This is a genomic window from Marinobacterium sp. xm-g-59 (assembly GCF_013283315.1).
Classification (GTDB): domain Bacteria; phylum Pseudomonadota; class Gammaproteobacteria; order Pseudomonadales; family Balneatricaceae; genus Marinobacterium_E.
In genome coordinates this window covers 401,827-459,497 of sequence record NZ_WBYR01000001.1, presented here as the reverse complement: position 1 = coordinate 459,497, position 57,671 = coordinate 401,827, and the positions used below count along the sequence as shown (strand labels likewise).

At 48.7% G+C, this 57,671-nt stretch carries 52 protein-coding genes (2 of these 52 only partly in view); 34 read left to right on the top strand and 18 right to left on the bottom strand.

The window, feature by feature from the left end; genetic code table 11:
* Positions 1–519, bottom strand: the 5' portion of a protein-coding gene (locus tag XMG59_RS02180) for a DUF2889 domain-containing protein (RefSeq protein WP_173481612.1). It extends 24 nt beyond the left edge of the window; the window shows 519 of its 543 coding nt (coding positions 1–519); the start codon lies at positions 517–519; its stop codon lies beyond the left edge, outside the window.
* 9 nt (positions 520–528) lie between these two features.
* A complete protein-coding gene (locus XMG59_RS02175) occupies positions 529–1,347 on the bottom strand; it encodes a pyruvate, water dikinase regulatory protein (RefSeq protein ID WP_173498147.1) in 819 nt (272 codons plus the stop codon).
* A 161-nt stretch (positions 1,348–1,508) separates the two neighbouring features.
* Here XMG59_RS02175 and ppsA point away from each other — a divergent pair, with 161 nt between their 5' ends.
* The 3 genes from ppsA (at position 1,509) to rraA (ending at position 5,314) form a co-directional block, all read left to right on the top strand.
* Positions 1,509–3,878 carry a phosphoenolpyruvate synthase gene (gene ppsA, locus XMG59_RS02170; protein WP_173484298.1) on the top strand — a complete coding sequence of 790 codons (2,370 nt, stop codon included), beginning with the start codon at positions 1,509–1,511 and terminating at the stop codon, positions 3,876–3,878.
* A gap of 100 nt (positions 3,879–3,978) precedes the next feature.
* Positions 3,979–4,809 carry a S1-like domain-containing RNA-binding protein gene (locus tag XMG59_RS12260; RefSeq protein ID WP_173498146.1) on the top strand — a complete coding sequence of 277 codons (831 nt, stop codon included), beginning with the start codon at positions 3,979–3,981 and terminating at the stop codon, positions 4,807–4,809.
* 19 nt (positions 4,810–4,828) lie between these two features.
* Positions 4,829–5,314 (top strand): ribonuclease E activity regulator RraA, encoded by a 486-nt coding sequence (gene rraA / locus XMG59_RS02160; protein ID WP_173481609.1) that lies wholly within the window; start codon positions 4,829–4,831, stop codon positions 5,312–5,314.
* A gap of 314 nt (positions 5,315–5,628) precedes the next feature.
* Here the strand turns inward: rraA and XMG59_RS02155 are convergent, their stop codons facing one another.
* Positions 5,629–6,255, bottom strand: a complete 627-nt coding sequence (locus XMG59_RS02155; RefSeq protein WP_173498145.1) for a lytic transglycosylase domain-containing protein — start codon at positions 6,253–6,255, stop codon at positions 5,629–5,631.
* Between the two features lie 23 nt (positions 6,256–6,278).
* Here XMG59_RS02155 and XMG59_RS02150 point away from each other — a divergent pair, with 23 nt between their 5' ends.
* Entirely contained in the window at positions 6,279–6,926 is a 648-nt protein-coding gene (locus XMG59_RS02150) for an HAD-IA family hydrolase (RefSeq protein ID WP_173481607.1), read from the top strand.
* Between the two features lies 1 nt (position 6,927).
* Positions 6,928–7,983 carry a S49 family peptidase gene (locus XMG59_RS02145; protein ID WP_173483200.1) on the top strand — a complete coding sequence of 352 codons (1,056 nt, stop codon included), beginning with the start codon at positions 6,928–6,930 and terminating at the stop codon, positions 7,981–7,983.
* A gap of 14 nt (positions 7,984–7,997) precedes the next feature.
* Here XMG59_RS02145 and XMG59_RS02140 read toward each other — a convergent pair whose 3' ends face one another.
* The gene (locus tag XMG59_RS02140; RefSeq protein ID WP_173481605.1) at positions 7,998–8,594 is read right to left on the bottom strand and encodes a nucleoside triphosphate pyrophosphatase; all 597 of its coding nucleotides are present in this window, start codon (positions 8,592–8,594) and stop codon (positions 7,998–8,000) included.
* 130 nt (positions 8,595–8,724) lie between these two features.
* Between XMG59_RS02140 and XMG59_RS02135 the strand changes: the two genes are divergently transcribed.
* From XMG59_RS02135 to XMG59_RS02080, 12 genes are all read left to right on the top strand, one after another.
* Positions 8,725–9,231: a YceD family protein gene (locus XMG59_RS02135; RefSeq protein WP_173481604.1), complete on the top strand. Its 507-nt coding sequence runs from the start codon at positions 8,725–8,727 to the stop codon at positions 9,229–9,231.
* A gap of 32 nt (positions 9,232–9,263) precedes the next feature.
* Positions 9,264–9,443, top strand: coding sequence for a 50S ribosomal protein L32 (rpmF, locus tag XMG59_RS02130; protein ID WP_173481603.1), 180 nt, complete (start codon positions 9,264–9,266; stop codon positions 9,441–9,443).
* Positions 9,444–9,452: 9 nt separating this feature from the next.
* Positions 9,453–10,466, top strand: a complete 1,014-nt coding sequence (plsX, locus tag XMG59_RS02125) for a phosphate acyltransferase PlsX (protein WP_173483199.1) — start codon at positions 9,453–9,455, stop codon at positions 10,464–10,466.
* An 83-nt stretch (positions 10,467–10,549) separates the two neighbouring features.
* The gene (gene fabD / locus XMG59_RS02120) at positions 10,550–11,491 is read left to right on the top strand and encodes an ACP S-malonyltransferase (RefSeq protein ID WP_173498144.1); all 942 of its coding nucleotides are present in this window, start codon (positions 10,550–10,552) and stop codon (positions 11,489–11,491) included.
* A gap of 10 nt (positions 11,492–11,501) precedes the next feature.
* Positions 11,502–12,245 carry a 3-oxoacyl-ACP reductase FabG gene (fabG, locus tag XMG59_RS02115; RefSeq protein WP_173481600.1) on the top strand — a complete coding sequence of 248 codons (744 nt, stop codon included), beginning with the start codon at positions 11,502–11,504 and terminating at the stop codon, positions 12,243–12,245.
* 175 nt (positions 12,246–12,420) lie between these two features.
* The gene (acpP, locus tag XMG59_RS02110) at positions 12,421–12,654 is read left to right on the top strand and encodes an acyl carrier protein (RefSeq protein WP_173481599.1); all 234 of its coding nucleotides are present in this window, start codon (positions 12,421–12,423) and stop codon (positions 12,652–12,654) included.
* Between the two features lie 82 nt (positions 12,655–12,736).
* Positions 12,737–13,975 carry a beta-ketoacyl-ACP synthase II gene (fabF, locus tag XMG59_RS02105; protein ID WP_173481598.1) on the top strand — a complete coding sequence of 413 codons (1,239 nt, stop codon included), beginning with the start codon at positions 12,737–12,739 and terminating at the stop codon, positions 13,973–13,975.
* 67 nt (positions 13,976–14,042) lie between these two features.
* Positions 14,043–15,080, top strand: coding sequence for an endolytic transglycosylase MltG (mltG, locus tag XMG59_RS02100; RefSeq protein WP_173498143.1), 1,038 nt, complete (start codon positions 14,043–14,045; stop codon positions 15,078–15,080).
* Positions 15,080–15,706, top strand: a complete 627-nt coding sequence (gene tmk / locus XMG59_RS02095; protein WP_173498142.1) for a dTMP kinase — start codon at positions 15,080–15,082, stop codon at positions 15,704–15,706. The genes mltG and tmk overlap by 1 nt, the downstream gene beginning before the upstream one ends.
* Positions 15,703–16,689, top strand: a complete 987-nt coding sequence (locus tag XMG59_RS02090) for a DNA polymerase III subunit delta' (RefSeq protein WP_173483196.1) — start codon at positions 15,703–15,705, stop codon at positions 16,687–16,689. The genes tmk and XMG59_RS02090 overlap by 4 nt, the downstream gene beginning before the upstream one ends.
* Positions 16,689–17,042 (top strand): PilZ domain-containing protein, encoded by a 354-nt coding sequence (locus tag XMG59_RS02085; protein ID WP_173481594.1) that lies wholly within the window; start codon positions 16,689–16,691, stop codon positions 17,040–17,042. Before XMG59_RS02090 ends, XMG59_RS02085 begins: the two co-directional genes overlap by 1 nt.
* A gap of 27 nt (positions 17,043–17,069) precedes the next feature.
* Positions 17,070–17,849: a TatD family hydrolase gene (locus XMG59_RS02080; RefSeq protein ID WP_173498141.1), complete on the top strand. Its 780-nt coding sequence runs from the start codon at positions 17,070–17,072 to the stop codon at positions 17,847–17,849.
* 5 nt (positions 17,850–17,854) lie between these two features.
* Here XMG59_RS02080 and XMG59_RS02075 read toward each other — a convergent pair whose 3' ends face one another.
* The 5 genes from XMG59_RS02075 to XMG59_RS02055 form a co-directional block, all read right to left on the bottom strand.
* Complete coding sequence (locus XMG59_RS02075) at positions 17,855–18,196, bottom strand: TusE/DsrC/DsvC family sulfur relay protein (protein WP_173481592.1); 342 nt, start codon at positions 18,194–18,196, stop codon at positions 17,855–17,857.
* The gene (tusB, locus tag XMG59_RS02070; protein ID WP_173481591.1) at positions 18,196–18,501 is read right to left on the bottom strand and encodes a sulfurtransferase complex subunit TusB; all 306 of its coding nucleotides are present in this window, start codon (positions 18,499–18,501) and stop codon (positions 18,196–18,198) included. Before tusB ends, XMG59_RS02075 begins: the two co-directional genes overlap by 1 nt.
* Positions 18,494–18,850 carry a sulfurtransferase complex subunit TusC gene (tusC, locus tag XMG59_RS02065; protein WP_173481590.1) on the bottom strand — a complete coding sequence of 119 codons (357 nt, stop codon included), beginning with the start codon at positions 18,848–18,850 and terminating at the stop codon, positions 18,494–18,496. Before tusC ends, tusB begins: the two co-directional genes overlap by 8 nt.
* Positions 18,847–19,245 (bottom strand): sulfurtransferase complex subunit TusD, encoded by a 399-nt coding sequence (gene tusD / locus XMG59_RS02060; RefSeq protein WP_173498140.1) that lies wholly within the window; start codon positions 19,243–19,245, stop codon positions 18,847–18,849. Before tusD ends, tusC begins: the two co-directional genes overlap by 4 nt.
* Positions 19,246–19,678: 433 nt before the next feature.
* Complete coding sequence (locus XMG59_RS02055; protein WP_173481588.1) at positions 19,679–20,359, bottom strand: Bax inhibitor-1/YccA family protein; 681 nt, start codon at positions 20,357–20,359, stop codon at positions 19,679–19,681.
* A gap of 240 nt (positions 20,360–20,599) precedes the next feature.
* Between XMG59_RS02055 and XMG59_RS02050 the strand changes: the two genes are divergently transcribed.
* Positions 20,600–23,506: an insulinase family protein gene (locus XMG59_RS02050; RefSeq protein ID WP_371743713.1), complete on the top strand. Its 2,907-nt coding sequence runs from the start codon at positions 20,600–20,602 to the stop codon at positions 23,504–23,506.
* Positions 23,503–24,360, top strand: a complete 858-nt coding sequence (locus tag XMG59_RS02045) for a DMT family transporter (RefSeq protein ID WP_173494334.1) — start codon at positions 23,503–23,505, stop codon at positions 24,358–24,360. The genes XMG59_RS02050 and XMG59_RS02045 overlap by 4 nt, the downstream gene beginning before the upstream one ends.
* A 217-nt stretch (positions 24,361–24,577) precedes the next feature.
* On the opposite strand, the gene XMG59_RS02040 is transcribed toward XMG59_RS02045, so the two are convergent.
* On the bottom strand, positions 24,578–26,800 hold the full coding sequence (locus tag XMG59_RS02040) for an NADP-dependent isocitrate dehydrogenase (RefSeq protein WP_173498139.1): 2,223 nt from the start codon (positions 26,798–26,800) through the stop codon (positions 24,578–24,580).
* Positions 26,801–27,203: 403 nt separating this feature from the next.
* Positions 27,204–30,914 (bottom strand): methionine synthase, encoded by a 3,711-nt coding sequence (gene metH, locus XMG59_RS02035; protein ID WP_371743712.1) that lies wholly within the window; start codon positions 30,912–30,914, stop codon positions 27,204–27,206.
* A gap of 232 nt (positions 30,915–31,146) precedes the next feature.
* Between metH and panD the strand changes: the two genes are divergently transcribed.
* Positions 31,147–31,581 (top strand): aspartate 1-decarboxylase, encoded by a 435-nt coding sequence (panD, locus tag XMG59_RS02030; protein WP_173481584.1) that lies wholly within the window; start codon positions 31,147–31,149, stop codon positions 31,579–31,581.
* A gap of 62 nt (positions 31,582–31,643) precedes the next feature.
* Here the strand turns inward: panD and XMG59_RS02025 are convergent, their stop codons facing one another.
* The 3 genes from XMG59_RS02025 to XMG59_RS02015 are packed head-to-tail and all read right to left on the bottom strand — an operon-like array spanning position 31,644 to position 33,550.
* Positions 31,644–32,204 carry a biotin transporter BioY gene (locus XMG59_RS02025; RefSeq protein WP_371731443.1) on the bottom strand — a complete coding sequence of 187 codons (561 nt, stop codon included), beginning with the start codon at positions 32,202–32,204 and terminating at the stop codon, positions 31,644–31,646.
* A gap of 39 nt (positions 32,205–32,243) precedes the next feature.
* Positions 32,244–32,852 carry an energy-coupling factor transporter transmembrane protein EcfT gene (locus tag XMG59_RS02020; RefSeq protein WP_173484292.1) on the bottom strand — a complete coding sequence of 203 codons (609 nt, stop codon included), beginning with the start codon at positions 32,850–32,852 and terminating at the stop codon, positions 32,244–32,246.
* Positions 32,849–33,550, bottom strand: a complete 702-nt coding sequence (locus tag XMG59_RS02015; protein ID WP_173498153.1) for an energy-coupling factor ABC transporter ATP-binding protein — start codon at positions 33,548–33,550, stop codon at positions 32,849–32,851. The genes XMG59_RS02020 and XMG59_RS02015 overlap by 4 nt, the downstream gene beginning before the upstream one ends.
* Before the next feature lie 284 nt (positions 33,551–33,834).
* On the opposite strand from XMG59_RS02015, the gene XMG59_RS02010 reads away from it, so the two are divergent.
* Positions 33,835–35,727: a propionyl-CoA synthetase gene (locus XMG59_RS02010; protein ID WP_173498137.1), complete on the top strand. Its 1,893-nt coding sequence runs from the start codon at positions 33,835–33,837 to the stop codon at positions 35,725–35,727.
* Between the two features lie 347 nt (positions 35,728–36,074).
* A complete protein-coding gene (locus XMG59_RS02005; RefSeq protein ID WP_173481580.1) occupies positions 36,075–36,308 on the top strand; it encodes a hypothetical protein in 234 nt (77 codons plus the stop codon).
* A gap of 69 nt (positions 36,309–36,377) precedes the next feature.
* Here the strand turns inward: XMG59_RS02005 and gltA are convergent, their stop codons facing one another.
* Positions 36,378–37,658, bottom strand: coding sequence for a citrate synthase (gene gltA / locus XMG59_RS02000; RefSeq protein WP_173481579.1), 1,281 nt, complete (start codon positions 37,656–37,658; stop codon positions 36,378–36,380).
* A gap of 455 nt (positions 37,659–38,113) precedes the next feature.
* Between gltA and sdhC the strand changes: the two genes are divergently transcribed.
* Genes sdhC through XMG59_RS01980 form a run of 4 tightly spaced genes read left to right on the top strand, consistent with a single transcriptional unit; the run spans position 38,114 to position 41,328 of the window.
* Entirely contained in the window at positions 38,114–38,491 is a 378-nt protein-coding gene (gene sdhC / locus XMG59_RS01995; protein ID WP_173481578.1) for a succinate dehydrogenase, cytochrome b556 subunit, read from the top strand.
* A complete protein-coding gene (sdhD, locus tag XMG59_RS01990) occupies positions 38,485–38,832 on the top strand; it encodes a succinate dehydrogenase, hydrophobic membrane anchor protein (RefSeq protein WP_173481577.1) in 348 nt (115 codons plus the stop codon). Before sdhC ends, sdhD begins: the two co-directional genes overlap by 7 nt.
* A 3-nt stretch (positions 38,833–38,835) precedes the next feature.
* The gene (sdhA, locus tag XMG59_RS01985) at positions 38,836–40,611 is read left to right on the top strand and encodes a succinate dehydrogenase flavoprotein subunit (RefSeq protein WP_173498136.1); all 1,776 of its coding nucleotides are present in this window, start codon (positions 38,836–38,838) and stop codon (positions 40,609–40,611) included.
* Between the two features lie 12 nt (positions 40,612–40,623).
* Positions 40,624–41,328, top strand: coding sequence for a succinate dehydrogenase iron-sulfur subunit (locus XMG59_RS01980; RefSeq protein ID WP_173481575.1), 705 nt, complete (start codon positions 40,624–40,626; stop codon positions 41,326–41,328).
* Positions 41,329–41,550: 222 nt separating this feature from the next.
* Here XMG59_RS01980 and XMG59_RS01975 read toward each other — a convergent pair whose 3' ends face one another.
* On the bottom strand, positions 41,551–42,843 hold the full coding sequence (locus XMG59_RS01975) for a hypothetical protein (RefSeq protein ID WP_173498135.1): 1,293 nt from the start codon (positions 42,841–42,843) through the stop codon (positions 41,551–41,553).
* A 314-nt stretch (positions 42,844–43,157) separates the two neighbouring features.
* Between XMG59_RS01975 and XMG59_RS01970 the strand changes: the two genes are divergently transcribed.
* The 6 genes from XMG59_RS01970 (at position 43,158) to XMG59_RS01945 (ending at position 51,613) form a co-directional block, all read left to right on the top strand.
* On the top strand, positions 43,158–45,989 hold the full coding sequence (locus tag XMG59_RS01970) for a 2-oxoglutarate dehydrogenase E1 component (RefSeq protein WP_173498134.1): 2,832 nt from the start codon (positions 43,158–43,160) through the stop codon (positions 45,987–45,989).
* 47 nt (positions 45,990–46,036) lie between these two features.
* Entirely contained in the window at positions 46,037–47,251 is a 1,215-nt protein-coding gene (gene odhB / locus XMG59_RS01965; protein WP_173481573.1) for a 2-oxoglutarate dehydrogenase complex dihydrolipoyllysine-residue succinyltransferase, read from the top strand.
* 52 nt (positions 47,252–47,303) lie between these two features.
* Entirely contained in the window at positions 47,304–48,743 is a 1,440-nt protein-coding gene (lpdA, locus tag XMG59_RS01960) for a dihydrolipoyl dehydrogenase (protein ID WP_173483186.1), read from the top strand.
* Between the two features lie 108 nt (positions 48,744–48,851).
* Positions 48,852–50,018: an ADP-forming succinate--CoA ligase subunit beta gene (sucC, locus tag XMG59_RS01955; RefSeq protein WP_173481571.1), complete on the top strand. Its 1,167-nt coding sequence runs from the start codon at positions 48,852–48,854 to the stop codon at positions 50,016–50,018.
* Between the two features lie 2 nt (positions 50,019–50,020).
* Positions 50,021–50,902: a succinate--CoA ligase subunit alpha gene (sucD, locus tag XMG59_RS01950; protein WP_173484287.1), complete on the top strand. Its 882-nt coding sequence runs from the start codon at positions 50,021–50,023 to the stop codon at positions 50,900–50,902.
* A gap of 267 nt (positions 50,903–51,169) precedes the next feature.
* On the top strand, positions 51,170–51,613 hold the full coding sequence (locus XMG59_RS01945; RefSeq protein ID WP_173498133.1) for a transposase: 444 nt from the start codon (positions 51,170–51,172) through the stop codon (positions 51,611–51,613).
* Between the two features lie 75 nt (positions 51,614–51,688).
* On the opposite strand, the gene XMG59_RS01940 is transcribed toward XMG59_RS01945, so the two are convergent.
* Positions 51,689–52,504, bottom strand: a complete 816-nt coding sequence (locus tag XMG59_RS01940; RefSeq protein ID WP_173498132.1) for an alpha/beta hydrolase — start codon at positions 52,502–52,504, stop codon at positions 51,689–51,691.
* Between the two features lie 191 nt (positions 52,505–52,695).
* Between XMG59_RS01940 and XMG59_RS01935 the strand changes: the two genes are divergently transcribed.
* Positions 52,696–54,411, top strand: coding sequence for a long-chain fatty acid--CoA ligase (locus XMG59_RS01935; RefSeq protein WP_173498131.1), 1,716 nt, complete (start codon positions 52,696–52,698; stop codon positions 54,409–54,411).
* A gap of 270 nt (positions 54,412–54,681) precedes the next feature.
* Here XMG59_RS01935 and pgi read toward each other — a convergent pair whose 3' ends face one another.
* Complete coding sequence (pgi, locus tag XMG59_RS01930; RefSeq protein ID WP_173498130.1) at positions 54,682–56,271, bottom strand: glucose-6-phosphate isomerase; 1,590 nt, start codon at positions 56,269–56,271, stop codon at positions 54,682–54,684.
* 594 nt (positions 56,272–56,865) lie between these two features.
* Between pgi and XMG59_RS01925 the strand changes: the two genes are divergently transcribed.
* A protein-coding gene (locus XMG59_RS01925; RefSeq protein ID WP_173498129.1) for a porin crosses the window boundary here: on the top strand, positions 56,866–57,671 show its 5' portion. 37 nt of this gene lie beyond the right edge of the window; 806 of the gene's 843 nt are visible here — the first part of the coding sequence; the start codon lies at positions 56,866–56,868; its stop codon lies beyond the right edge, outside the window.

Here is a 57,671-nt window from a genome sequence, read left to right as displayed (position 1 = left end):
ATATTGTTCGACGACAGGCGAGTCTTCAGCGTAGGTGTGGCAGCTGTTGAGTTGCGCGGAAACCGGTGATTCAGCCGTGCTTTTTGCTAATCGATGGCGCTCTTGAAAGGTGACTTGTATGGCCGTTGTCGCTACTGGACCTAATAGCTCAACCAGGTGTGTACAGCCTTGAATGCCGCCAAACAGATCTCTCACCTTTTTGGTAAAGCCGGGTCTAATCGACTCTCCCTCTAACTGTTTATATACCGGTGCGATACCTGGACACATTGTGTAGGGGGTGGCATCCATCGTGGTTTCAACGGCGTGTATGTTCAGATCAAGATCAACAGTCAGGCGGATCGCCATATCGTGCAGTGGGTCGCCCGCTTTTAAGATAAATTCACTTAATGGCATCTCATCAGCTTTGGTATCGACGAGATGGCCTTCAATATCCCAAAGCCCATCTTCACGCTGATAGCCAGTGCAGGTGACCTGTCGTGTATGGCGATGCGTCCTCGCAGCCGGTGTGGGTAGTGGCATGATAGGCTCCTAAACAATGCGTCGATTGAGATTAGCATCGGCCATGATGCGTGTACTGATCTCTTCAATCGAGAAGTTGGTGGTATTGATCGATTGCATATTGTTCTGGCGGAAATAGCGCTCAGCCGTGCGAGTCTCAAGATCGCATTGGTCGAGTGACGAGTATCGGCTGTTTGGGCGTCTCTCATTACGAATCGCGGCAAGCTGGAACGGATCGATGGTCAATCCATACAGCTTTTCACGGTGCTGCTTAAGAATATCGGGTAGATCTTCACCGCCCATATCCTCTTCGGTCAGTGGGTAGTTGGCGGCGCGAATACCGTACTGCAGTGCCATGTAGAGGCAGGTGGGTGTTTTACCGCAACGGGAGACACCTACTAGGATAATGTCAGCCTCTTTGTACTGCTGAGTTCTGGCGCCGTCATCGTTATCCAACGCAAAGTTAACCGAATCGATACGGGCCTTGTAGCGATCAATTTGGTTAATCGCGTGTGATTTACCAACCGTGTAGGTCGATGCGGTATCGAGCTCGGATTCAAGCGGTTTTAAAAAGGTCGAGAAGATGTCGATGTTGTAGGACTCAGCATCAGCGATCATTGCGCGGTACTCTGCATTAACAAAGGTATCGAACACAATTGGACGATGTCCGTCTTTTTTGCCTGTTTCGTTAATGCGTTGAATAACGGCTTCGACCTTTTCGGGTGTATCGATGTAGGGAAGGGTGATCTCTTCAAACTCTACCGACTCAAATTGGCTAAGCAGACTGTTACCAAGAACTTCAGCTGTGATGCCGGTTCCGTCCGATATAAAGAAAGCGGTGCGCTTCATTTTGGATACTCAATTCGACTAAATTCAATGCCCTATACTAGAGTTTTTGTAGCGAAATTACATTTTTAAAAGGGGGTTTTATTTCTCTTTTCTTCCTCTAGTATGGCGTGTATTGGGTAGTAAATACTCAGTTTAACGACCAAAGTTTAGGAGATAGTGCTTTGACAGAATACGTGATTCGTCTTGATCAGGCGCGCATGACCGATGTGGAAAAAGTAGGTGGTAAGAATGCCTCTCTTGGTGAAATGATCAGTCAATTGAGTGAAGCCGGTGTGCGTGTACCGGGTGGCTTTGCCACGACTGCCGAAGCGTATCGAGAGTTCCTAGCCTATGGTGGTTTGGCGGATCGTATTAATGCACGTCTTGATGAGCTGGATGCAGATGATACGCGTGCATTGGCGGAAACTGGCGGTCAGATTCGTCAGTGGATTATGGATGCGGATTTTCAACCTGAATTGGATGCTGCGATCGAAACAGCTTACGCAGAGATGTTGGATGGCCAAGCTGAGATCAGTGTCGCAGTGCGCTCATCGGCGACTGCAGAAGATTTGCCAGATGCCTCTTTTGCTGGCCAGCAAGAGACCTTCCTAAATATTAAAGGCCTAGATAATGTTAAACACGCGATCAAAGAGGTGTTTGCTTCCCTATATAACGATCGCGCCATCTCTTACCGAGTTCACAAAGGATTTACTCACGCTGAAGTAGCGCTATCTGCGGGTATTCAACGCATGGTTCGCAGTGAGACCGGCGCATCGGGCGTTCTCTTCTCATTGGACACAGAATCAGGTTTCCAGCACGTTGTCTTCATCACCGCCGCGTACGGTTTGGGCGAAACCGTTGTTCAGGGCGCAGTTAACCCTGATGAGTTCTACGTCTACAAACCCACTCTAAAGCAGAACGCTCCTGCGATTCTTCGTCGTACCATGGGCTCTAAAGCGATCAAGATGATCTACACGGATGAGCACAGTGCGGGTAAGGCGGTAGAGACGGTCGATGTCTCTTATGCGGATCGCAACCGTTTCTGTGTGACGGATGAAGAGGTAGAAGAGTTGGCGCGCATTGCCGTCATCATTGAGAACCACTACGGCCGTCCAATGGATGTCGAGTGGGCTCGTGATGGGGATGATGGTCAGCTTTACATCGTTCAGGCTCGTCCAGAAACGGTTCGCAGTCAGACACAAAAAACCGTGATCGAACGCTACCTGATGAAAGAGAAGGGTCAGGTCCTCGTTGAAGGTCGTTCGATTGGTCACCGAATTGGCGCCGGTGTTGTTCGTCTTGTTAAGTCACTTGATGAGATGCACACCGTTCAGGATGGTGATGTGTTGGTAACGGATATGACCGACCCAGATTGGGAGCCGGTTATGAAACGTGCATCAGCGATCGTAACGAACCGTGGTGGTCGTACCTGTCACGCGGCGATCATTGCACGTGAGTTAGGTATTCCTGCTATCGTGGGCTGTGGTGATGCAACCTCTGCACTGACTGACGGCCAAGAGGTGACTGTTAGCTGTGCAGAAGGTGATACAGGCTACGTCTACGCGGGTTGTCTAGACTTTGAACACACTACAAACAATGTTGAACAGATGCCATCGCTGCCGTTCGACATTATGATGAACGTGGGTAACCCAGACCGTGCCTTTGACTTCCAATCACTGCCGAATGCTGGTGTTGGTCTGGCGCGTTTAGAGTTCATTATCAACCGAATGATTGGTGTTCACCCGAAAGCGTTGATTAATCTAGAGGAGCAACCACGTGATGTGCGTCAGGTTATTGAACGCCGCATCGCAGGTTACAAATCGCCTGTTGATTTCTACGTTGATAAATTGACTGAGGGTATCTCAACGCTTGCGGCCGCTTTCTACCCTAAGAAAGTGATCGTTCGTATGTCGGACTTCAAATCTAATGAGTACGGTCACCTGATCGGTGGTCAATCGTTCGAACCGCATGAAGAGAACCCAATGCTAGGTTTCCGTGGTGCTGCTCGCTACATCTCTGAAGACTTCCGTGACTGTTTTGAGCTGGAGTGTCGTGCATTGAAACGTGTCCGTGATGAGATGCGTCTAACCAATGTTGAGATCATGGTGCCGTTCGTACGCACACCAGGCGAGGCAAAACAGGTCGTAGATCTGTTGGCGGAGAATGGGCTTCAGCGCGGACAGAACGGTCTTAAGTTGATCATGATGTGTGAAATCCCATCCAACGCACTACTCGCTGACCAGTTCCTTGAGTACTTTGACGGCTTCTCAATTGGTTCGAACGACCTGACTCAGCTGACACTCGGCTTGGACCGTGATTCGGGCCTTATTGCGCATCTGTTCGATGAGCGAAACGAAGCGGTTAAGCGTCTTCTTGAGATGGCGATTACCGCCTGTAAGGCGCAGGGTAAATATGTGGGTATCTGTGGACAAGGACCTTCGGACCACCCTGATCTTGCCCGTTGGTTGATGCAGCAGGGTATCGACAGTGTGTCACTCAACCCTGATTCAGTCATGGATACCTGGTTCTACTTGGCGAATGACAAAGCCTAAAAGAGGCTAAATCCTTAAAAACGGTCAGGATTCACTCCCTGGCCGTTTTTCGTTCTGGCCTAACCGGTTATCATAGGGTTTTTAATATTGGGAGAGAGGCGTGTTTGAACTCGGTAAGCGCAATCAATTAACGGTGTTGCGAGAGAGTCCATACGGTGTCTATTTAGAGACAGGTGATGGTGGCGGCATACTGCTCCCTCGAGGTGAAGTGCCTGAAGGTACTAAGCCTGGCGATAAGCTGCGTGTGTTTGTCTACCTTGACTCCCAAGATCAAGAGATCGCGACCTTGGCGCATCCCAAAGCGGAAGTGGGTCAATTCGCTCGACTGCGTGTTAAAGAGACCACGCCGATAGGTGCTTTCCTGGATTGGGGACTATCTAAAGATCTGCTGCTGCCTTTCTCAGAGCAGCAGCGTGATGTGACGGAAGGTCTGTGGGTGAATGTCTTCATCTACATTGATAACTCGAACCGTATCGCGGCCTCAATGAAAACGGATCGTTATCTTGAGTCCAACCCAACCGACCTAAACAAAGAGATGCTGGTTGAAATGCTGCCCTGGCGTATGACTGACTTAGGCATGCTCTGCATCATCAATGATCGCTATGAAGGCCTTATCCATCGTCAAGACCTCACTCAGCATTTGAAATTGGGTCAGCGTCTGACGGGCTATGTTAAGCAGGTTCGTGAGGATGGACAGATTGACCTTATGCTGACGCCACCTGGTTATAAACGAGTCGGGTCTGTTGCCGATAAGCTGTTGGCTGAGTTGGAGGCGAACAGCGGCTTCTGTCCACTGGGTGATAAGAGTCCGCCTGAAGCGATTAATGCCCGTTTTGGTTGCAGTAAAAAAGCCTACAAAATGGCGATTGGTCAGCTGTTGAAAGAGGGCAAGATCCAAATTGAAGCGGATGGCCTTCGTCTAAAATCTTAAAATCTATCAGGAGAAATCGATGGAAGATCTACTACCCGAACTGTGCGATCGCTATGAAGATGATGTGCGCATTCTTGAACCGATGTTTGGTAACTTTGGCGGTCGTGAACGCTTTAGCGGAAAGATCGTGACGATCAAAGCGTTTGAAGATAACTCCTTGGTTCGTGAACAAGTTGCGCTACCTGGTGAAGGTCGAGTGCTGGTAGTTGATAGCGGTGGCTCTATGCGTCGCGCGATGTTGGGTGACATGCTGGCTGAGAAAGCAGTCAAGAATGGCTGGTCGGGTATTGTTATCTACGGCTGTATCCGTGACGTGAATGCCATTGGTGATCTTGACCTAGGTGTTCAAGCGTTGGGCTGCCACCCGTTGAAGACCGAGAAAAAAGGGGCGGGGGAATTAAATGTCACGCTTCGTTTTGGCGGTGTTGATTTCATTCCGGGTGAATATCTCTACGCTGATAACAACGGTCTGCTGGTTAGCGAAAAAGAGTTAACGATTGATTGAAAATTGACCAGCATAGGTCTATTATCCACAGCCCGTTCTTAGTTGAGCGGCTGTAATTTTTTCTATTTTATAAGTTGTTGTTTTTAAACAGATTTAAAATTTTTTCAAAAAAAGTTACAGATTCACGGAACTAAAAGACTTCACAGAGGGTCTACTGTTCTACAAGCAGGGCATTTTTTAAGCCCTATTTGGTAAATCACCAGCTTGAAAGCCTCTAAATGAGCAGTTATTACTGCTGACCGCAGCCTGGAACTCCCCCTTTATCCGGCCTGCGGTTTTTTATTGCCTAAATTTTAGCTAAGCCTAAATGCTTTCTAGAGTGCTTTGTCGTAGCGTGCTTTAAGAATCATTACACGTTCGATGTAGCGCTCTGTCTCGGGATAGGGTGGTATGCCTTGGTAACGTTTTACAGCCGTTGGCCCTGCGTTGTAGGCTGCTAGGGCCAATTTTGTGTCACCAAACTGCTCTAGCTGCTCTTTTAGGTATTGGCTCCCGGCAAAGATGTTCGCGCTAGGATCCTGTCGGTTCTCGACACCTAGGGAGAGTGCTGTCTTTTTCATTAGCTGCATCAAACCCATTGCCCCTTGTGAAGAGAGCGCGTTGCTTTTGAATGCCGACTCCGCATGAATCACGGCGCGAATAAGAGATTCGTCAACCTTGACTTGGTTGGCGGTGATTTGTGTAATGCTGCGAAAGTCTCGAGTGTTTAGAGGCACAGTGTGCCAATCGATTGATGGGTTTGACCGGCAGGCATAACAGTCAAATTTGAGTATTTCATAATGAGTGGTCTGTTTAGGGCGTCGATCGCTGAACGAGAGCACGCCTGACTCGTTGCGAAATTTATAGATGGTCTGCGAACTCTCACTTTTCGCAGAGGTGCTGTAGACTGAGCTGACTATCAGCAGTGTCGACAGCAGTGTTAGACGCTTGTTTAAATACATAATGCTCAAACTTTGAGGTTTACGTGAAGTATAGGCTACTTATTTTCGATTGGGATGGAACTTTAATCGATTCTCAAGCGCGTATCGTATCCAGTTTTCAGGGCGCTACGCGTGAGCTAGGTCTAAGAATCCCCAGTGATGAGTCAGTGCGAGATATTATTGGCCTTGGCTTGCCAGAGGCTATTCTTAAAGTCATGCCTGAATGTGATGCCGCAACGCGAGAGCTCATTCGGCAGGGTTACAGTAAACACTATCTAGAGGTTGATCAGACACCCACGGCGCTATTTGACGGTGCATTTGATGGACTGGGGCTACTCAAACAGCATGGCTATCGACTCTCGGTCGCGACTGGAAAAAGCCGCCGTGGTTTGGATCGCGTCCTGTCTGATACAGAGTTGGCGGGCCATTTTGAACTGACCAAGTGTGCTGATGAGACGGCATCCAAGCCAGATCCTTTGATGCTGCATGAGATCCTAGAAGAGACAGGTTTGGATGCTAGCGAAGTCCTTATGATTGGTGACACCAGTTATGATTTGGAGATGGCGCGCAGTGCGGGTATTGATCGAGTGGCTATGAGCTATGGGGTGCATGAGGTGGATGATCTGCATGCCTTTGAACCGTTGCAGGTGTTTGATCATTTTAATGAGTTAGTGGATTGGTTAAGGAGTTAATGTGGAACACAATCCTTGGGGTGAAAAGCCTAGTGATTCAAAAGAGAGTATTGAGCAGGCTAGTGGAACGGTTGTGCAAACTAATGAGAAGAGTGATCAGCCTGCTGTAGACAGTACCGATTCAAAAAGCTGGCGCTTGCTTGAAAAGCTGGTTGATAACGTCAACCGTGAGCAGCGCCGATCTCGCCGTTGGGGCATCTTCTTCAAGTCTCTGACCTTTATCTATCTGTTTGGTATCGCAGGCTTTTTTCTGTGGAGTGAGAAGTTCGCCTCCATTGAGGAGATCTCTAAGCCACATGTGGCAGTGGTTCAAGTGCGTGGCGTTATTTCAGACAGCAGCGAAGCCAGTGCTGATCTGTTGATCACCTCTCTGCGCGATGCGTTTGAGGCATCTGACAGTCTCGGTGTTATTGTGCGTATTAACAGCCCGGGTGGTAGTCCTGTTCAAGCCGGTTACGTCTATGATGAGATTGTTCGACTCCGTGCACTCTATCCTGATAAGGCGGTGATGGCCGTTATTACCGATATTGGCGCCAGTGGCGGTTATTACCTAGCCAGTGCCGCGGACGCTATCTATGCGGATAAAGCCAGCCTGGTAGGTTCAATTGGGGTCATTTCAAGTGGATTTGGTTTTGTCGATTTGATGGAGAAGCTAGGGGTTGAACGCCGTGCTCTTACCGCAGGCGACAGCAAAGCACTGCTAGACCCTTTCCAGCCGCTCTCGGATCAACAGAAGCGCTTTTGGCAATCTGTGTTGGATACTACTCACCAACAGTTTATTGACGCTGTGAAGCAGGGTAGGGGTGATCGTCTTGCTGATAACCCTGAGCTGTTCTCTGGACTAATCTGGACAGGTGAACAGGCCGTTGAATTGGGTTTGGTTGATGGGTTAGGCAGTGCTAGCTCTGTTGCTCGCGAACAGTTTAATACCGATCATCTAATTGATTACAGCTACCGTCCAAACGCGGTTGAACGCTTGGCAGAGCGTCTAGGTGTTGGGGTGGCCAGTCAGGTTATGAACACTCTCGGTATAACGAGCTCTATCCAGTTCAAATAGATCGCTAATAGCGTCTATTTTAGAAGCGGGTTGATGCCCGCTTCTAGTAATAGATGGTTTAACCCAATCAGTGGCAGGCCAATTAGAGTATTAGGGTCTCTGCTCTCAATCGACTCAAACAGTGTGATACCTAACCCCTCGCATTTAAAACTGCCTGCGCAGTCCAGCGGTTGCTCGCGATCAATGTAAGCTGTGATCTCTGCGTCTGACAGTTCTCTAAAGGTCACGACAACCTCTTCTAGATACTCTCTAGTCTCCTCAGTTTGGCTGTTGAAAAGCGCCAAAGAGGTTAGAAAGCTGACACGCCGACCGCTGCACAAAGAGAGCTGGGTAATCGCTCTCTCTTTGGTTAAAGGTTTGCCAAGAATCAGCTGGTCAAGCGTAGCCAGTTGATCAGACCCTATAATCCAGTGTGCAGGGAACTCTTTAGCTAACGCCTTGGCTTTCAGTTGGGCTAAACGAGCCGCACAAGCCTCTGGAGACTCACCGGCTATTGGCGTCTCATCGATGTCGGGAGAGGCGTGTTCAAACTCATTTAAAATGCGAGACAGTAGTTCGCGGCGATATTTTGAGCTTGAGGCTAAAACGATCGGTAATTGGTGGCTTTTCATCGATATTCCGCTGCGATTTTGTGCAGATTGGGCTTTTGTTAGCTAAAGAGGCTCTAACCTAACAAATATCCTCAATTAATGGCATATATTCCTTTACAGTTGGGCTTCAGATCCCTAGAATTGCGCGCTTATGTCGAACGGCCCTCTTCCGAAAAAAGTCGACCCTCGGAAACTTGCCGAGCGGGAAGCAGTTTTAACAGGCACTATTGCACTGCAATCTATGCCTCAGCTCTGCTCCTTGCTGGTCAGTCCCTGTGGTGATGTCAATGTAGAACTGGCTTTTGCCCTTGATGAGCAGAAGCTAAGAACTGTGACCGGACAAGCGAACGTTGAAGTTCAGCAACAGTGTCAACGTTGCTTGGAGCCAGTGACATTGCAATTGGAAGCAGAGTTCAGTTTAGCCGTTGTGTTAAACGAAGAGCAGGCCAAGAATTTGCCCCGTTACTATGATCCTCTACTGTTAGAGGATGATGTAAATCTTGCAGATTTGGTCGGAGAAGAGTTGATACTGAGTTTACCAGCCGTCTGTTATCATGATGACTGTTCAGTAAAAATGTCCTTCGGCGAAGATGAGATACCTGCGGAGCAGATTGAAAAACCGAATCCATTTAGTGTGCTAGCGAGCCTTAAGAAGTAGCGCTAGTAAAGTAAGATCCAGGAGTAAAAACCATGGCAGTACAGCAGAACAAAAAGTCTCGTTCACGTCGCGATATGCGCCGTTCACACGATGCACTTAGCAACCCAACTCTTTCAGTTGAACAGACTACTGGTGAGACTCACCGTCGTCACCACATGACAGCTGACGGTTTCTACCGCGGTCGTCAGGTTGTTGCAAAAGGCGACGAGTAAGTCTTAGCCGTGCAACACAGTTATTGCATCGCTGTTGATGCAATGGGCGGGGACTTCGGTCCCCGTATTACTGTTGAGGCCTCCCTCGCAGTTCTTAAAGATCACCCTGATCTATCGATTACCCTTGTGGGTGATCAAGAGCAGATCGCTCCCTATCTTCCTAAAGACGCTAATTCACAGTTAAGCCTTGTGCATGCTTCATCGGTTATTACGGCCGATATGAGGGTAATTTCCGCTCTGCGTGAAGGCTCGGACAGCTCAATGCAGTTAGCTCTGGATCAGCTCGCATCAGGTTCGGCCTGTGCCGTTGTGAGTGCTGGCAATACGGGGGCTTTGATGGCCCTTGCGAGACGCACCTTGGGAATGATTCAGGGGATCGATCGTCCCGCTATCTCTGCAGCTATGCCGACCTTGAAAGGCGAGTGTCAGGTCGTCGATTTGGGCGCTAACTTAGACTCATCCCCAGAGATGCTAAAGCAGTTTGCTGTGTTGGGGCGCGCTTTGGTGCGGGTTACAACAGGTAGAGATCCAAAAATTGGTCTGCTTAACGTAGGCTCTGAAGAGACCAAGGGCAACGAGACGCTTCGTGAAGCGAGTGCTCAGATAGCGGAACTTCCAGAGGTGAACTACATCGGCTTTGTTGAAGGCGCTGATCTGTTTGTTGGTGAAGCGGATTTGATCGTCTGTGATGGTCTGGTCGGTAACGTGGCCCTAAAGAGTAGCGAAGGGGTCGCTAAGCTGCTAGCTCATCGACTGCGCCAGGTGTTTGCAGGTTCACTCTACAGTAAAGTCATCGCATGGCTGGCTAGCCCAATGCTGACAGCCCTGACTAAATCGCTCGATTCAGGTCAAAGAAATGGTGCACTGTTTTTAGGTTTGAATGGTCTGGTCGTTAAAAGTCATGGTGCTGCGAACGCTAATGACTTTAAGGCGGCTTTAGAAAACACTCTGAATATGCTTAAAGCCGATCTGCCTAACCAGTTGGCGGATCAGGTTGCTCAGGATCTAAACAGTTCCCCTTAAGGGTTCAGATATTCCTCATATGATGTAAACTCCGCATTAGGAATTTTTATGGAGTTAATCTCCGACAGTTAATCGAGGACAACATGTCTCAATCACTTGCATTGGTCTTCCCAGGCCAAGGTTCACAATCACTCGGTATGTTGAGTGATCTAGCTGCACAGCACTCTATTATCACGGATACGTTTAAAGAGGCTTCTGAAGCCTTAGGTCAGGATCTTTGGGCTATTGCTCAAGAGGGGCCTGAAGCGGTTCTTAATAGCACTGAGAATACACAACCCGTTCTGCTGACTTCGAGTGTCGCTCTGTGGCGTTTATGGCAACAGCAGGGTGGTGAAGCACCCTCGGTTGTCGCAGGTCACTCACTGGGTGAATACTCCGCGCTAGTTTGTGCTGGTGCTATCTCCTTGGCTGACGGTGTGCGTCTGGTTCGCCTTCGTGGCGAGTTGATGCAGGCTGCGGTTCCTGCTGGTACTGGGGCGATGGCGGCAATTCTTGGTCTTGATGACGCGGCTGTTGTGGCTGCTTGTGAGCAAGCCGCTCAAGGTGCAGTGGTCTCTGCTGTTAACTTTAACTGCCCAGGTCAGGTCGTAATTGCCGGTGAGAAAGCAGCGGTTGAGCGTGGTGTGGAAGCTTGTAAAGAGGCGGGTGCTAAACGTGCAGTAGAGCTACCTGTATCGGTGCCTTCTCACTGTGCTTTGATGCAGCCAGCAGCTGAGAAGTTGGCTGAAGCATTGGCAAAGATTGAGATTACACTGCCAGCGATTAAACTCATTCACAACGTCAATGCATCGACCTGTGAAGATGTTGCTGAATTGCGTGATCTGTTGGTGCAGCAGCTGTACAGTCCAGTGCGTTGGACTGAGAGCGTACAAGCAATGTTAGCACTGGGTGTTGATCGCACCGTTGAGTGTGGTCCAGGTAAAGTTCTGTCGGGTCTGAATAAGAAAGTCGATCGCGCATTAACCGTTTTGAATATTGGTGATTCTGCGGGTCTAGATAAAGCCCTAGAAGCACAAAATAGCTAAGGATTAAAAGATGAGTTTAGAAAATAAAGTTGCGCTAGTAACAGGTGCTACCCGCGGTATCGGTAAAGCGATCGCAGAGAATCTCGCTGCACAGGGCGCTACCGTTCTAGGAACTGCGACCAGTGAAGGTGGTGCTAGTGCAATCACTGAATACTTAGCTGCAGCCGGTAATGCGGGTAAAGGTTATGTACTAAACGTCTCTGATAAAGAGTCGGTTGATGCGGTACTGGCACAGATCCAAGAGGAGTTCGGTGCGGTTACCATTCTGGTCAACAATGCTGGTATTACTAAAGACAACCTGATGATGCGTATGAAGGATGATGAGTGGGATTCTGTGCTGAATACCAATCTTTCGTCAGTCTACCGCATGGTTAAAGGTGTTCTACGCGGCATGACAAAAGCGCGCTGGGGTCGTGTGGTCAGCGTCAGCTCTGTTGTGGCCTCTATGGGTAACGCGGGTCAAGCAAACTACGCAGCAGCTAAAGCAGGTATGGAAGGTTTTTCACGTGCATTGGCTCGTGAATTAGGTAGTCGTAACGTGACGGTCAACTGTGTTGCGCCTGGTTTCATCGATACCGATATGACGGCTGATCTACCTGAAGCACATAAAGAGATGCTGCAGTCTCAGATATCACTGTCACGTCTAGGTAAGCCTGAAGAGATCGCAGCAGTCGTTGGTTTCTTATGCAGCGAATCTGGCGGTTATGTGACCGGTGAAACGATCCAGGTCAACGGTGGTATGTACATGGGTTAAAACCCCCGTTTAGGTGTGGTTTTTTACCGTATAAAAGGTTGTAATTTCCATCAGATAGCGGATAATTGCACCCAGTTAACAATTGTTGCTTATCTTTTATGTAAGCAGCGGTTTTCTAAAATTCCCAAAGTGTCAGTATAGATACAGTGGGCGTTGAAACATTATAGGAATCGATATGAGCAATATTGAAGATCGCGTTAAGAAAATTATCGCCGAGCAACTTGGTGTTAAAGAAGAAGAAGTGACTAACGAAGCTTCTTTCGTAGAAGACCTCGGTGCTGATTCACTTGACACTGTTGAACTAGTAATGGCTCTTGAAGAGGAATTCGAAACTGAAATTCCTGATGAAGAAGCTGAGAAAATCACTACAGTTCAGCTAGCAATCGACTACGTTAACGCTAACCAGTAATCGGTTCTACGTACGTTCGAAAAGCCGCACCTGCCTAGAGTAGTTGCGGCTTTTCTTTTATTAGCCCATCGGAGAGTTTTAGATGTCGCGCAATCGAGTTGTAGTCACAGGTCTTGGTCTATTAACACCTGTTGGTCAAACGGTCGATGACACTTGGTCAAATATTCTTGCGGGAAAGAGTGGTGCAGGCCCAATTGAGCATTTTGATGCTTCGGCTTTCAGCACACGTTTCTCATCATCTGTTAAAGATTTTCAACTAGAGCCTTACCTCAACCCTAAAGAGGCTCGTAAGATGGATCTGTTCATTCAATACGGCATGGTGGCTGCTATTCAAGCAGTTGAAGATTCCGGTATTGAAGTCTCAGAAGAGAATGCACCACGCATTGGTTGTGCCATTGGCTCCGGCATCGGTGGTCTACCAATGATTGAAAACACACACGACATACTGAATAAGTCAGGCCCTCGTCGAGTCTCTCCATTTTTCGTTCCTGGCAGTATCATCAATATGATCGCCGGTAACCTAGCCATTAAATATGGCTTCCGTGGACCGAATATTGCGATCACAACCGCCTGTACAACCGGTACCCACAACATTGGTCATGCGATGCGTATGATTCAATACGGTGATGCTGATGTGATGATCGCAGGTGGCTCTGAGATGGCGACAACGCCACTTGGTTTGGGTGGTTTTGCCGCTGCGCGTGCCTTGTCGAGTCGTAACGACGATCCACAAGCAGCAAGTCGTCCATGGGATCGTGATCGTGATGGGTTTGTGCTGGGTGATGGTGCCGGAATGTTGGTACTTGAGTCCTATGAGCATGCTAAAGCGCGTGGTGCGAAGATCTACTGTGAGTTGAGTGGCTTTGGTATGAGTGATGACGCCTACCACATGACTTCACCACCAGAGGATGGTGCCGGTGCTGCTCTGTCGATGACTAATGCGATTAAAGATTCCGGTCTGAACGTCGATCAAATCAACTACATCAATGCACACGGCACATCGACTCCGGCGGGTGATATTGCGGAATCCAATGCGGCTAAAGCGGTGTTGGGAAGCGCTGCTTCAGATGTCCGTATGAGCTCGACTAAATCTATGATAGGTCACCTATTAGGGGCTGCAGGTGCTGTCGAAGCAGCCTTCTGTGTGCTGGCTCTTCGTGATCAAGTAGCGCCGCCTACGATCAACTTGGATAACCCAAGTGAAGGCTGTGACCTTAACTATGTGGCTCACACGGCCCAAGAGGCGAAGCTATTTGCCGCTATGTCCAACTCATTTGGCTTTGGTGGTACCAACGGTACACTCGTCTTTAACAAGATCTAGCGACGGTTGAGTCGGGTGCCTATCGGCCCCGACTCATACTGATTGCTAATACTCATTGGGTTTAGGTTTGTTAAAACGAACAGTCATAGTATTTGTTGCTTTTTTTATGGTGCTTGCCTCTGTTGGGTGGAGCCAATATCAGTCCGTTCTTGATCTTCCTAAACAGCGTCTAGCGCTCCAGCAACCAACCACCTTGACGGTTCCTACTGGCTATACGGCCTCACGCTTGGTTCAAGAGCTATCCGATCGTCACTGGTTGGATGAGCCGTTCAAACTTAAGTTACTGTTTAAGCTTCATCCTGAACTCACCAAGTTGCGCAGCGGTGAGTATGAGGTAAGGGTGGGGGATACCCTAGAGACCCTGCTTGATCGTCTGATATCGGGTCGATCTGTGCAGTATCGAGTGACCCTTATTGAGGGGGCAACCGTTAAAGAGATGCTGGACTCTCTTGCAGACAATGAACTGCTTGAGAAAACATTGAGTGCTACGGATGCCGCCAGTTTGTCGACTGAACTGGGCCTCAATGTCGATTCATCTGAAGGCCTATTTTTAGCCGAGACCTACTATTTTGAGCGGGGTACAACGGACAAAGAACTGCTGCTTCGTGCACACAGAATGCTTAATGATGTGTTAGATAAGCATTGGCAGAGTCGTGATAAAACATTGCCACTTGAGAGTTCCTACGAAGCCCTTATTCTGGCATCTATCATCGAGAAAGAGACGGGTTTGAGTAGTGAGCGGGGGCAGATCTCGGGTGTCTTCATTCGTCGTCTTAATCGGGGGATGCGACTGCAGACCGATCCAACCGTGATCTATGGCTTAGGTGATCGATATCAGGGCAACCTGACACGTAAGCATCTAAAAGAGGCGACACCCTATAACACTTATAGAATTCCAGCGCTCCCTCCTACGCCAATTGCCTTGGTCGGCGAGGAGGCAATTGTCGCAGCACTTAATCCTGAGCCCGGCAAGGCGCTCTATTTTGTCGCCAAAGGTGACGGTTCGCACCAGTTTTCAGATACACTAGAGCAACACAATCGCGCCGTAAGAGAGTATCAACTGAAGCGTCGCAAAGATTATCGTTCTACACCAGAGGCCAACTAATGCAAGGCAAGTTCATTACACTCGAAGGTGGTGAAGGGGTCGGTAAAACGACCAACTTAAACTACATTCAAGACTGTCTCGAATCGTCCGGTATCGATCTGGTCGTGACACGTGAACCGGGTGGAACTGAATTGGCTGAACAGGTTCGTGATCTGCTTTTGACCCCGCGATCTGAATCGATGTCCGAGATGACAGAACTCCTTCTTGTCTTTGCTGCTCGAGCACAGCATGTTGAGACCCTCATTAAACCCGCTTTGGCTGAAGGTAAATGGGTGCTTTGTGATCGTTTTATCGATGCGACTCATGCTTATCAGGGTGGTGGCCGAGCGATGAATCAAACGACTATTGATCAGCTAGAGTCGTTGGTGTTGTCCGATCTTCAACCCGACTTAACCCTACTGCTAGACCTACCGGTTGAGGTAGGTATGAGCCGTGCGCGTGCACGAGCTGCGCTCGATCGCTTCGAGCAAGAGGAGATGAGCTTCTTTGGTCGGGTACGCGATCGTTACCTAGAGCGTGCAGCGGCTTCAAACGGACGCATTCGAATTATTGATGCAGAGCCTTCCATTCCTCAGGTTCAAGCCCAAATTGCGGCGGTGCTGCGTGAGTTTGGAGTTGCCTTGTGAGCATTCTTCCTTGGCAGGCAGAGTATTGGCAGCGTATTGATCAGTTGATCGCTGATAATAAATTACCTCATGCGCTGCTATTGGCTGGGCATAAAGGGGTGGGTAAACGTGCGTTTGCTGAGCACCTCGCAAAACGCTTGCTCTGTAATAACCCTAGGGGTTCAGAACCCTGTGGTCAGTGTAAAACCTGTGAGCTGATTCAGCACGAAACGCATCCGGATCTGCTTCACCTTTCACCTGAAGAGGCCGGCAAGGTGATCAAAGTTGATCAGGTGCGCGAAACCATTGATCGCTTGCACGGCACTGCGCAGCAGGGTGGTTATCGCGTCTTGATCATCGATCCTGCAGAAGAGATGAATATCTCTGCGGCCAATGCTCTGTTGAAAACCCTCGAAGAACCTGGCAATAACACACTCATTCTGTTGATTGTTCACCAGTTAGGTCAAGTGATGCCGACCATTCGTAGTCGTTGTCAAAGAGTTGAATTTAGCCTGCCTGAAGCCGGTTTGGCGACCGATTGGTTGGCCGAAAAGCTTCAGCTACCACCGGAAAAAGCCAAAGGTTACTTGGGGTTAGCGCAAGGAGCTCCATTAACAGCTTACGAATGGAAGTCCGGCGGTGCGATTGATCTTCGTGCCAATTTTCTGGGTGGCTTGGCCGATCTGTTGCGTGCACGAGTCAGCCCAGTCGCCTTGGCAGAGAAATACCAAAAAGAGGATCTGCGTCTGCCTCTAATTTGGTGGCAATCTCTGTTGGGTGATATTGTTAGAATTCAGATGGCGCAGGATGAACAGCCTCGTATCAACTTGGATATGCGTAAGATGGTGGATTCAGTTGCAAAACAGGCGAATGCAAGCCGTGTACTGAAACTCTATGAGTCAGTTCAAGTTGAATTAAACGCGATCCAACGCCACCTAAACCCCAATAAGCAGCTACTATTAGAGAAACTGTTTTTTGATTGGAAAGAGTTGAGTGTTAAGTAATGGTTGAGACAGTTAAATCAGAAAATCACGGCATCCTCGGTCTCGTTATACATACGAAAGAGGATCTCTATCGTGCTTACATGCCGTTTTTAGAGCGTGGTGGTCTGTTTATACCAACCAAAGATCAGTACGAGCTAGGCGAAGAGATCTTTCTACTACTATCGTTAATGGGGGAGCCTGATAAGATCCCTGTCACCGGCAAAGTGGTTTGGCAAACACCCAAGAATGCGCAGGGCGGTAAAGTGCCGGGGATTGGCATTCAACTCTCATCTGACGAGACTGAGCTGCTTAAGAAGATTGATACCTACCTTGCGGGTGCACACGAATCGGGCCGTCAAACCCTTACCATTTAATTTTCATCGTTTTCAAAGTTTACAATCATGTTCATCGATTCTCATTGTCACTTAGACCGTTTAGATCTCTCCAAACATAACGATTCACTGACTGAGCTGCTTAATGATGCGCGTCAACGCGGTGTCTCTAAAATGCTCTGTGTCGGTATCGATATGAATCTCTACCCTGCGATGTTGGAGGCGATAGAGGGACAGTCTGATGTCTTCGCTTCGGTTGGCATTCACCCATGCCACGTCGAAGAGAGTCCTTGGGATGAAGCTCAGATTCGCCAAGCGGTTGCGGCTAATCAGCGTGTCGTTGCCTTAGGTGAGACTGGACTCGATTTCTTCTATAAGACGGATACCAAAGAGCAGCAGGTAGAGAGTTTTGCTAACCACTTAAAGCTGGGAAGTGAGTTGGATCTCCCCGTCATCATTCACACACGTGAAGCGAGAGAAGAGACGCTTGAGGTGATGCAGGAGCATGCGGATCCAAAGACTGCTGGGGTGATGCACTGTTTTACAGAGACGATGGAGATGGCGATGCGCTCAATTGAGCTCGGCTTTATGATCTCTTTCTCAGGCATTATCACTTTTAAGAACGCCGCAGATCTTCGCGAGGTCGTTAAAGCGGTTCCATTGGATAAGTTCCTCATTGAGACCGATTCACCCTATCTAGCGCCTGTACCTTATCGCGGTAAACCGAACCAACCAGGTTACGTCGCAGAAGTCGCACAGTGCGTTGCTGATCTTAAGGGGCTTAGAGTAGAAGAGGTGGCTGAACGTTCAGCGGCTAACTTCCACCGCCTGTTCAAAAAAGCGGTTTAGATAACCTACAGACAGTTGTCCGGTTTAGGCAGTCCTGCAATCAGGGCAATACGTTTAACCGGGCTACCCTCGCCAGGAAAGAGCTGCATTAGGTAGATACTTTTCCCTTTATCAGCCCCCAGATGCAGTGTGGTGTATTTGATGAACGGACGCATCGCAGGGGATAGTTCAAACTCTTGATAGAACTGACGCATCAGGTCAATCAATTCCCAGTGAGCTTCTGTAAGCTCTAGATCAATGCTCTCTGCAAAGGACTCAGCCAGCTCAACATTCCACTGAGTTAAATTTTCTAGGTACCCTTCGGCATCCAATGGGTAGCTAACACCGTTAACCAGCAGATCACTCATTAGAACCAACTCACAGAGCGCGGATACTGAATCGTCAGATCGACAAACCCACCATCGCTACAGGTCGGTAATGAACTAAGGACCCCACGAGCCTGGCAATCGCACTCTAAAACCGTCGCGGGGCAGGGTAGTTCTTGTAATGAACGGCTTAAGCCTTCAGAAGCCCAGTAGACGCCATTTTCGATAAGAAGTAGATGATCATCAGCCTGCAGTAGCTCAAGGCATGCCTGAAGCTTGTTGGGGCTGTTAGGCGGTGTATTGACGATGTAGAGAGTGCCTCTGATCTTGTCGTTGGAGCTAGACATGGAAAATATGATCCTGTTGGCGAATGAGTAGTGCGATCTCAGAACGACTCAACGCTTTTGCCGGCAGAGCAAGCTTGTCTTGAGTAATGCCTCGCTCCTCTAAAGAGTCAGCACAATAGAACAGATCCTCTACATCGTAGAGCGGAAGCGCCTGCTGCATGGCGGAAAGGTTTTTCTGCTCTATCACTGCTGGGTTTTGATCCGGTAGCAGTTGGAACACGCCATCACCCTGAAACAGAAGAGAGACCTTCTGATCAAACAGAGCGGCAGCCAGTGCAAGGTCAGTTGCCTCTCGGGCTTGAGCGCTTCCATAAGGTGCTGAAGAGGTGATCACAAGAAACTGTTTCATGAACCAGCCCCAAAGGTAACGACACGGTCAGATTCCACCGCACTGGCGACTAGCTGCCCCAGACCCGATAGATCATAGCCGTCCGCTAAACTGTCACCCGTCTTGCTGTAGCGGCTACTCTCCGCTGAGTTAATAACCCCACGCCGTACCGCCGCCGCAATGCAGACAACAGCATCCAGTGAGTGTTGAGTAACAAACTGCTGCCACTGCTCAGGCAGGTTTAACTCATCTTGCGGAGCAACACTGTGACTGGTCGCATTGTGAACCCCAGCACCATAAAAAAATAGGCGCTCAATGCTATGACCCGCCTTCAAAAGCGTACGAGCAAAGCGCAAAGCGGTATGACTGCTCTGATGATCGATCGGCGCGGATTGAATGATGAGGGTGTATTTCATGGTGAGAATTCTAACAACTTATTTTTGATAGGCACATCTTTGTGGGTGTTTTGTTATTGAAGATCAAAAGCGAATACCCAGCCTAAAGGCTGGCCATTGGCACTCTCGATCGGACGTGGACGACTGGCACGAAGTTCGAATCTGGCAATGTTGGAGCGGTCTTGAAAAGGCCGCGATGTGTATTAACGTGAATTTAGCTAACGGCACCAGTGACTGGCTTTAGCCTGTCATCTGCTTTATCGGTGTTTTCCAGATTGGCAGTAAAGTCTACCAGCGGTTGACAGGCTGAAGGCCAGTTAAGTCCAGGGATGGTCTATATGCAGTCATTGCAGGAGCAAATTACTGCCACCGAAAAGATCGCCACATCTTCGATATGCCTCCAACAAAAAATCCCCGCTATTGCGGGGATTTTTAAAGAAACTCAAACAACAAATTAGTCGTCGTTAAACGCACCCACTAGGCTCAGTAGGTGAACAAACAAGTTGTAGACGTTTAGGTAGAGACCCACCGTCGCCATGATGTAGTTAGTGTAGGTACCGTTGATGATGTTGCTTGTATCGTACAGAAGGAAACCTGCCATTAGGAATACAACCGCGGCAGAGAAAGCAAGCTGCATGCCTGATACATCCACACCGAACAGAGGCAGGATGAACATCGCAAGCATCGCTACGATCAGTACGATAGAGCCCGCAGCTAGGAATCCACCCATGAAGCTGAAATCACGGCGGCTAGACATAACGTAGCCCGTTAGACCGAAGAAGGTTACTGCAGTCATACCCAGAGCCGTCGCTACAATTTGACCGCCATTCGGTAGTGCTAGGTAAGAGTTAAGGATTGGGCCTAGACCAAAACCCATTAGACCTGTGAAAAGGAAGGTCAGTGGGAGTGCAGCGGCTGTATTCTGCTTCTTGTTGATGACAAAAAGCATAATGAAGCTGACGATGATGCTTCCTAGGTAGACAATAAACGGTGGGTTGATTGCCATAGAGATAACGGCAGTGACTGTGCTGAATACCATGGTCATCGCAAGCAGCATGTATGTGTTGCGAATCATTTTATTGGTATCGCGTACGGCACCCTGTGCTTGTGTGTTGATACTGTCGTAAGTGGCCATAATGTCCTCTTCTCGTTGCTGGTTTGGTTCGGTTTATTACAACCTGAACGCTTTAGTTTTATAGCTCTTTATAATGTTGAGCATTTTACTCAAGATTTCAAGTTTTTAGTTATGATTTTTAACCTTAACCCCCAGTAAATATGGGGCTTTTAAGTAATATCGATTGGTTCGAAGTGGATGCTTAAATGATTCAATGCCGGTACAATTCTGCAATAAATTTTTATTAAAGGGTTGTTGGGTTTGGCACAAGCACACGAGAGTTTTCAATTTATCCGTTCAGAAATGATCAACTCGCTCGGAATCGAAATGAGCGAGTATGAGCACAAGGCGACAGGGGCTAAGCACTTCCACCTTGCAACTGATTATGATGAAAACGTCTTCTTAGTGGCCTTCAGAACCATGCCTGAAGATTCAACCGGGGTGGCTCATATCCTCGAACATACAGCGCTTTGTGGTAGTGAGCGTTTTCCTGTTCGTGATCCCTTCTTCATGATGACTCGCCGTTCACTGAATACCTTCATGAACGCGTTTACCAGCAGCGATTGGACTGCGTACCCCTTTGCCAGCCAGAACCGTAAAGACTTTTTCAATCTCTTGGATGTCTATCTTGATGCTGCATTTTTCCCGCGTCTCGACCCATTAGATTTTGCGCAAGAGGGACACCGTGTAGAGCTAGCGGAAGCGGGTAATCCAGAGTCGGACCTGCTCTTTAAAGGGGTCGTATTCAACGAGATGAAGGGGGCCATGAGCTCAACCACATCGGTGCTGTGGCAAACCGTCTCTAAATACCTTTTCCCAACGACGACCTACCACTACAACTCGGGCGGAGAACCTGCGGATATTCCAGATCTGACATACGATCAGTTAAAAGCCTTTCATGAGACCCACTATCACCCAAGTAATGCCATTGTCATGACCTTTGGTGATATTCCCGTTGACGAATTACAGCGTCGCTTTGAAGAGCAGGCGTTTAATCGTTTTGAACGACTCGATTCTGAATTAAGTGTGCCTGATGAGAAGCGTTACTTTGCCCCGATCAAGGTAGAAGAGGCCTACCCACTTGATCAGGGTGAGACAGAGGGTAAGACCCATCATGTCATTGGTTGGTTGACCAAACCGTCGATCGATCTTAAGGCAGAGCTTGAGGGGCAACTTCTGTCACGCGTTCTGTTGGATAATTCCAGTTCACCCCTGCGAGCCGCTCTAGAGTCAACAGATTTAGGAGCTGCACCTTCACCGCTTTGTGGTATCGAGGACTCTAATCGCGAAATGTCATTCCTCTGTGGTATCGAGGGGAGTGAGCCTGAGCGAGCGGCGCAGTTTGAGCAGCTGGTGTTGGATACGCTGCAAGAGGTGGTTGATCAGGGTGTTGATCCATCCGTTGTGGCCGCCCAACTGCACCAGTTGGAGCTTCAACAACGAGAAATTACTGGTGATCACTACCCCTTTGGTATGTCGCTAATCCTAGCCTCCCTATCAAATGCGATTCACCGTGGTGATGCCATTGCGAGCCTCAACATTGACTCTGTTCTGGATCAACTACGAGAGGAGATTAAAGACCCTCAGTTCATTCCGAATCTAGTAAAAACTTGGTTGCTCGATAACCCGCACCGTGTGCTACTCACTCTAAGGCCTGATACCGAACTGAGTCAGCGTAAAGATCAGGCTGAGGCGGATCGTCTGGCCCAATACAAACAGAGTTTGAGTCGTGAAGCGTTAGAGTCGATCGGTGCGCTCGCTAAACAGCTCGAAGAGCGTCAAACCCAAGCCGATGACCCTTCACTGCTGCCAAAAGTGACCTTAGAGGATGTTCCTGTTGAATGTCACTTCCCGGTAGGTGATCAGGTCAATGATTCCACTACTTGGTTTACAGCCGGCACCAATGGCATCGTCTACCAACAGCTGCTGTTTGATCTGCCAGAACTAACGGCAAGGCAGCAGACCCTTCTACCACTCTACACTCAGTGTCTAACGGAATTGGGTAGTGCTGGCCGAACCTACAAAGAGCACCAGGCATTGGAGAGTGCCATCAGTGGTGGAATCTCAGCTTCTATCAATGCGCGAGCGGCGACCGATGATGCGACACAACTGCGCGCTATCCTGATCTTATCCGGCAAAGGGTTGGTTGTTAATCAAGCGGCACTCTCTGAGTTGATGGCCGATATGTTGGTTTCAGCACCTTTTAATGAGACGGCTCGTATTGCTGAGTTGCTAAACCAGAACGCGTCTCGAAAAGAGCAGTCTGTTACTGGGCAGGGTCACTCGTTAGCGATTTTGGCCGCCAGTGCAGGTCTAGCACCTGGGGCCGGTTTCTCACACGCCTCTAGAGGTTTGCCATCGATTAAATTGGCCCGTGAGTTGGCTGATCAATCCAGTGATGAAAGCCAGTTGAACGCCCTGGCTGAAGAGCTTAGAGGCATTCACCAAGCAATAATGGCCTCTAGCCCTAAAGCGCTGTTAGTGGCTGATTCAGAGCATAAAGAGAGCTGTCTGCGCCAGTTTGAAAAAGAGTTCGCGCGTCTATCCTCTGGTTCGGTCGATAAGCCTTTCCAAGTATCGGCTGAAGCGCCAGTGAAGCAGCAGGCTTGGATTGTTAATACACAGGTAAACTTCTGTGCCAAGGTCTTCAGGACCGTTACTGTTGCGCATCCAGATGCCGCCGCGTTGACCGTTGCTGGTGAGATTCTCCGCAACGGTTACCTGCATCGTGCCATTCGAGAGCAGGGTGGTGCTTACGGTTCGGGTGCTAGCCAAGACAGTGGTGACGGGCTATTCCGTTTCTACAGCTACCGTGATCCAAACAGCATCGAGACGATCAACCATTTCGATCAATCAGTGGCTTGGTTGCTTGACGGTGGTGCGGATTCTGAAAAGTTGGAAGAGGCAATCTTGGGTGTGATCAGTTCGATCGATAAACCGGGTTCACCGGCTGGCGAAGCTAAAGCGACTCACCTGAATGCGCTCTTTGGCCGTACACCGGAACAACGCATGGAGTATCGCTCAAGAGTGTTAGCTGTCACCTTAGGTGATATTGAGCGCGTCGTTAATCAGTATCTATCAAACCCTGAAGAGGGCTATGAAGCGATTGTGACCAGCGCTAAAACGGCAGAGACTCTCTCTGACGACTACCAGCGATTCTCGTTGTGAGTGAGCAGGGGGCGAACCAGCTCTTAAAAGGAGTTCTGTTAGTTATTTTTGCAGAAGCTGTCTTGGTGGCTACCGGTGTGTTAATTCGAACCGTTGCTGAGGCTCTCTCGGTTGCACAGTTGGTCTTCTTACGAAACGCCTTTGGTCTGCTCATTATGCTACCACTGGTGTTGGGTGCGAAGGGGATCTCGCTGAAAACCTCACGCATCAACCTTCATTTGGGTAGGGCTCTGGTTGGTGTCTCTGCTATGTCCTGTCTCTACTATGGCTGGACCCATCTTCCTCTGGGTACGGCAGCCCTATTAAAACAGACGGCACCGCTGTTCATGCCACTGCTGGCGCTCTGGTTCTTGAAAGAGAAGATCCACCCCATTCTTTTTTGGTCCCTACCGATCGGGTTTGTTGGGGTAGCACTAGTCCTTAATCCGGCCAATGCCGGTTTGCAACTGGCAGTATTGATAGGCCTTGCTGGTGCTGTGCTGGGGGCTCAAGCAAAAATTTTCGTGCGTAAAATGAAAGATACAGAACCCTCTCGCAGGGTGGTCTTCTACTTCTCGCTATTTGCGTCACTATTCAGTGCACCCTTTGCACTGCAGGGGTGGGTGGCACTGGGCTGGTTTGAGTTAGCGGGTGTTATTGGAATCGCTGCGCTATCGACCTTGGCGCAACTCTCAATGACTAAGGCATACCATAGCGCCCCCGCTGGTTATCTTGGGCCATTCACCTACAGCTCAGTCATCATAGCCAGTCTGGTCGGTTGGTTGTTGTGGGATGAGACTCTAGCAACCTTAACGATTGCCGGTATGGGGTTAATTGTGTTGGGTGGGGTGATGACGTTGAAAGCGAAAGCCTAGTTTGGGCAGATTGCCGGTGACTGGCTTTAGCCTGTCACCCGCTCTTTTAGTTTACTGCCAAGCTCTGCACGTAATTTAAAAGCGGATGACAGGCTAAAGCCTGTCACCAGTACGTTGGAGCCTTATCGAAGATGAGGCGATCTTTTTCGCGACCTTTTCAAGATCGCTCCAACAAAAAAACCGCGGCAAGCCGCGGTTTTTTTATTCACGCTAACCCTTAGGCATCGATGATGCTGTTTAGAGTCTCACTTGGGCGCATAACCTTAGTTACAACGTCTAGCGGTGCATGGTAGTAACCCTGAAGATCCGCTGGGTTGCCTTGAACGGCTGCTAGCTCTTCTAGGATTTTCGCTTCGTTAGCGCTTAGGTCTTCAGCAACTTTAGCGAAGGTTGCTGCTAGCTCTTTATCTTCTTCCTGCTGTGCAAGTTCCTGTGCCCAGTAAAGGCCTAGGTAGAAGTGGCTTCCGCGGTTGTCCAGTTCACCAGTACGACGAGAGGGTGACTTACCACGCTCAAGTAGTGTTTCAGTTGCACGATCGAGTGCTGCTGCAAGAACTTTAGCACGTGGTTTGTTCTCTTTGATGCCTAGCTCTTCTAGTGAGACACCGATTGCAAGGAATTCACCTAAAGAGTCCCAACGTAGGTGGTTCTCTTCGACAACCTGCTGTACGTGCTTAGGTGCAGAACCACCAGCGCCTGTTTCGTACATACCGCCGCCCGCAAGCATTGGAACAACGGATAGCATCTTAGCAGAAGTGCCTAGCTCCATGATTGGGAATAGGTCGGTTAGGTAGTCACGAAGTACGTTACCGGTAACAGAGATGGTATCCATGCCACGGATTAGACGCTCACAAGTAGAGCGCATCGCGCGTACGTAAGACATGATGCGAAGATCTAGACCTTCAGTGTCGTGTTCTTGTAGGTAGAGTTCTACCTTCTTACGAAGTTCACGGTCGTGGGCACGTTCAGCGTCTAGCCAGAAGATCGCAGGAGTGTCTGATTGACGTGAACGAGTCACAGCCAATTTAACCCAGTCACGGATCGCAGCATCTTTGGTCTGACACGCACGCCAGATATCACCTTTCTCAACTTTGTGGCCCATCAATACAGTGCCGTCTTCAGCAACGACGCGCATGATGCCATCCTCTTCCATTTCGAAGGTCTTATCGTGCGAACCGTACTCTTCCGCTTTCATCGCCATTAGACCGACGTTTGGAACGGTACCCATAGTCGTTGGATCGAACGCACCGTGCGTTTTACAGAAGTTGATCATCTCCTGGTAGATACGAGCGTAAGTCGATTCAGGCATGACCGCTTTAGTGTCTTTAGTCTTGCCGTCAGGGCCCCACATCTTACCTGAGTTACGGATCATCGCAGGCATAGAGGCGTCGACGATAACGTCTGAAGGTACGTGAAGGTTAGTGATGCCTTTAACGGAATCAACCATCGCCATTTCTGGGCGGTGCAGTGCAGCTGCGTGGATATCTTCTAGGATCTCTTCACGCTTAGAGTTAGGCAGTGTTTCAAGCTTATCAAGAATGTTACCCATACCGTTGTTAGGGTTAACACCTAGCTCTTCAAACAGCTCGCCCCACTTGTCCCATACCTCTTTGTAGAAGACAGTCACTGCGTGACCGAAAACGATTGGGTGAGAGACTTTCATCATGGTCGCTTTCACGTGCAGTGACCACATAACACCAGACTCTTTACAGTCTTGAAGTGTCTCTTCGAAGAAGTTGCGTAGCGCTTTAGCGCTCATGAACATGCCGTCAAGTACTTCGCCTTTCTGAAGGTCTAGCTCTTTCTTAACAGTGATGTTGCCATCGCCACAGATGAATTCGATACGGACCTTAGTGTCCTTCGCCATCGTTACAGACTGTTCGCTTGAGAAGAAGTCGCCGCCGTTCATGTAGTCAGCGTGCGTACGTGACGCTTTGCTCCATTGCCCCATGCTGTGTGGGTGCTTGCGTGCAAAGGCTTTAACAGCCGCTGGAGCACGACGGTCTGAGTTACCCTGACGTAGTACAGGGTTAACAGCGGAACCTAGAATCTTAGAGTAACGATCACGGATCTCGATCTCTTTGTCGTTACGTGGCTCATCTGGGAATTCAGGTACGTGGTAGCCCTGGCCCTGAAGTTCAGCAATTGCAGCTTTCAACTGAGGTACAGAGGCTGAGATGTTTGGTAGTTTGATCAGGTTAAGGTTTGGATCAGAGGTCATGTTACCTAGTTGTGCTAGACCGTCTTCAACCTTCTGTTGATCGTTAAGGTACTCGGGGAAAGAGGAGAGGATACGTCCTGCTAGTGAGATGTCGCAGAGTTCAACATTAATGTCTGCGGTTTTAGCAAACTTACGTACGATCGGTAGTAGTGATGCTGTCGCAAGTGCTGGTGCTTCGTCAGTGAGTGTGTAGACGATGGTACTTGGTTTTTTAGCCATTCTAGTCCCCAAATGTTAACGGTAGGATTCCATCAAATTGAAGTTTGTGACCTCAATTTATTTCCTTCGGAATCTGCGGTGATAGTTTCGCAGCGCGCATTATACTGGGGTGTGTAGTTATTTTACAGAGCGGGACTAAGACTTAAGGTGTAGGAGTGCTAGGTCGATTTGGATCAAGTTAAGTCGGGAAAGTTATAAGGTGGTTTGGCGTGGTTTATCCAGAGGTTTTGCTAAGACCGGGTGACTGGCTTTAGCCTGTCATCCGCTGTCTGGTGTTCGCAGAGGTTCTGGAAAACGCTGGTGATGCCGATGACAGGCTAAAGCCAGTCACGGGCACTGCGTTGTTAGGTCATTACAACGGTGACAGGCCTTCAGCCTGTCACCGCATTCAAATCACGTGCTTTTACAACGACTCTGGCTCATACCCTAGATTCGGTGCCAACCAGCGCTCAGCTTCTGACAACTCCATCCCTTTGCGGTGGGCGTAGTCCTCTACCTGGTCTTCACTGATCTTGGCAACACCAAAGTATTTCGCCTCAGGGTGGCTGAAGTACCATCCGCTGACAGCAGCGGTGGGTAGCATGGCAAAGCTATCAGTCAGCGTCATGCCGACCTGCTGCTCAACATCTAGAAGTTTCCACAGTAACCCTTTTTCGGTGTGGTCAGGGCAGGCTGGGTAGCCAGGTGCTGGGCGAATGCCAACATACTCTTCGCGAATCAACGCTTCGTTATCGAGAGACTCTTCAGATGCATAGCCCCAGTAATCTCTGCGGACATCTGCGTGCAGTTTCTCGGCAAGCGCTTCGGCAAGACGGTCAGCCAGAGCTTTAACCATAATCGATTGGTAGTCATCATGGTCTTTTTCGAACTCTGCTACTATCTCATCAACACCAATGCCCGCTGTGACAGCAAAGGCGCCTAGATAATCTGGTGTACCACTCTCTTTACTCGCGATGTAGTCCGACAGACAGTGGTTGTATCGACCTTCAATCTTTTGCGTCTGCTGACGTAAGTGGTGAACCGTCGTTAATAGCTCAGTGCGACTGTCGTCCGTGTAGAGTTCGATGTCATCACCGACGCGGTTAGCTGGGAATAGTCCAACGACAGCACGTGCCTCTAACAGTTTTTCCGAAACAATCTTATTTAGCATCGATTTGGCATCTTCAAACAGTTTAGTTGCCTGTTCGCCAACAATCTCATCGGTCAGGATGCGAGGGTATTTGCCGGCCAGCTCCCAAGATTGGAAGAAGGGTGTCCAGTCAATGAACTCAAGCAGTGATTCCAGTGGAATATTATTGAGGGTGTGGATGCCAGGTTTGTTGGGTACTGGCGGTAGGTAGCCTTCCCAGTTTACCGGTTCTGCATTCGCACGAGCCGCATCGATGTTGACGCGACGCTGCTCATTTTGACGGGCCAGGTGACGCTCACGAACCGCCTGGTACTCTTCACGAGTGTCGGCAATGAACTGCTCTTTACGCTCTTTCGAGAGTAGGGCAGAGGCAACACCGACCGAACGTGATGCGTTGGTTACGTGCACCACTTGGTTGTTCTGGTAGCTAGGTTCAATCTTAACTGCAGTGTGTGCTTTTGACGTGGTTGCGCCACCGATCAACAGCGGTATGTCAAAGCCTTGGCGCTGCATCTCTTTAGCAACATGCACCATCTCATCCAGTGACGGTGTGATCAGTCCAGACAGACCTATAATATCGGCGTTCTCTTCGCGGGCTGTTTTCAGAATGGTCTCTGCAGGGACCATGACACCGAGGTCGATGATCTCAAAGTTGTTACACTGCAGTACCACCCCAACGATATTCTTACCGATGTCGTGCACGTCACCTTTTACGGTCGCCATGATCACTTTGCCGGCTGAACTCGACTCGCTGCCATCTTTCTCCGCCTCAATGTAAGGCATCAGATAGGCAACCGCTTTCTTCATAACGCGGGCCGATTTCACCACCTGAGGCAGGAACATCTTACCGGCGCCAAACAGATCACCTACAACGCCCATACCATCCATTAATGGACCTTCGATGACGTGCAGTGGACGATCGTACAGGTGACGACACTCTTCGGTATCTTCATCGATGTAATCGGCAATGCCTTTGACTAGGGCGTGCGATAGGCGCTCTTGGACAGGCAGTTCACGCCATGCCAAATCAGCCCCGTTCGCTTGAGTGGCCGCATCACCTCGATACTGTTCAGCGTGCTCGAGCATTCGCTCGGTACCGTCTTCGCGACGGTTAAGTACGATATCTTCAACATGCTCACGCAGCGCTTCAGGTAGGTCGTCATAGATCGCCAACTGACCCGCATTGACGATACCCATGTCCATGCCCTGTTTGATGGCGTGGTAGAGGAATACACAGTGGATCGCTTCGCGGACCTTGTCGTTACCACGGAACGAGAACGAGACGTTGGAGACACCGCCCGAGATCATAGCGTGCGGTAGGTTCTTTTTGATCCAACCAGTCGCCTCAATAAAGTCGACTGCGTAGTTGTCGTGCTCTTCGATGCCGGTAGCAATGGCAAAGATGTTCGGATCAAAAATGATATCTTCAGGTGGGAAGCCTACGGTATCGACCAGCACGCGATAAGAGCGCTCACAGATCTCAATCTTGCGCTCATAGGTGTCGGCTTGACCCACTTCATCAAAGGCCATCACGACCACCGCAGCACCGTAGCGACGAATCAGCTTGGCTTGAGCTATGAACTTCTCTTCACCCTCTTTGAGTGAGATGGAGTTAACAACGCCTTTACCTTGTATGCGTTTTAGACCCTCTTCGATGATCTCCCATTTAGAGGAGTCGAGCATGATCGGCACACGTGAGATATCTGGCTCGGATGCAATCAGATTGAGGAAGCGAATCATGGCCGCTTCGGCATCCAGCATCCCCTCATCCATATTGATGTCGATGATCTGTGCACCGTTATCTACCTGCTGACGAGCGACCTCTAGTGCTGTCTCGTAGTCACCCTCTTTAATGAGTCGGCGGAAACGAGCAGAGCCGGTGACGTTGGTCCGTTCACCGACGTTAACGAACAGAGTCTCAGCTCCAATGTTTAGAGGCTCTAGGCCGGCTAGGCGACACTCTATCGGTAGATCTGGAATCTGACGTGGCGCTTTAGAGATGATCCCTTCGCGAATGACGCGTATATGATCTGGGGTTGTGCCACAACAGCCACCCACCACATTGACGAAGCCAGAGTCGACCCATTCGGCAATTTCGCTCAGCATCTCTTCAGGAGATTCGTCATATTCACCAAAGGCGTTGGGTAGACCCGCGTTAGGGTGAACAGAGACATAGGTATCCGCTATACGAGAGAGCTCCTCAACGTACTGGCGTAACTCTTTAGGGCCTAGGGCACAGTTCAAACCGATGGTGAGTGGTTTGGCGTGACGAAGAGAGTTCCAGAACGCCTCGGTCGTTTGGCCAGAGAGCGTGCGGCCTGAAGCGTCAGTGATGGTGCCACTGATCATCAATGGGAGTCTTAGATTGTGATCGTCAAAGTACTGCTCACAGGCAAAAACGGCCGCTTTAGCGTTCAGGGTATCGAAGATGGTCTCGATCAGAATCAGGTCTGCACCACCGGTGATCAAACCATCAAGCGACTCGGTGTACGCTTCAACCAGTTGATCAAAGGTGATGTTACGAAAACCGGGATCGTTTACATCGGGTGAAATGGTAGCGGTGCGGTTGGTCGGGCCAAGTACACCTGCAACAAAACGAGGGCGGTCTGGTGTCTCGGCCGTCATACGATCTGCAGCACGACGTGCCACTTTAGCCGCTTCGACATTGATCTCGTGGTTGATCGATTCCATCTCATAGTCGGCCATCGCGATGGTGGTCGCGTTGAATGAGTTGGTTTCAATAATGTCGGCGCCCGCTTTGAGGTACTCGTAGTGAATATCTTCGATAATCTTGGGCTGTGTTAACACCAATAGATCATTGTTACCTTTGACGTCACAGTGCCAATCTGCAAAGCGTTCACCGCGGTAGTCGGCTTCTTCTAGCTTGTACCCCTGGATCATCGTACCCATGCCACCATCCAGAATAAGGATGCGCTCTTTGAGTAGCTGTTTTAGTAGTTGATCGGTTGCAGAATAGTCACGCACGCTGTCACGCCTTTTATCTAAACGAATTTTGAGGCGCATATTCTATAACAAGTTGATTGGAATGGTTTTGATTGCATTTCATCTTTGACTGAAATCAGCTCATGTTTAACCTGAATTGACGTTGAATATTGTTAGAACGATTACGCAGGTGCAAAATTTAGATGATAAGAGTAAAATCGCGACCTCGTTCGACTCAGGGATAGAATCCCCAACCAATTCATGGGTTATAGATATGCTACAAACTTTCTTAAAAGCGAAGCTGCACCGCGTGACAGCCACTCATGCTGAACTGCACTACGAAGGCTCTTGCGCCATTGATCAGGACCTTCTAGATGCTTCAGGTATTCATGAGTATGAGAAAATTGAGATCTATAACATCAATAACGGCGAACGTTTTTCGACCTACGTTATCAGTGCTGAGCGTGGCAGCGGTGTAATCTCTGTGAACGGTGCTGCGGCTCATAAAGCGAACAAGGGCGACCTGCTTATTATTGCCGCTTACGTCCAGCTAGATAGTTCAGAACTGGATGGCTTCCAACCAACGCTCTGCTATTTCGAAGGCGCTAAGTTTGATGAGGTAGACGGAGTCTCCGATGAAGAGATCCGCGCTCGTAACAAGTTGACCGGTGTGAAAAAAGCGATTCCTGTTCAGCCTGCTTCAATGTAAGTCGTTTCTAGAAGTAAAAAAAACCCGCCAAGTAGCGGGTTTTTTTGTGTTCAATGTTGGTGTTACTTGTTGGCGTAAGTGCCCGGAAGCGCTCGAGCGACTGCACCTGTTACGACCGCTGCAAGAACGACCTTCACTGCGTCACCTGGAATGTAGACCCACATGATCATCAGTGACTCAAGCCATGTACGTCCAGTGACCAGTTTGAATCCAGCAATACCAAAGAGGTACATCACGACAATGCCGCCAACCAGAGCACCAATGCCTGCTGCAATGGTGAGGGAGAATTTACCTGACAGTGAGCGTGTCAGAAGGCCTGCTGTGAACGCAGCAAATGGGAAAGCAAATAGGAAGCCAGCAGTAGGGCCTGCAAAGACGCCAAGACCGCCACGACCACCAGCCAAAAGGTTAGCACCTAGAGCCACGACGACTAGGAACAGAATCATCGATAGAGCACCATTACGTGCGCCCAAAATCGTGCCCGCTAGCATAACGCCCAGCGATTGAGCTGAGATAGGAACACCCGTCGCAAATGGGATTGGCGGGATAAAGCCCAGTGCTGCTAGCAGCGCCGCGAAGATTGCAATTTGAACAATCTGTTTGTCTTTCGTTATTTCACTCACAGTGACTCCTTTTGAGTTGCTTGAAGCCGAAATGGCTCTCTAGTTTTTAATTTTTGGTATGCCGCCACGAGCAGCGACCGCTTCAGCCACCTGGTCAGACATTCTAAGTGCCTGTACCACTAATGGGGCTATAATTTGCCAATAGCGACGCTGTCCACCTCGTGCTCGCCATGCCGCTAACAGAGCATGCATAAACGAGACCAACACAGGAACAAACCGTATCAGTAAAGAGAGTGCAAACGCGATTCGTTGGGTCTGAACACCCAGCCATCGAAGTGGCGTTAGCAAAAATTGAAAAACCGCGTTCATCTCATCCATTCGCGTAGTCATGCTGATGGCATTGGCCAGTAAGATTAGTACCAACATGCGACCAAGTAGTATCCAAGCCTCGGCAAGCCCCATGGTCCAATACTGTAAGGCAAAGATTGCCAGCATCATCCAGAACAGCGGTTTCAATAGTTTCAATTGCGCCAAGCCAGATCTGCCCAAGCTGGCGTAGATCCCCAACGTAACAGCAACGGCTAAAGAGATGATTCCTACCTCTTTTACTGGGTAGAGCAGCACCGTGGCGATGGCTAAACAGAAGAGCTTTAACCCGGCAGGTAGACGGTGCAGCCAGGATATTTGTGCAAGGTAGAGACTCATCATGACTCAGCGGTCTTAACAGCATGCTGTTTATAGTCAGTGATCACCTCTTCAGTGGGACCGTCTTTTACGACCCCTTGATCACCTAGCCATACCAGTCGATCAAACCCGTCAAAACCGTCTAGCTCGTGACTGATCATAATGACCTGCTGGGACAGACTGCTGATCACTTTCTGAAGCTGATATCGAGTGGGTAGATCAAGTGCAGAGAAGGGTTCATCGAAGACAATAACTTTAGGCTTCAATAGGAGTACCGAGAAAATACAGATCAACTGCTTTTGTCCTTCAGAGAGGCTGTGGACCGGAAGATCTTTCCAATCCAGTCGATCGTGCTCTTTTAATAGTGCGAGTGCTTCGGCTTCTGACTCTGACTTGTCCTTGCCCTGGTTCTGCAGACCAAAGATCAACTCCTCAAGCACGGTAGGGAAGATCAGTTGGTGATCTGGATTTTGAAATACAAAACCGACTTCAGTCGACATGGCGGCAGGCCCTTTCGATGGGTCTTTGCCGTTGATGCTGATGGTGCCGCTGTCGGCGGTAAGTAAACCGTTAAGCAGGCGAATCAGGCTGCTTTTGCCGCTGCCATTAAACCCGATAATACCAATGCGTGACTCATTAAGTGACAGCGAAAGATCATCGAAGATAGTACGTCCTTCTCTTGTCAGAGTGACGTGGCTTAGCTCTATGGATGGGGTGTGCATTGGCAAAAGGTATGTAACTTTTCAAAATGTGGACGCAGAGTAGCCTATGCTTTCGAACAAATCCAACCCAAATCGGGCTGTAGTAGAACTACATGCTGGCGATAAAAGCACCTTAAATCTACTTATCTGGTTATAAGGATGGATAGGATTGTCGACAATATCGCCATAAGTCGTAAATAAATCCGCAATCTTTTCCGGTAAAGTGTCGACAATCTTATTTTAGAAAAGTGCTCATATCGAGCGTCTAAAAATAATCACATCTCGTCAGTTAATGAGGAATGAGTATGTCTTACCTAAGCGAATACACGAAGTCGATCGAACAACCAGAAGCGTTTTGGGCTGAGAAAGCGGCGGATCTGCCATGGTTCAAAGCACCACAAACGATTCTTTCGAAAGATGAGAACGGTATCGATCGTTGGTTTGCTGATGGTGAGATGAACACCTCTTATATGGCTGTTGACTATCATGTCGAACAGGGTCGCGGTGATCAAGCGGCTCTACTCTATGATTCACCAGTAACCAACACTAAACGCACTGTGACTTACTCTGAACTGAAAGATCAGGTGTCACGCTTTGCAGGCGTTTTGAAATCTAAAGGGGTCGAGAAGGGCGATCGTGTCGTTATCTACATGCCAATGATCCCTGAAGCAGTGGTTGCCATGCTGGCGGTAGCACGCTTGGGTGCTATCCATTCAGTTGTGTTTGGTGGCTTTGCACCTAACGAGCTAGCTGTACGTATCGATGATGCACAACCTAAGGTGATTGTGACAGCCTCTTGCGGTGTAGAAGTCGCTAAAGTGCTTCCTTACAAGCCGATGGTAGATGAAGGGATTAACCTGTCTGAGCATAAGCCTGAGTCTGTTATTGTCTTCCAGCGTGAAGAGGTGACGGCCGAGCTAACGGCTCCACGTGATTGCGACTGGGCTGAAGAGATGGCTAACGCGACACCAGCAGAGCCAGTGGCGGTCAAAGGTACTGATCCTCTATATATTCTGTACACATCAGGTACTACGGGTAAGCCTAAGGGTGTTGTTCGTGATAATGGTGGTCATGCGACCGCACTGAACTACTCAATGAAAGCGATCTACAACGTAAAAGCGGGTGATGTTTACTGGGCCGCTTCGGATGTAGGTTGGGTTGTTGGTCACTCTTACATTGTTTACGGACCACTTCTGGCTGGCTGTAGTACGATTGTCTACGAAGGCAAGCCGGTTCGTACACCGGACGCTGGCGCTTTCTGGCGTGTCTGTGAAGAGTACAAAGCTAAGATTCTATTTGCTGCACCGACCGCTTTTCGTGCGATTAAGAAGGAAGACCCCGAAGCTCAGGAAGTGGGTAAATACGACCTGTCTGAACTGCAAACTATCTTCATGGCGGGTGAGCGTCTCGATCCACCAACCTATGATTGGACCGTTGAGAAAACCGGTAAACCCGTTATTGATCACTGGTGGCAGACGGAGACCGGTTGGGCGATCTGTGGCAACTTGATGGGTGTCGAGCCGATGCCACCAAAAGCCGGATCAGCAACGCTGCCAAGCCCAGGCTTTAATGTGCAGATTGTTGACGAAGCGGGTAATGAATTACCAGCAGGTCAGCAGGGATCTATCGCTATCAAACTGCCACTACCACCAAGCTGTTTGCCAACCGTTTGGGGTGATTTCGATCGCTTCAAGTCGGGTTACCTGTCAGATGTCGAAGGTTTCTACACCTCGGGCGACGGTGGCTATAAAGATGAAGATGGCTATGTCTTCATCATGGGTCGTACCGATGATGTGATTAACGTTGCCGGTCACCGTCTATCGACGGGTGAGATGGAAGAGATCGTAGCTGCGCACCCAGCCGTTGCAGAGTGTGCCGTAATCGGTATTTCTGAGCAGCTAAAAGGTCAGGAGCCTGTTGGTCTTGTCATTCTGAAAGACGGAGCTGATATCTCAGATGAGCAACTTTCAGCTGAGTTGGTTGCTAATATTCGTAAAGAGATTGGCCCAATTGCCTGTTACAAGCGCACGGCGGTGGTTAAGCGTCTGCCTAAAACTCGTTCAGGCAAAATCCTACGTAAGCTACTGCGTCAGATCGCTGATGGACAAGAGTACACAGTACCTTCAACCATCGATGATCCAGCAAGCTTGCCAGAGATCGAAGGCATCATGCGTGAGAATGGAATGATTGCTGGGTAATTGAATTTACCTTGTGAATGAAAAGCGAGCCACTGGCTCGCTTTTTTGTTTATATTTTTTTCTGAAAGAGCGGATGACAGGCTGAAAGCCAGTCACTGCGACTCCGTAGCTAAGTCTGCACACCGGTGACTGGCTTTAGCCTGTCATCCGCTGTTTGGTTTCAATGTAGACTCAAGAATTGTCTGGAACAGTAGATGACAGACTGAAGTCAGTCACTGGTACTGCGGAAAATAAAACCACGTCAGTTGAATTTAACTCACCTATTCTGTGAAAAAGCCTCTCTTGCTGACTAATACCTTGGTCGAATATATTAGCGCCAACTTAATTAAACAGTGGAGGATGACCTCATGTCACAGATCCTTGATCAAAAAACACTTCTAGAACTTCTAGACAGCAACGACCTAAGCGAGTCAGAAAAGATCGCTCTGGTTGAGTGGAATGCAAAACAGATTCGTCGCTCTGAATTGGCAGCGCTTGTTGTTCAGGCTCAGAAAAAAGCGTCTAAAGTAGCTGCGCAGGTTGTTAATCATCGTGCTATCCAGCAGGTGTTCAGCTCACCGTTGATGCGTACACAGCACTAATAACTGTCTTGTGCTAGACAATAAAAAACCCCGCTACAGCGGGGTTTTTTTATGGGGCGCTATTAGCGATTAAGCGCGTGGGTGCTTGCGCTTAGGCGCACCAGTATAAAGCTGGCGTGGACGACCGATCTTGTTCGGGCTTGAGTGGAACTCGTTCCAGTGTGAGATCCAGCCGATCGTTCGTGACAGAGCGAAAATAACGGTAAACATAGAGGTAGGGATACCGATCGCTTTCAGGATGATGCCTGAGTAGAAGTCAACGTTAGGGTAGAGTTTACGGCTAACGAAGTATTCATCTTCTAGCGCGATGCGCTCAAGCTCTTTAGCGATGTCTAGCATTGGATCATCCGTGATGCCCAGTTCAGCCAATACTTCATCACAGGTCTGTTTCATAACGCGTGAGCGTGGGTCAAAGTTGCGGTATACGCGGTGACCGAAGCCCATTAGACGGAATGGATCGTTTGGATCTTTTGCTTTCTCGATGAATGCTGGGATGTTCTCAACAGAACCGATCTCAGCAAGCATCTTCAATACAGCTTCATTTGCTCCACCGTGAGCCGGACCCCAAAGTGCTGCGATACCCGCTGCAATACAGGCAAATGGGTTAGCACCTGATGAACCAGCAAGGCGAACAGTTGAAGTAGACGCGTTCTGTTCGTGGTCTGCGTGAAGTGTGAAGATCTTATCCATCGCGCGTGAAAGCACTGGATTGATTTTGTAATCTTCACAAGGTGTCGCAAACATCATGCGTAGGAAGTTATCAGCGTAGCCAAGATCATTACGTGGGTAGATGAATGGCTGACCGATTGAGAATTTGTAACACATCGCCGCTAGCGTAGGCATTTTAGCGATGAGACGGTATGCACAGACTTCGCGGTGGTGAGGATCATTAATGTCCAGTGAGTCGTGGTAGAAAGCGGATAGCGCACCTACGACACCACACATGATCGCCATAGGGTGAGCGTCACGGCGGAAACCGTTGTAGAAAGAGCGAAGCTGCTCATGAACCATAGTGTGTTGGTTCACAGTGTAGTCAAATTTAGCTTTCTGCTCTGGAGTAGGGAGTTCACCATTTAGAAGGAGGTAACACACTTCTAGGTAGTCTGAGTGCTCGGCCAGTTCTTCGATTGGGTAACCGCGGTGAAGAAGAACACCATTAGCGCCGTCAATGTATGTGATTTTTGATTCACAAGAGGCTGTTGATACAAAACCTGGGTCGTAAGTAAACAGGCCTTCACCTGTTAGTGGGCGAACGTCAACAACATCTGGACCTTCTGTGCCGTGATAAACCGGCAGTTCGATCTCTTTATCTACACCGTCTACTACTAGACGAGCTTTCTTATCAGCCATGGTTGGCTCCTATCTATTTCCGTTACTGCTTAATATGGGTATTTAAGCATCTTAGAGCTCTTCTGAGGTTGGCTCAGAACTCTTTAAGGCCTGATCACTATAGTGAGCCCAAAGTGATTGTCAATCGTCAATTGTTGCAGTGCAAAAGCTATAAAGTAAGGACAAAAAGCTATAAGTCGAATTTATGCGCTCTGGCGTATGAATCGCGTCGGAACTGTACATGGCCCTATTAAACCATTGGCTAATAGGGCCTTAGATTGATTGTCAAAAGCCTATCAATTGTTATAATCAGCCTCCGAAAATTGCGCGCTGCAATATGTGAATATTCATATGAATATTTGTCATAAACGTGCAGTTTTAATCGTCGTCCTGAGTAGTTGACTCTGTCACTACCGAATCAGGTACTTACTAGTAAACGAGGCCCCGGAGAGGGCACATAAGTGTGAACTAGAGCCGTGAACAAAAAACGACCTGTAAATCTCGATTTGAGAACCATTAAGCAGCCTCTACCGGCTGTGACTTCAATTCTGCACCGTGTCACTGGTCTGATTCTATTTGTCGGTACCATTTTCATGATGTACGCACTGAGCCTTTCTCTTGAGTCTCAAGAGGGTTTTGATGCAGCAGCTGCACTTCTAACAGAATCATTCATTGCCAAGTTCATCGCTTGGGGTCTGTTGTCTGCACTTCTGTACCACTTCTTCGCAGGTATCAAGCACCTTGTTATGGATGCGGGTTACTGTGAAGAGATTGAATCTGGCAATGCGGCTGCGAAAGCAACGCTTGCGATTTCAGCTATCTCCATTGTGCTAGCAGGAGTTTGGGTATGGTAACTTCGGTAACAAGCTTTGGCCGTAGCGGCCTTTACGATTGGATGATGCAGCGCGTAACTGCGGTTGTCCTTGCAGCTTACACGATCTTCATGATCGGCTACATGCTGCTTAACCCTGAACTAGATTACAACCAGTGGTCAGCACTGTTTGAAGGTACTGCAATGCGTATCTTCACACTGTTAACACTGCTTTCATTGGTTGCGCATGCTTGGATCGGTATGTGGTCAATTTCTACCGACTACATTAAACCAACTGGCATTCGTTTCGTATTCCAATCTGCCTGTGGCCTGCTCGCGTTTGTTTACGTGGTGTGGGGTATTCAGATTCTTTGGGGGGTTTAATAGATGTCTAAGCTACGTACGCTTACATTTGATGCAATTGTTGTCGGCGGTGGCGGTGCAGGTATGCGCGCAGCCCTTCAACTTGCACAGTCAGGTTTAAACACTGCGTGTGTTACAAAAGTATTCCCAACACGTTCACACACAGTATCTGCACAGGGTGGTATTACTTGTGCAATCGCGAGTGCGGATCCAAACGACGATTGGCGCTGGCACATGTACGATACCGTTAAAGGTTCTGACTACATCGGTGACCAAGACGCGATCGAATACATGTGTTCTGTAGGTCCTCGTGCGGTATTCGAACTTGACCACATGGGTCTTCCTTTCTCTCGCACAGAGACAGGTCGTATCTACCAGCGTCCATTTGGTGGTCAATCTAAGAACTTCGGTGAAGGTGGTCAGGCTGCACGTACTTGTGCTGCGGCAGACCGTACCGGTCACGCACTGCTTCACACGCTTTACCAAGCGAACATGAAGTCAGGTACTACCTTCCTAAATGAGTGGTTTGCAGTCGATCTCGTTAAGAATGCAGACGGCGCCGTTGTCGGTTGTATTGCGATCTGTATCGAAACGGGCGAAACCGTTTACATTAAAGCGAAAGCAACTGTTCTTGCGACGGGTGGTGCGGGTCGTATCTACGCATCAACAACAAACGCATTGATCAACACTGGCGACGGCATGGGTATGGCACTTCGTGCTGGTATCGCTGCGCAAGACATGGAGATGTGGCAGTTCCACCCAACCGGTATTGCGGGTGCAGGTACGCTGGTAACTGAAGGTTGTCGTGGTGAAGGTGGCTATCTAGTCAACAAAGATGGCGAGCGCTTCATGGAACGTTACGCTCCTAATGCGAAAGACCTTGCCGGTCGTGACGTTGTTGCGCGTTCAATGATCCTAGAGATCCTTGAAGGCCGTGGCTGTGGTCCAGACGGCGATCACGTCTACTTGAAGCTTGATCACCTAGGTGAAGAAGTTCTTCACTCACGTCTACCAGGTATCTGTGAGCTTTCAATGACATTCGCAGCGGCTGACCCTGTGAAAGAGCCAATCCCAGTGGTTCCAACCTGTCACTACATGATGGGTGGTGTGACCACTAACATTGGTGGTCAGGTGATTAACCCAGATCCTGAAACAGGTGAAGATAAGATCGTTGAAGGTCTATTCGCTTGTGGTGAGGTTGCATGTGTATCGGTACACGGTGCTAACCGTCTAGGTGGTAACTCACTGCTAGACTTGGTTGTCTTCGGTCGTGCTGCAGGTCTCCAGATCGAACAGCAGATGCGCGAAGGTTACGAAGTTAAAGACGCTACTGAAGAAGAGATCGAGGCAGCAATGGCCCGTCTTAACCGTCTAAATAACTCGACTGGCGGTGAGAAAGTTGCGGATATTCGTAAGGATCTTCAGCAGTGCATGCAGCTCTACTTTGGTGTATTCCGTGACGGCGATGCCATGCAGGAAGGTTTGACTAAGCTTAAGGCAATCCGTGAGCGTGTAGCGAACGTATACCTTGAAGATAAGACTGGGTCATTCAACACGGCACGTCTTGAAGCGCTAGAGCTTGAGAACCTAATGGAAGTCGCTGAGGCAACTGCCATTGCAGCATATGAGCGTAAAGAGTCTCGTGGTGCACATGCTCGTAACGACTTTACTGAGCGTGATGATGAAAACTGGTTGTGTCACTCAGTTTACTACCCACAAACGAAAACGCTGGGCAAACGTGCCGTGAACTTCGCTCCGAAGACCATGGAAGCGTTCCCACCTAAAGTTCGTACATATTAAGGAGTCGTTACGATGCTAGTAAGTGTTTATCGTTACAACCCTGAGATTGATGATGCTCCCTACATGCAGGATATCCAGATCGATATCCCTGGTGGCAAGGACATCATGGTGTTGGATCTTCTACACCTTCTCAAAGAGAAAGATACATCAATGACATTCCGTCGTTCTTGTCGTGAGGGCGTATGTGGCTCTGACGGTTTGAACATGAACGGTAAGAATGGTCTTGCGTGTATTACTCCTCTTTCTGAAGTGGTTAAGAACGACAAGCTGGTTCTTCGTCCACTTCCAGGTCTTCCGGTTATCCGTGACTTGGTTGTCGATATGGGTCAGTTCTACAAGCAGTACGAGAAGATCAAACCATTCTTGATCAACGATACTCCGGCTCCAGCGATCGAGCGCCTGCAGACTCCTGAAGAGCGTGCAGAGCTAGATGGTCTATACGAGTGTATCCTCTGTGCTTGTTGTTCAACCTCTTGTCCGTCGTTCTGGTGGAACCCAGATAAGTTTGTCGGCCCATCAGGTCTTCTACAGGCTTACCGTTTCCTAGCGGACAGCCGTGATACAGCAACGAATGAACGTCTTGCAGAGCTAGATGATCCATTCAGCGTATTCCGCTGCCACGGCATCATGAACTGTGTGAATGTATGTCCTAAAGGTCTTAACCCAACCAAAGCGATTGGTAAGATCCGTAACATGCTGATCTCACGCGCAACCTAATATTAGGTTGAAGCTCAAAAAAAACCCGCCTTGGCGGGTTTTTTTATGTTTGCGATGAGGTGGCTGGTAAATACTGCTAGAGCCGATGACAGGCTGAAGGCCAGTCACGGCAGCTCCGTAGTTAGGTCTCTTTACTGGTGACAGGCTGAAGCCAGTCACCGTCGCTCCGTAGATAAGGTTGTGCATTGGTGACAGGCCTTCAGCCTGTCATCCGCTGCCCGATTACCCTCCAAACTCTTGATACAGATACAACACCCCAAAACAGACCGGCATCATCACCAAGGCAAAGGGCAGGTTAGCTTTTAGAAGGTCTCTGGCCCTTACCCCATAGCGCGCCTGAAGCAGTATCTGGTTTCCCGCAAGTGGTGACAGAGTTACTCCCATGGACCATGAGAAGAGTAGTGTGATTCCCAGTAAATTATGGTCGGTTACTACAGGCAGTAGCAGAGCACCTGCTATTAGATTGCTGGTCACAGGGTGGACGCCAATCATTGATAATCCCACCAAAAAAGTGAGCGTTATTGTGGCTTCTGAAAATCCAAAGGTGTCGGGGGTTAGGTCAGCTCCTGTTGCGTTGATCACAGAGCTAAAGCCTGTCGCTAGAACGGATGCTGCGACAAACAGTGATACTTCCCCAGATGAGCCGTTAAGCCCTTCAAAAACATGAGATTTAAAGGCTTGGCTTTTACCGATCATGGGCGCAATGAGTAGTGCAGCCAAAATGCTAAGCAGAGAGACTTGAAGAATGACTGATGTGCTTGGATACCAGTAGTGTGTCAATAATACAGTCGTAGCCAATCCGACCGGAAGAGCGAGACTGTTGATTGATACGGGGTAGCCAATAAAGGGTGAAGATTCACTCTTCTTAGCTATCTGCAGGTAGGTAAATAGAAGAGCGATAACCGTGCTGGGCAATCCCCAGATCACCAGTGTGAATAGCTGAGCGTCTGGTGCACTTATCAGCGTGACACCCATTGCTGCAAAGAAGGGTGACCAGAAGGCACATAAACCAAATGCACGGGCAATGACGACACCTTGCGCAGCGTTAAGCTCACCCGAGCGTTGAATGCGATCGGCAACGATTTGTGAAGCAGAGATGTTAATGACCGATGCAATGGCGTGCGTGCCGAGCAGCGTTTTCAGAAGAGAGACGTTGCCAGTGCTTGTTTGCTCATCACTTCTAATATGGGTAATAACTCTTAAAAATGAGACGGCTACCAGCAGTGCGATAATCATTTGGTTGGCTTTCAGTAGTGTCAAAAGATCAATCGAATTTGGATTGATGACAGTTGCAAGCGCAATCAATACTCCCCCTATGACTAGAAGGGTGCCTATTTGGCGTTTCTGCTTTTGCTTTAAATGCTCAAATCTAAAGCCAAGGTAACTCCAAATCAAAATTCCGGCTCCATAGGATAGGTCTGCAATCCCAAATTCGGTGATAAGGGTGAGTAGTGTCGCTAGAGCCAAGGTTGGGCTGGTAAGGCGTTGTGTGATGTTCAAAATAGGGAGTGTCATTTCATTTAGACTAAAGTGTATAAAATAGTTTAAAAAGCTCTTACTTAATAGCCTAAAAGAACTAAAAACGGCCGTTAAAAGCCCGTAGAATTAACTTATTCCAAAACGCGATAAAACATTGATTACTTTAGTATTAAATCGACAAAACTGCGGTGTTCAGGGTTGAATAAAAGGCGTAAACTACGCAGGTTTTATTTGGTTGCGATACCGAATATTGCGCTGAAAAATGGAAATTAGAAGCATAAGGGCGATGGATGAAGAGGCTTCACAAGAGCTTCGGAGGTCCCGTACCCCACAACGAGGGTAAATATATAATGCAAGACGGTCTGATGGAGCAGCTGTGGAAGAATGCTCATCTATACGGCGGCAACCTCTCTTACGTAGAACAGCTATACGAAACGTACCTTTTAGATCCAAACTCCGTTCCCCCAGAGTGGCGTGAAGAGTTTGATAAACTCCCTAAAGTCGGTGAAAACATTACTCCTGATGTTCCTCTTGCACCGATTCGTGAACATTTCCAATACATTGCTAAGAATCAAAAACGTGCACAGCCTGCAGCGGTATCCTCTGTCAGCTCTGAACACGAGCGTAAGCAAGTTCGCGCGCTAGCCCTTTTTGATGCTTACCGTATGCGTGGACACCAGATCGCCAAGATCGACCCACTGAATCTGCTAGAACGTGCAGAAGTGGCCGACCTTAATCTGCGCTACCACGAACTTTCAGAAGCAGATTTTGATACAACTTTCCAACTCGGTAGTCTGCAGTTTGGCCGCGAAGAGGCGACACTGCGCGAGATCCTTCAGGATCTTCAAGAGACTTACTGCAGTTCGGTAGGTTCTGAGTACATGCACATTGTGAACACTGAAGAGCGTCTATGGCTTCAGTCTCGCATTGAGCCAACTCGTGCACACCCAACGGTTGAGCCTGAGAAGAAACTCATGGTCCTAGAGCGCCTAACGGCAGCTGAAGGTCTAGAGAAGTACCTTGGCTCCCGATTTGCTGGTGCTAAACGATTTGGTCTTGAGGGTGGTGAATCTCTGATCGTCTCTTTGAATACTCTGATCCAGCGTGCTGGTAAGCAGGGTGCTAAAGAGGTTGTGATCGGCATGGCACACCGCGGTCGTCTTAATACACTGGTTAACATCTTCGGTAAAAACCCGGCTGACCTGTTCGGTGAGTTCGAAGGTAAGAAGCTGGTTGATTCATCGGGTGACGTTAAATACCACCAGGGCTTCTCATCTAACGTCAATACTGACGGTGGTGAGGTGCACATTGCGATGGCATTCAACCCATCTCACCTTGAGATCGTAGCGCCAGTGGTTGAAGGTTCGGTTCGTGCCCGTCAGGATCGTCGTGAAGATCCAGTCGGTAATACGGTAGTTCCTGTTAACATCCACGGTGATGCAGCCTTTGCTGGTCAGGGTGTTGTTATGGAGACATTCCAGATGTCTCAGACACGCGCTTACAAGACAGGTGGTACAATCCACATCGTGATCAACAACCAAGTTGGCTTTACGACCTCTAAGCAAGAGGACGCTCGCTCTACAGATTACTGTACCGACGTTGCTAAGATGATCGAAGCGCCAATCTTCCACGTTAACGGCGACGACCCAGAAGCGGTTCGTTTCGTGACACAGTTGGCGGTTGATTACCGTAACGAATTTAAGAAAGACGTTGTTATCGATCTAGTCTGTTACCGTCGTCGCGGTCACAACGAGGCGGATGAGCCAAGCGGTACTCAACCGTTGATGTACGACGTCATCAAAAAGCAGAAGACCACACGCGATCTATACGCAACTAAGCTGATCGAAGAGGGTGTAATCACTGCTGAACAGAGCAAAGAGATGGAAAAGTCTTACCGTGCGGCGCTAGAAAATGGCGAACACGTGGCGCACTCTCTTGTGCTTGAACCAAACACTAAGATGTTTGTCGATTGGGCACCTTACCTTGGGCACCAATGGTCGTTTGAGTGTGATACTCGAGTCGACATTAAAGTGCTTCAAGAGCTTGCGGCGAACATTGCTGAAACCCCTGAACACTTCAGCGTGCAGCGTCAGGTCTCTAAGATTTATGACGACCGTAAACGCATGGCAGCCGGTGCTATGGCGGCTAACTGGGGCTTTGCAGAGACTTTGGCTTACGCGTCAATTCTTGCAGAAGGACACCCAGTCCGTTTGACGGGTCAGGATGTTGGTCGTGGTACCTTCTCGCACCGTCACGCGGTTCTGCACGATCAGAAAGATGCGACGACTTACGTACCCCTTCAGAATATGGACAAGGATCAACCTAAATTCACGATCCACGATTCATACCTGTCTGAAGAGGCGGTATTGGCCTTTGAATACGGTTACTCAACCACAACGCCAAACTCGTTGGTGATCTGGGAAGCGCAGTTCGGTGATTTCGCCAACGGTGCTCAGGTTGTGATCGACCAGTTCATCACATCAGGCGAAGCGAAATGGCAGCGTCTATGTGGTCTGACTATGTTGCTACCTCACGGTTTTGAAGGTCAGGGTCCAGAGCACTCGTCTGCTCGTTTGGAACGCTACCTACAGCTATGTGCTGAGCACAACATTCAGGTTGTTGTCCCTACAACTCCATCGCAGATCTTCCACCTATTGCGTCGTCAGGTGGTTCGCCCACTTCGCAAACCTTTGGTGGTCATGACGCCGAAGTCTCTGCTTCGTCACAAGCAGGCGATCTCTACTCTAGAAGAGTTAGCGGATGGCACCTTCCAACCGGTAATTGGTGAAGTGGATCAGCTTGATAAGTCGAAAGTGAATCGTGTTGTGATGTGTAGCGGTAAGGTTTACTACGACCTATACAACCGTCGCGAAGAGCTAGAGAAGCAGAATGTTGCGATCGTTCGTATTGAGCAACTCTACCCATTCCCAGAGGCGGATCTGGTGGACGAGTTGAGCCAATACCCTAATCTTGAATCGGTTGTTTGGTGTCAGGAAGAGCCAATGAACCAGGGCGCTTGGTACTGCAGTCAGCACCACATGCGCAACGCTCTACGTAAAGTGAAGCCAGAGATTCACCTAGACGGTGTGGGTCGTCCACACGCTGCAGCGCCTGCAGTAGGTTACATCTCTGTTCACGTTGAGCAGCAAGAGAAATTGGTTAACGACGCCCTAAACGGTTAATAAAGAATTCGTTCGTACGACGAGCAGAAGGCAAGAAAGGAAAAATCATGTCAATCGAAATTAAAGCACCTACGTTTCCAGAATCAGTAGCAGACGGAACTGTTGCAACTTGGCACAAGCAGCCAGGTGAAGCGGTTTCTGCCGATGAACTTATTGTCGACATCGAAACCGATAAAGTGGTTCTTGAAGTTGTCGCTCCAGCCGACGGTGTGATCACTGAAGTCCTAAAGGGCGAAGGTGAAACGGTTCTTAGCGAAGAGATTCTTGCTAAGTTTGAAGCGGGTGCAGCCGGTGCGGCAGCTCCAGCAGCAGAAGCAGCGACTGAAGCGGCTCCAGCAGGTGACGCTGAAAAAGTAGGCCCAGCCGCTCGTAAACTGATTGATGAGAACGGTCTTGATGCTAGCCAGATCCCTGGCACGGGTAAAAATGGTGGCATCACTAAAGAAGACGTTATGAACTTCATGGCGAACAAGCCGGCTTCTGCTCCTGCTGCAGCAGCACCTGCAGCCGCTCCTGCTGCAGCCCAGCCAGCTGTATCGGTAAATGTTCCAGCAGGTGAGCGTGTTGAGAAACGCGTCCCAATGACTCGTCTACGTGCAACCATCGCTAAGCGTCTAGTTGAAGCGCAACAGAATGCTGCGATGCTAACAACGTACAACGAAGTGAACATGAAGCCTGTCATGGAGCTTCGTAAACAGTACAAAGATCTGTTTGAGAAGACTCACAACGGTACACGTCTAGGCTTTATGTCCTTCTTTGTTAAAGCGGCGACTGAAGCACTAAAACGCTTCCCAGCGGTTAACGCATCGATCGACGGTAACGACATGGTCTACCACGGTTACCAAGATATTGGTGTCGCTGTATCGACTGATCGTGGCCTAATGGTGCCAGTATTGCGCGATACGGATGCGATGAGCCTTGCAGAAGTAGAGGGCACTATTGCAGACTTCGGTAAGCGTGGTCGTGAAGGTAAGCTTGGCATGGAAGATATGCAGGGCGGTACATTCACAATCACTAACGGCGGTGTGTTCGGCTCATTGATGTCGACACCAATCCTTAACCCACCACAGACAGCTATCTTGGGTATGCACAAGATCCAAGAGCGTCCAATGGCGGTGAATGGTCAGGTTGAAATCCTACCAATGATGTACCTAGCACTCTCTTACGACCACCGTATGATCGATGGTAAAGAGGCGGTACAGTTCCTTGTAACAATTAAGGACCTGCTGGAAGATCCAGCGCGCATGCTCCTAGACGTTTAATGCGAATCGCATTCTAGGAATCTTTAAAAAGTTACTGAGATAGGAAAGAGTAATGTCTGATAAGTTTGACGTAATTGTAATCGGTGCTGGCCCTGGCGGTTACGTAGCAGCGATTCGTGCAGCACAGCTTGGTTTGAAAACAGCTTGTGTTGAAAAGTGGATTGATGAGAAGGGCGGTACTGTCCTAGGTGGTACCTGTCTAAACGTAGGTTGTATCCCATCGAAAGCGATGCTTGAAACAACTCACAAACTTCACGAGGCTCAACACGGCTTCGCGGCTCAGGGTATCGTTGCTGAAAACGTATCGATCGACCCTAAAGCGATGGTTGCTCGTAAAAATGGCATCGTTAAGAACCTAACCGGCGGTATTGCGGGTCTGTTTAAAGCGAACGGTGTCACAACCCTTGCTGGTACAGGTAAACTTCTAGCGGGTAAGCAGGTTGAAGTAACCGCTGCTGACGGCTCTGTCTCTACTTACCAAGCTGACAACGTGATCCTTGCATCAGGTTCAGTTCCTGTAGAGATCCCACCAGCACCTCTTACAGAGGGTCTAATCCTAGACAACGCAGGTGCGCTGGATATCGATGAAACCCCTGAGCACCTTGGTATCATCGGTGCCGGTGTTATCGGTCTAGAGATGGGTTCTATCTGGGCTCGTTGTGGCTCTAAAGTGACCGTTCTAGAAGCGATGGATGACTTCCTAGCCCTAGCGGACCAAGACCTAGCGAAAGAGGCTAAAAAGCTTCTAACCAAACAGGGTTTGGACATCAAGCTGGGTGCACGTTGTACTGGCACTGAGATCGTTGATGGTAAAGCGGTAAAAGTTAAATACACCGATTCAGAAGGCGATAAAGAGCTTGTTGTTGATAAGCTGATTGTTGCTGTCGGTCGTCGCCCACAAACCAACGGTCTTCTAGCTGAAGATTCAGGTGTCTCTCTGGATGAGCGCGGCTTCATCTTCGTTGACGAAAACTGTCGTACCGGTGCACCAGGCGTTTACGCAATTGGTGACTCAGTACGTGGCCCGATGCTTGCACACAAAGCATCAGAAGAGGGCATCATGGTTGCAGACATCATTGCAGGCCACAAAGCGGCAATGAACTACGACTGCATTCCTAACATCATCTACACTTTCCCTGAGTTGGCTTGGGTCGGTAAGACCGAACAGCAGCTTAAGGCGGAAGGTATCAAATACAAGAGTGGCAAATTCCCATTCGCAGCGTCTGGCCGTGCCATGGCAGCGAATGCGACAGAGGGCTTCGTTAAGATGCTCGCTGATGAAGCTACCGACCGTATTCTTGGTGTACACATCGTTGGTGGTATCGCCTCTGAGCTGATCGCTCAGGGTGTTATCGCAATGGAATTTGCATCAAGCGCGGAAGATCTGCAGTTGACCGTATTTGCTCACCCAACCGTGAGTGAAGCGATCCACGAAGCAGCTCTAGCTGTGGATAATCACGCTATCCACATTGCGAATCGCAAAAAGCGTTAATCGCAGAACAGGGAGCGCTTCAGGCCAAAAGCTTGAAGCGCTTTTGTTCAGATCGATGGCACGGGTAACCCCGTGTTCGTTTAACCGACCTAAATAACGGACTATAGAATGAATCTTCACGAGTATCAGGGCAAGCAGCTGTTTGCACAGTACGGTCTGCCAGTGTCACAAGGCATTGCAGTCGATACACCGGAAGCAGCCGCAGAAGCAGCCAAACAAATTGGCGGTGATAAGTGGGTTGTTAAAGCACAGGTACACGCAGGTGGCCGCGGTAAAGCGGGCGGCGTTAAACTAGTAGACTCTCCAGAAGAAGCAGCAGCTTTCGCAAAAGATAAGCTAGGTACTAATCTGGTAACTTACCAAACTGACGCGAACGGTCAGCCAGTCTCTAAAATTCTTGTTGAGACCTGCACAGACATCGCAAACGAACTATACCTAGGTGCGGTTGTTGACCGTTCATCACGTCGCATTGTCTTCATGGCATCGACTGAAGGTGGTGTAGAGATCGAGAAAGTCGCTCACGAAACACCTGAGAAGATTCTTAAAGCAACCATCGATCCTTTGACTGGCGCGCAGCCATACCAGGGTCGTGAGCTAGCATTCAAGTTGGGTCTTGAAGGCGTACAGATTAAACAGTTCGTCGCGATCTTCATGGGTCTTGCGAAGATGTTTGAAGAGAAAGATCTAGCTCTTCTAGAGATCAACCCGCTGGTGATCACTGACGAAGGCAACCTACATTGTCTAGATGCGAAAGTCGTTATCGATGGCAACTCGGTTTACCGTCACAAAGATATCCAGGCAATGGAAGATCCATCACAGGAAGACGAGCGTGAAGCACGCGCGGCTGAGTGGGATCTTAACTACGTAGCACTAACCGGCAACATCGGTTGTATGGTTAACGGTGCTGGCCTTGCAATGGGTACTATGGACATCGTCTCTCTACACGGCGGTTTCCCAGCAAACTTCCTTGACGTAGGTGGCGGCGCGACGAAAGAGCGTGTTACTGAAGCGTTCAAGATCATTCTTGAAGACAGCAAAGTTAAAGCGGTATTGGTTAACATCTTCGGTGGTATCGTACGTTGTGACCTAATCGCAGAAGGCATCATCGGTGCTGTTAAAGAAGTGGGCGTAGAAGTTCCAGTGGTTGTTCGCCTTGAAGGTAACAACGCAGACCTCGGCTCTAAACTGCTATCTGAATCTGGTTTGGATATCATCGCGGCTACCAGCTTGACTGACGCTGCACAGCAAGCAGTTAAAGCAGCAGGAGGCAACTAATCATGTCAGTACTAATTAACAAAGACACCAAAGTAATCTGTCAGGGTTTCACTGGTGGTCAGGGTACTTTCCACTCTGAACAAGCGATCGCCTACGGCACTAAAATGGTTGGCGGTGTGACTCCAGGTAAGGGTGGCACAACTCACCTAGGTCTTCCTGTATTCAACACTGTTGCTGAAGCAGTAGAGCAGACTGGCGCAGAAGCATCAGTTATCTACGTACCAGCGGCGTTCTGTAAAGATTCGATCCTTGAAGCGGCTAACGCTGGCATCAAGCTAATCGTTTGTATCACAGAGCACATCCCAGTCATGGACATGCTTCAGTGTAAAGTTAAGTGTGACGAGCTAGGCGTGCGTCTAATCGGTCCTAACTGTCCAGGTGTTATCACACCAGGCGAATGTAAGATCGGTATCATGCCAGGTCACATCCACCTACCAGGTAAAGTTGGTATCGTTTCACGCTCTGGTACGCTTACGTACGAAGCGGTTAAACAGACAACTGACGCGGGCTTCGGTCAGTCTACTTGTGTTGGTATCGGTGGTGACCCAATCCCTGGTTCTAACTTCATCGATATCCTAGAGATGTTCCAGAACGATCCACAGACTGAAGCGATTGTTATGATCGGTGAGATCGGTGGTTCAGCAGAAGAAGAAGCGGCTGCTTACATCAAAGCAAACGTAACTAAACCTGTTGTCTCTTACATCGCGGGTGTAACAGCGCCTCCAGGCAAACGCATGGGCCACGCAGGTGCAATCATCTCTGGCGGTAAAGGTACTGCAGACGAGAAGTTCGCAGCACTAGAAGACGCAGGCGTTAAGACTGTTCGTTCACTAGCAGATATCGGCGTAGCCCTATCTGAAGTGACTGGCTGGACAATGAAGTAATTCGCTTCTAGCTATAAAGAAAAACCCGCCTCGGCGGGTTTTTTTGTGTCTGTGGCTCGAAGCACCAGGGTCTGACCTTCGGTCTGACCCTGCTCTCAAGTTACGCTTAGACTCTGGAAGTTGACTGAGAAAGTCGGGTCAGACCGGAGGTCAGACCCGTAGCTTCGTAACTGCTTTAGTACTCCGGTGTCTGACCTCCGGTCTGACACCACTCTCTCAGCAAACTCTCAACCATGATCTATACTCCAAAGAAAAAGGAGTTTATTCATGGCAAGGAAGCCTAGATTTTGTCCCGCTGGTGTGCCGCAGCACATCATTCATCGAGGCGCCAATCGACAGTTTATTTTTAAAAATACGGCTGACTTTGAGTTCTACCTCACAAAACTTACAAGTTACAGTAATCAGTTTGGTGTCCAGCTTCTTGTTTGGGTACTAATGAGTAACCATGTGCATCTGCTAGTGACTCCCAGCAACGACGATGCGATAACGATAATGATGCAGAGATTAGCTGGTAGTTACGGAAGGTACTTCAACACAAGATATAAATGCACAGGACCTATCTGGGAAGGGCGGTTTAAAAATATCCCGGTGATTAATCCAACTCATCTAGAACAGATCAAGGCATACATTGAAAACAATCCGGTGCGGGCTGGTATTTGTGGTGATGAATCTCAATATAGGTGGTCTAGCGCGTTTTCTGGAAGACGGTGATGGGGTTGGGTCAGACCGGAGGTCGGACCCGTAGCTTCGTAAATACTCCGGTGTCTGACCTCCGGTCTGACACCACTATCTACTTCCGCTCCAATATCCACTCAATATCCACTCAATAGCCCGCTCAACATCCTCCGATCGAAACCGCGTATGTTCACGATCCTCAAACCCCATAAACAGCTTCGGCTCTTCAGTAGCTTCAAAAAGCCTTATGCCTTGCTCGTAGGGAATGGTGTCATCATCGGTTGAGTGCATGATCACTAATGGCTCATGCACCTGTTGAACCTTATCAATCGAATCGAATCGATGTTTAAGCAGTAGATTAACCGGTAACCAGGGGTAGTCATCTGCCGCCATCTGGGCAATGGAGGTATAAGGCGCGGCTAGAATAACCCCTTTAAAATCGCGTTCAGTGGCCAGTTGAACCGCCACGCCAGTGCCCAGTGATTCGCCGTAGATGATCAGGTCTGATGAATTCAGATTCTGTTCTATGGCTAACCAATTAAAGATCGCACGTGCGTCGTCGTAAAAGCTAACCTCGCTGGGTGTGCCTGTACTTTGACCAAACCCGCCCCAGCTGAAGATCAACAAGCCTCGGTCATCTTCTGACAGAATGTTAATCAATCGACCACGTGTACTCAGGTTACGAGCATTACCGTGCAGATAGACAAGCGTCTCTTGTCCAGCTACTGCTGGCTTATACCAAGTCTGAAGGCGGTTGCCATGCGAGGTGTTGATAAAAATCTCACTTGCACCGGGAAAGACAGTTTCAACCGACTCCGTTTCGTAGGTCGGCTTAAAGATCAAAGATTCCTGCGCAAAGTACATGTACCCACAGGCTGAGAGGTAGATGAGTGTCAGCAGGATTGCAGTGCGTTTAAATAATTTCATTATTAAGTCTATCCATAGGTGACAGGCTGAAGCCAGTCACCGGTGTACTATACAGGCTACGAAGTCGTGGTGACTGGCTTTAGCCTGTCATCCGCCCTTGAATAACAATTTATATTCAAATCTAATACGAACAAAGCACCAAGTTAAGACTTAACACGTATTTACTATAAATTTATAAAAAAAAGATAAACATGAACCTAGTATCCCGCTTCTACAAACAGGTCGATCGTTTTCAAGATCGGACTTTCCTTGGCTACAAATCTGACGGCGAGTGGAAGACGCTCTCGTGGCAACAGACTGCCGATCAAGTTTCAACACTGAGTCACTATTTAACTCAGTACGGCGTTGGTAAAGACGATCGCGTTTTAATCCTCTCTGAAAACCGCCCTGAGTGGGCCGTCAGTGATTTGGCGATCATGTCCGTGGGTGCTTATGTGGTTCCAGCTTATACAGCACACACTGTTGACGACCTTCGCCATATTCTCTCGTTGACCAGTCCTAAATTTGCCATCGTCTCGTCCCAGGAGTTGGCCGATAGAGTCTTAGAAGCCAATATCAGCCACGAATGTGTCACTCATATGATTGTGATCGACCAGGGTGAGCATGATAAACCGGATTGGCATACCGAGATTTTACCTTGGCCTGAGGTCCAACAAGGTGTCAATCGTCCAGATCTGTCAGTCATAGACACTGACGATGTTTGTACCCTGATCTTTACCTCGGGCACAGGCGGTCACCCTAAAGCGGCGATGCTGACCCATAAGAACATTATTCATAACGTCGAAGCTGCTGCGCGGGTATTGGATACCATTCCTGTTAATGAAGAGGATCGGTTCCTCTCTTTCTTGCCACTCGCTCACGCGTACGAGCATACAGCAGGTCTGCATATGCCGATTACACAGGGTGCTGAGATCTTCTACTGTGAATCAACGGATAAGTTAGCTCAGTACTTAGGTGAAGTATCGCCCACAGTCGCAACGGCGGTTCCCCGCCTATACGACATGCTTTATGCACGGATCAAGTCGGGTGTGGATCGAGCCAGTGGATTCAGAAAAGGGCTCTTTTATAAGGCTTTGGCGATTGGCACGAAAAAGCTTAATGATGAAAAACTATCGCTGCTAGAAGCCATTCTTGATCCGCTATTAGATAAGCTGGTTCGCAAAAAACTGCGTGATCGTTTTGGTGGCAAGATCAAATACTTTGTTTCAGGTGGTGCACCGCTGAACCCTGAGATCGGTAACTTCTTTGCTGCCCTAGGTATCGGCATTATCCAGGGCTATGGCCAGACAGAGGCATCGCCACTGATCACCGTGAACCGCCCCGGTAATATCCGTATGTCGACCGTCGGTTTACCGCTCGATTGTGAATTGAAGCTGGCGGATGATGGTGAACTGCTTGTCCGTGGTGACAACGTCATGAAAGGCTATTGGCAGAATGAGTCAGCTACGGCAGTCACAATTATCGATGGCTGGTTGCACACCGGTGACCTAGCCGAGATCGATGAAGAGGGCTTTGTCTCTATTGTCGGACGTTCGAAAGATCTCATCGTCACATCCGGCGGCGACAACGTTGCGCCTGCCAAGCTAGAAGCGAAGCTGACACTGGAAGAGGAGGTGGATCAAGCGGTGGTACTTGGTGATGCCAAACCTTGGTTGTCCGCGATTATCGTTCCGTCTGAAGTCCTGCAAAAAGCGACAGACTCGGATGACGAGCTAGAAAAAATCATCTCTAAAGCGGTGAAGCGTGTGAACCAAGAACTTAACGGCACCGAGCGTATCCGTAAGTTCATCGTACAACGTGAGCTCTTCTCGATTGAGAATGGTTACGTAACACCCACACAGAAGATCAAACGCTCTAAAGTGATAGAAGATAATCAAGCGGCGATAGATCGATTGTATGGGAAGTAGTAACCCCTCTGGTTGGAGCGGTCTTAAAAAGGCCGCGATAAACTCTCTGTAAAGCAACAATTGTTGGAGCTAGCCAAAGGCGAAGCGATTTTAATCGCCTCATCTTCGATAAGGCTCCAACAATTGAAGTAATTCGGTGTCTGACCTCCGGTCTGACACCACTATCAAATTACGCAGATAACCTTAGAAGATATACCTAGCTTTCTTGCACCATTTTCTGGAAATCGACTGATAGAGTCGGGTCAGACCAAAGGTCAGACCCATTCAAACTTATGGTTTGACATGCTTACGCACCAGCGCCATCAACCCTTGCGTCGATTGGTCATACCCTTGCGTCGATTCGCCAATCTGCTGACTGATCTCATTCGCTAAGCGTTTACCGAGCTGAACACCCCATTGGTCAAATGAGTTGATGTTCCAGATAGCGCCTTGGACAAACACCTTATGCTCGTATAGCGCAATAAGTGCGCCAAGGTTGCGTGGGCTGATCTTATCCATCAGAATTACGTTACTTGGGCGGTTGCCTGGGCAGGTCTGGTATTCCAGAAGTCCATCAGAGTCATCGCCATTCATAAAGGCATTCGCTTGTGCCAGCATATTAGTAAGTAGCGCGAAGTGATGATCTTCAGTCTGCTCATCGGCTTCAAGGGATGCGATAAAGTCGATCGGTACATAGCGTGTGCCCTGGTGCAGTAGCTGGAAGAAGGCGTGTTGGCCATTGGAGCCGGTCTGACCCCAGACGATAGGCCCGGTTGCGTAATCAACAGGGTCGCCATTTATATCTACCGACTTACCGTTCGATTCCATATCAAGCTGCTGTAGGAAAGCAGGTAACTGATGAAGTGCTTGGTCGTAAGGGATAATCGCCTGAGTCTCAGCACCTAAGAAGTTGATGTGCCAGATACCGATGAGTGCCATCAGTACAGGCATATTTTTGTCCATTGGTGCTTCTACGAAGTGGCGGTCCATTTCGTAAGCACCTTCGAGCATCTCAATAAATGCGTCATAGCCAATTGAAAGCGCTATAGGTAAGCCGATAGATGACCAAAGCGAATAGCGTCCACCTACCCAAGCCCAGAACTCAAAGATGTTCTCTTGTGCTATGCCAAACTCCATCGCGGCAGCTTGGTTTGTAGAAACTGCAACAAAATGTTGGCTAATATCTTCGTGCCCGCCGGTCTGTTCACGGAACCAGCGGCGAGCCGTTTTAGCATTCAGTAGTGTCTCTTGCGTAGAAAATGTCTTGGTCGAGACAACAAACAGCGTGGACTTAGCATCCAAGTTTTTGAGCGTCTTCTTAATATGCTGGCCATCGACGTTCGAAATGAAGTGAAACTTAATGTCTGGGTGGCGGAATTGCAGTAGGGCACGTACTACCATGTTAGGACCTAGGTCCGAACCACCAATGCCAATATTAACCACATCGGTAATGCGGTTGCCTTTATAACCCTTCCAGTCACCGTTACGAACTTTCTCACTAAAGACTTTAAGTTTATCCAAGCTGGAACGAATCTCTGGCATCACGTCTACGCCATCCACAATCACCGGCTCATCACCACGGTTACGCAGTGCGGTGTGTAAGACAGGGCGTTTCTCTGTGACATTAATAATGTCACCCGAGAACATCTGAGCACGGCGTTGGCGCAAGGATGAGTGCTCTACCAGGTCGATTAGGGCTTTAAAAACATCATCATTAATCTTGTTCTTAGAGAAGTCCAAAAATAGCTCGCCCAAACGGACACTCATCTTATCGAAGCGTTTAGCGTCTTGCTTAAAGTAGTCGCTAATACGGTCCTCTTGAGTCTCTTGCGCGAGCTGCTCCAGCTTTTTCCAAGTCACAGATGAGGTAAGAAGATTCATTTTCGGCCCCTAAAAAAGGTTTTTTGTTTAAGTTACGTCAATTCTACGGGAATAAAGCGGTTAAATGAATATATTTACGTAATATTACTACATACTTTGTTGCAATTTTAATAGCATACAGGGTCTGACCTATGGTCTGACCCTACATTTTAATTACACACCAATCTCTGGAAATCGGCTGATAGAGTCGGGTCAGACCGGAGGTCAGACCCGTAACTTTAAAATTAGCTAGTGGCACCGGTGTCTGACCTCCGGTCTGACACCACTTTTACAGCTAACTCCCCAATTTTGTTACATATTCCAAAAAATAATGTTGTATATAACAAAATCATCTCAAAAATAACGAAACCTGAACGCTCTCTTTAAGTTATTGAAATTAAATGATTTTATATATCATTGAGTTTTCTGAACAAAAGATTAACGAAAAAAAAGTTAAAAACAGGAAACTTTTTGAAAAATTAGAGTTGACCCCTGTTGTAGTGGGGGATAGAGTGCAACCTGTCCAAAGCCAAACGGGTTTGGTGTATTCGTACAACAAATGATGAGTTGGCCGGATATTTGAGGCTTAAATAAATAATTCTGGAGATTTCCAAAATGAAAAAAATTCTAGCGATCGCAGTTGCAACTGCAATCTCAGCGCCAGCAATGGCTGACCTAACTATCGGTGGTTCTACTGAGTTCAACCTAAAGTCTGAAGACAGCACTACTACTCATGACGTTGAAACTAACGTTCAGTTCACTGCTTCGACTACTGCTGACAACGGCATGTTCGTTAAAGCATTCGTTGAGATTGAAGCTGCTGAATCTCAAACTAATGGCATCGATACTGATGACAACTACCTACAGATTGGTAACGCTGCTGCTAACGTTATCGTTGGTGAAAAAGCTGCATCTGTAGCATGGATAGGTGGTGATGATTCTTTCGAAGCAACTCAGACTACTTCTGACACGCTTTACACTGCTGAAAACCTAGATAGCCTAACTACTCAGGACACTATCCTCAACATTACTGCTGTTGAAGGTCTAACACTTCAGGTTTCAGGTAATGCTGCAACTTCTGGCTCTGACACTATGGGTGTTTATGCAGCTTACACTGCTGGCGGTTTCACACTAGCTGGTAACGTTGTATCTTCTGACACATCAACTGAAGACGGTTATGCACTATCTGCATCTACTACACTAGGTGAAGCAGCTGTAGCAGTATCTTTCGCTTCAAACGATGCTGAAGACACTGGTGTTGCTCTAAACGTTGGTTTTGGTGCATTTGATGTGACTTACGCGCGTTTTGATGACAAAGATTCTGGTGACGAAACTTCATTCTACGGTGCTTACAACGTAGGTGATCTAGGTCTTTCAGGTCTTAACATCGACCTAGGTGCTGGTTCTGGTTCTGACCGTGA

Excerpts from the sequence above, each read along its gene's own strand:
- XMG59_RS02020 (WP_173484292.1), bottom strand. The coding sequence starts at position 32,852 with ATGATGAGTCTCTACCTTGCACAAATATCCTGGCTGCACCGTCTACCT.
- rraA (WP_173481609.1), top strand. The coding sequence starts at position 4,829 with ATGGAAGATCTACTACCCGAACTGTGCGATCGCTATGAAGATGATGTG.
- panD (WP_173481584.1), top strand. The coding sequence starts at position 31,147 with ATGCTACAAACTTTCTTAAAAGCGAAGCTGCACCGCGTGACAGCCACT.
- fabD (WP_173498144.1), top strand. The coding sequence starts at position 10,550 with ATGTCTCAATCACTTGCATTGGTCTTCCCAGGCCAAGGTTCACAATCA.
- XMG59_RS01945 (WP_173498133.1), top strand. The coding sequence starts at position 51,170 with ATGGCAAGGAAGCCTAGATTTTGTCCCGCTGGTGTGCCGCAGCACATC.
- tmk (WP_173498142.1), top strand. The coding sequence starts at position 15,080 with ATGCAAGGCAAGTTCATTACACTCGAAGGTGGTGAAGGGGTCGGTAAA.
- tusB (WP_173481591.1), bottom strand. The coding sequence starts at position 18,501 with ATGTCTAGCTCCAACGACAAGATCAGAGGCACTCTCTACATCGTCAAT.
- gltA (WP_173481579.1), bottom strand. The coding sequence starts at position 37,658 with ATGGCTGATAAGAAAGCTCGTCTAGTAGTAGACGGTGTAGATAAAGAG.
- sucC (WP_173481571.1), top strand. The coding sequence starts at position 48,852 with ATGAATCTTCACGAGTATCAGGGCAAGCAGCTGTTTGCACAGTACGGT.
- XMG59_RS02075 (WP_173481592.1), bottom strand. The coding sequence starts at position 18,196 with ATGAGTGATCTGCTGGTTAACGGTGTTAGCTACCCATTGGATGCCGAA.
- XMG59_RS02040 (WP_173498139.1), bottom strand. The coding sequence starts at position 26,800 with ATGGCTAAAAAACCAAGTACCATCGTCTACACACTCACTGACGAAGCA.
- XMG59_RS02140 (WP_173481605.1), bottom strand. The coding sequence starts at position 8,594 with ATGAAAAGCCACCAATTACCGATCGTTTTAGCCTCAAGCTCAAAATAT.
- sucD (WP_173484287.1), top strand. The coding sequence starts at position 50,021 with ATGTCAGTACTAATTAACAAAGACACCAAAGTAATCTGTCAGGGTTTC.
- XMG59_RS01975 (WP_173498135.1), bottom strand. The coding sequence starts at position 42,843 with ATGACACTCCCTATTTTGAACATCACACAACGCCTTACCAGCCCAACC.
- XMG59_RS02015 (WP_173498153.1), bottom strand. The coding sequence starts at position 33,550 with ATGCACACCCCATCCATAGAGCTAAGCCACGTCACTCTGACAAGAGAA.
- XMG59_RS02010 (WP_173498137.1), top strand. The coding sequence starts at position 33,835 with ATGTCTTACCTAAGCGAATACACGAAGTCGATCGAACAACCAGAAGCG.
- XMG59_RS01940 (WP_173498132.1), bottom strand. The coding sequence starts at position 52,504 with ATGAAATTATTTAAACGCACTGCAATCCTGCTGACACTCATCTACCTC.
- odhB (WP_173481573.1), top strand. The coding sequence starts at position 46,037 with ATGTCAATCGAAATTAAAGCACCTACGTTTCCAGAATCAGTAGCAGAC.
- fabF (WP_173481598.1), top strand. The coding sequence starts at position 12,737 with ATGTCGCGCAATCGAGTTGTAGTCACAGGTCTTGGTCTATTAACACCT.
- XMG59_RS02175 (WP_173498147.1), bottom strand. The coding sequence starts at position 1,347 with ATGAAGCGCACCGCTTTCTTTATATCGGACGGAACCGGCATCACAGCT.
- XMG59_RS02055 (WP_173481588.1), bottom strand. The coding sequence starts at position 20,359 with ATGGCCACTTACGACAGTATCAACACACAAGCACAGGGTGCCGTACGC.
- sdhA (WP_173498136.1), top strand. The coding sequence starts at position 38,836 with ATGTCTAAGCTACGTACGCTTACATTTGATGCAATTGTTGTCGGCGGT.
- fabG (WP_173481600.1), top strand. The coding sequence starts at position 11,502 with ATGAGTTTAGAAAATAAAGTTGCGCTAGTAACAGGTGCTACCCGCGGT.
- sdhD (WP_173481577.1), top strand. The coding sequence starts at position 38,485 with ATGGTAACTTCGGTAACAAGCTTTGGCCGTAGCGGCCTTTACGATTGG.
- tusC (WP_173481590.1), bottom strand. The coding sequence starts at position 18,850 with ATGAAACAGTTTCTTGTGATCACCTCTTCAGCACCTTATGGAAGCGCT.
- lpdA (WP_173483186.1), top strand. The coding sequence starts at position 47,304 with ATGTCTGATAAGTTTGACGTAATTGTAATCGGTGCTGGCCCTGGCGGT.
- tusD (WP_173498140.1), bottom strand. The coding sequence starts at position 19,245 with ATGAAATACACCCTCATCATTCAATCCGCGCCGATCGATCATCAGAGC.
- XMG59_RS01980 (WP_173481575.1), top strand. The coding sequence starts at position 40,624 with ATGCTAGTAAGTGTTTATCGTTACAACCCTGAGATTGATGATGCTCCC.
- rpmF (WP_173481603.1), top strand. The coding sequence starts at position 9,264 with ATGGCAGTACAGCAGAACAAAAAGTCTCGTTCACGTCGCGATATGCGC.
- pgi (WP_173498130.1), bottom strand. The coding sequence starts at position 56,271 with ATGAATCTTCTTACCTCATCTGTGACTTGGAAAAAGCTGGAGCAGCTC.
- XMG59_RS02155 (WP_173498145.1), bottom strand. The coding sequence starts at position 6,255 with ATGTATTTAAACAAGCGTCTAACACTGCTGTCGACACTGCTGATAGTC.
- XMG59_RS01935 (WP_173498131.1), top strand. The coding sequence starts at position 52,696 with ATGAACCTAGTATCCCGCTTCTACAAACAGGTCGATCGTTTTCAAGAT.
- XMG59_RS02080 (WP_173498141.1), top strand. The coding sequence starts at position 17,070 with ATGTTCATCGATTCTCATTGTCACTTAGACCGTTTAGATCTCTCCAAA.
- XMG59_RS02085 (WP_173481594.1), top strand. The coding sequence starts at position 16,689 with ATGGTTGAGACAGTTAAATCAGAAAATCACGGCATCCTCGGTCTCGTT.
- XMG59_RS02005 (WP_173481580.1), top strand. The coding sequence starts at position 36,075 with ATGTCACAGATCCTTGATCAAAAAACACTTCTAGAACTTCTAGACAGC.
- XMG59_RS01970 (WP_173498134.1), top strand. The coding sequence starts at position 43,158 with ATGCAAGACGGTCTGATGGAGCAGCTGTGGAAGAATGCTCATCTATAC.
- acpP (WP_173481599.1), top strand. The coding sequence starts at position 12,421 with ATGAGCAATATTGAAGATCGCGTTAAGAAAATTATCGCCGAGCAACTT.
- XMG59_RS02135 (WP_173481604.1), top strand. The coding sequence starts at position 8,725 with ATGTCGAACGGCCCTCTTCCGAAAAAAGTCGACCCTCGGAAACTTGCC.